Origin of the sequence: Streptomyces sp. NPDC021224, assembly GCF_044332905.1 — a bacterium.
Lineage (GTDB): Bacteria > Actinomycetota > Actinomycetes > Streptomycetales > Streptomycetaceae > Actinacidiphila.
In genome coordinates this window covers 170,461-228,131 of record NZ_JBIRPW010000009.1, presented here as the reverse complement: position 1 = coordinate 228,131, position 57,671 = coordinate 170,461, and the positions used below count along the sequence as shown (strand labels likewise).

General features: G+C 72.8%; 42 protein-coding genes (2 of these 42 only partly in view). 23 read left to right on the top strand and 19 right to left on the bottom strand.

What is annotated here, in order from left to right:
- The 12 genes from ACH4PY_RS23900 to ACH4PY_RS23845 form a co-directional block, all read left to right on the top strand.
- Window positions 1-655, top strand: partial view of a DUF2127 domain-containing protein gene (locus tag ACH4PY_RS23900; protein WP_398186361.1) — the 3' portion only. 161 nt of this gene lie to the left of the window's left edge; only the last 655 of its 816 coding nucleotides appear in the window; its start codon lies beyond the left edge, outside the window; its stop codon occupies window positions 653-655.
- Between the two features lie 3 nt (window positions 656-658).
- Window positions 659-1,297, top strand: a complete 639-nt coding sequence (locus ACH4PY_RS23895; RefSeq protein ID WP_398186359.1) for an AIM24 family protein — start codon at window positions 659-661, stop codon at window positions 1,295-1,297.
- A complete protein-coding gene (locus ACH4PY_RS23890) occupies window positions 1,297-1,947 on the top strand; it encodes an AIM24 family protein (RefSeq protein WP_398186356.1) in 651 nt (216 codons plus the stop codon). Before ACH4PY_RS23895 ends, ACH4PY_RS23890 begins: the two co-directional genes overlap by 1 nt.
- Window positions 1,944-2,669, top strand: coding sequence for an AIM24 family protein (locus tag ACH4PY_RS23885; protein WP_398186353.1), 726 nt, complete (start codon window positions 1,944-1,946; stop codon window positions 2,667-2,669). Before ACH4PY_RS23890 ends, ACH4PY_RS23885 begins: the two co-directional genes overlap by 4 nt.
- Before the next feature lie 76 nt (window positions 2,670-2,745).
- On the top strand, window positions 2,746-3,228 hold the full coding sequence (locus ACH4PY_RS23880; protein WP_398186349.1) for a MarR family winged helix-turn-helix transcriptional regulator: 483 nt from the start codon (window positions 2,746-2,748) through the stop codon (window positions 3,226-3,228).
- Between the two features lie 171 nt (window positions 3,229-3,399).
- Window positions 3,400-3,960: a SigE family RNA polymerase sigma factor gene (locus tag ACH4PY_RS23875; RefSeq protein ID WP_398186346.1), complete on the top strand. Its 561-nt coding sequence runs from the start codon at window positions 3,400-3,402 to the stop codon at window positions 3,958-3,960.
- The gene (locus ACH4PY_RS23870) at window positions 3,953-4,894 is read left to right on the top strand and encodes a hypothetical protein (RefSeq protein WP_398186343.1); all 942 of its coding nucleotides are present in this window, start codon (window positions 3,953-3,955) and stop codon (window positions 4,892-4,894) included. Before ACH4PY_RS23875 ends, ACH4PY_RS23870 begins: the two co-directional genes overlap by 8 nt.
- Before the next feature lie 37 nt (window positions 4,895-4,931).
- Window positions 4,932-6,185, top strand: a complete 1,254-nt coding sequence (locus tag ACH4PY_RS23865; protein ID WP_398186340.1) for an Ig-like domain-containing protein — start codon at window positions 4,932-4,934, stop codon at window positions 6,183-6,185.
- An 87-nt stretch (window positions 6,186-6,272) separates the two neighbouring features.
- Entirely contained in the window at window positions 6,273-6,782 is a 510-nt protein-coding gene (locus ACH4PY_RS23860) for a MarR family winged helix-turn-helix transcriptional regulator (RefSeq protein WP_398186337.1), read from the top strand.
- 50 nt (window positions 6,783-6,832) lie between these two features.
- The gene (locus ACH4PY_RS23855; protein WP_398186334.1) at window positions 6,833-7,189 is read left to right on the top strand and encodes a DUF3817 domain-containing protein; all 357 of its coding nucleotides are present in this window, start codon (window positions 6,833-6,835) and stop codon (window positions 7,187-7,189) included.
- 87 nt (window positions 7,190-7,276) lie between these two features.
- The gene (locus tag ACH4PY_RS23850; protein ID WP_398186331.1) at window positions 7,277-8,977 is read left to right on the top strand and encodes a methylmalonyl-CoA mutase; all 1,701 of its coding nucleotides are present in this window, start codon (window positions 7,277-7,279) and stop codon (window positions 8,975-8,977) included.
- Between the two features lie 105 nt (window positions 8,978-9,082).
- Window positions 9,083-9,274 (top strand): DUF397 domain-containing protein, encoded by a 192-nt coding sequence (locus tag ACH4PY_RS23845; RefSeq protein ID WP_398186328.1) that lies wholly within the window; start codon window positions 9,083-9,085, stop codon window positions 9,272-9,274.
- Between the two features lie 151 nt (window positions 9,275-9,425).
- Here the strand turns inward: ACH4PY_RS23845 and ACH4PY_RS23840 are convergent, their stop codons facing one another.
- Window positions 9,426-10,073, bottom strand: coding sequence for a TetR/AcrR family transcriptional regulator (locus ACH4PY_RS23840; protein WP_398186325.1), 648 nt, complete (start codon window positions 10,071-10,073; stop codon window positions 9,426-9,428).
- A gap of 288 nt (window positions 10,074-10,361) precedes the next feature.
- Between ACH4PY_RS23840 and ACH4PY_RS23835 the strand changes: the two genes are divergently transcribed.
- The 4 genes from ACH4PY_RS23835 (at window position 10,362) to ACH4PY_RS23820 (ending at window position 14,620) form a co-directional block, all read left to right on the top strand.
- Window positions 10,362-11,336: a co-chaperone YbbN gene (locus tag ACH4PY_RS23835; protein ID WP_398186322.1), complete on the top strand. Its 975-nt coding sequence runs from the start codon at window positions 10,362-10,364 to the stop codon at window positions 11,334-11,336.
- 670 nt (window positions 11,337-12,006) lie between these two features.
- Window positions 12,007-12,645, top strand: coding sequence for a DUF6230 family protein (locus ACH4PY_RS23830; protein WP_398186320.1), 639 nt, complete (start codon window positions 12,007-12,009; stop codon window positions 12,643-12,645).
- A 96-nt stretch (window positions 12,646-12,741) separates the two neighbouring features.
- A complete protein-coding gene (locus ACH4PY_RS23825) occupies window positions 12,742-13,323 on the top strand; it encodes a DUF6114 domain-containing protein (protein WP_398186317.1) in 582 nt (193 codons plus the stop codon).
- Window positions 13,313-14,620: a hypothetical protein gene (locus ACH4PY_RS23820; RefSeq protein WP_398186314.1), complete on the top strand. Its 1,308-nt coding sequence runs from the start codon at window positions 13,313-13,315 to the stop codon at window positions 14,618-14,620. Before ACH4PY_RS23825 ends, ACH4PY_RS23820 begins: the two co-directional genes overlap by 11 nt.
- An 88-nt stretch (window positions 14,621-14,708) precedes the next feature.
- Here the strand turns inward: ACH4PY_RS23820 and pyk are convergent, their stop codons facing one another.
- From pyk to pta, 3 genes are all read right to left on the bottom strand, one after another.
- On the bottom strand, window positions 14,709-16,127 hold the full coding sequence (gene pyk / locus ACH4PY_RS23815) for a pyruvate kinase (RefSeq protein ID WP_398186312.1): 1,419 nt from the start codon (window positions 16,125-16,127) through the stop codon (window positions 14,709-14,711).
- 66 nt (window positions 16,128-16,193) lie between these two features.
- Window positions 16,194-17,366 (bottom strand): acetate/propionate family kinase, encoded by a 1,173-nt coding sequence (locus tag ACH4PY_RS23810; protein ID WP_398186309.1) that lies wholly within the window; start codon window positions 17,364-17,366, stop codon window positions 16,194-16,196.
- Window positions 17,363-19,447, bottom strand: coding sequence for a phosphate acetyltransferase (gene pta / locus ACH4PY_RS23805; protein ID WP_398186306.1), 2,085 nt, complete (start codon window positions 19,445-19,447; stop codon window positions 17,363-17,365). Before pta ends, ACH4PY_RS23810 begins: the two co-directional genes overlap by 4 nt.
- Window positions 19,448-19,680: 233 nt before the next feature.
- Here pta and ACH4PY_RS23800 point away from each other — a divergent pair, with 233 nt between their 5' ends.
- Both ACH4PY_RS23800 and ACH4PY_RS23795 read left to right on the top strand, forming a co-directional pair.
- A complete protein-coding gene (locus ACH4PY_RS23800; protein WP_398186304.1) occupies window positions 19,681-20,679 on the top strand; it encodes a 2-hydroxyacid dehydrogenase in 999 nt (332 codons plus the stop codon).
- Between the two features lie 23 nt (window positions 20,680-20,702).
- Entirely contained in the window at window positions 20,703-21,728 is a 1,026-nt protein-coding gene (locus ACH4PY_RS23795; protein ID WP_398186302.1) for an ATP-dependent 6-phosphofructokinase, read from the top strand.
- Window positions 21,729-21,749: 21 nt separating this feature from the next.
- Here ACH4PY_RS23795 and glgB read toward each other — a convergent pair whose 3' ends face one another.
- The 4 genes from glgB to ACH4PY_RS23775 form a co-directional block, all read right to left on the bottom strand.
- On the bottom strand, window positions 21,750-24,377 hold the full coding sequence (gene glgB, locus ACH4PY_RS23790) for a 1,4-alpha-glucan branching enzyme (protein ID WP_398186298.1): 2,628 nt from the start codon (window positions 24,375-24,377) through the stop codon (window positions 21,750-21,752).
- Window positions 24,329-25,990 (bottom strand): maltokinase, encoded by a 1,662-nt coding sequence (locus tag ACH4PY_RS23785; RefSeq protein ID WP_398186296.1) that lies wholly within the window; start codon window positions 25,988-25,990, stop codon window positions 24,329-24,331. The genes glgB and ACH4PY_RS23785 overlap by 49 nt, the downstream gene beginning before the upstream one ends.
- A gap of 367 nt (window positions 25,991-26,357) precedes the next feature.
- On the bottom strand, window positions 26,358-28,058 hold the full coding sequence (treS, locus tag ACH4PY_RS23780; protein ID WP_398186293.1) for a maltose alpha-D-glucosyltransferase: 1,701 nt from the start codon (window positions 28,056-28,058) through the stop codon (window positions 26,358-26,360).
- The gene (locus ACH4PY_RS23775; RefSeq protein WP_398186288.1) at window positions 28,055-30,040 is read right to left on the bottom strand and encodes an alpha-1,4-glucan--maltose-1-phosphate maltosyltransferase; all 1,986 of its coding nucleotides are present in this window, start codon (window positions 30,038-30,040) and stop codon (window positions 28,055-28,057) included. Before ACH4PY_RS23775 ends, treS begins: the two co-directional genes overlap by 4 nt.
- A gap of 707 nt (window positions 30,041-30,747) precedes the next feature.
- Here ACH4PY_RS23775 and ACH4PY_RS23770 point away from each other — a divergent pair.
- Window positions 30,748-33,357 carry a glycosyltransferase family 1 protein gene (locus ACH4PY_RS23770; RefSeq protein ID WP_398186285.1) on the top strand — a complete coding sequence of 870 codons (2,610 nt, stop codon included), beginning with the start codon at window positions 30,748-30,750 and terminating at the stop codon, window positions 33,355-33,357.
- A 72-nt stretch (window positions 33,358-33,429) separates the two neighbouring features.
- Here the strand turns inward: ACH4PY_RS23770 and ACH4PY_RS23765 are convergent, their stop codons facing one another.
- The 3 genes from ACH4PY_RS23765 to ACH4PY_RS23755 all read right to left on the bottom strand — a co-directional run bounded on the left by ACH4PY_RS23765 (window position 33,430) and on the right by ACH4PY_RS23755 (window position 37,471).
- Window positions 33,430-33,639: a cold-shock protein gene (locus tag ACH4PY_RS23765; RefSeq protein WP_031518373.1), complete on the bottom strand. Its 210-nt coding sequence runs from the start codon at window positions 33,637-33,639 to the stop codon at window positions 33,430-33,432.
- A gap of 167 nt (window positions 33,640-33,806) precedes the next feature.
- Window positions 33,807-36,149: a M4 family metallopeptidase gene (locus ACH4PY_RS23760; protein WP_398186507.1), complete on the bottom strand. Its 2,343-nt coding sequence runs from the start codon at window positions 36,147-36,149 to the stop codon at window positions 33,807-33,809.
- A 377-nt stretch (window positions 36,150-36,526) separates the two neighbouring features.
- Complete coding sequence (locus ACH4PY_RS23755; RefSeq protein WP_398186505.1) at window positions 36,527-37,471, bottom strand: RNA polymerase sigma-70 factor; 945 nt, start codon at window positions 37,469-37,471, stop codon at window positions 36,527-36,529.
- A gap of 270 nt (window positions 37,472-37,741) precedes the next feature.
- Between ACH4PY_RS23755 and ACH4PY_RS23750 the strand changes: the two genes are divergently transcribed.
- Window positions 37,742-39,283 (top strand): MFS transporter, encoded by a 1,542-nt coding sequence (locus ACH4PY_RS23750; RefSeq protein ID WP_398186282.1) that lies wholly within the window; start codon window positions 37,742-37,744, stop codon window positions 39,281-39,283.
- 16 nt (window positions 39,284-39,299) lie between these two features.
- On the opposite strand, the gene ACH4PY_RS23745 is transcribed toward ACH4PY_RS23750, so the two are convergent.
- The 8 genes from ACH4PY_RS23745 to glgX form a co-directional block, all read right to left on the bottom strand.
- Entirely contained in the window at window positions 39,300-41,171 is a 1,872-nt protein-coding gene (locus tag ACH4PY_RS23745; protein WP_398186279.1) for an ABC transporter ATP-binding protein, read from the bottom strand.
- Entirely contained in the window at window positions 41,168-43,018 is a 1,851-nt protein-coding gene (locus ACH4PY_RS23740) for an ABC transporter ATP-binding protein (protein WP_398186276.1), read from the bottom strand. Before ACH4PY_RS23740 ends, ACH4PY_RS23745 begins: the two co-directional genes overlap by 4 nt.
- Before the next feature lie 84 nt (window positions 43,019-43,102).
- Window positions 43,103-43,849: an SDR family NAD(P)-dependent oxidoreductase gene (locus ACH4PY_RS23735; protein ID WP_398186273.1), complete on the bottom strand. Its 747-nt coding sequence runs from the start codon at window positions 43,847-43,849 to the stop codon at window positions 43,103-43,105.
- 95 nt (window positions 43,850-43,944) lie between these two features.
- The gene (locus ACH4PY_RS23730; RefSeq protein ID WP_398186502.1) at window positions 43,945-45,243 is read right to left on the bottom strand and encodes an MFS transporter; all 1,299 of its coding nucleotides are present in this window, start codon (window positions 45,241-45,243) and stop codon (window positions 43,945-43,947) included.
- A gap of 111 nt (window positions 45,244-45,354) precedes the next feature.
- The gene (locus ACH4PY_RS23725) at window positions 45,355-45,984 is read right to left on the bottom strand and encodes a hypothetical protein (protein WP_398186270.1); all 630 of its coding nucleotides are present in this window, start codon (window positions 45,982-45,984) and stop codon (window positions 45,355-45,357) included.
- A complete protein-coding gene (locus ACH4PY_RS23720; RefSeq protein ID WP_398186268.1) occupies window positions 45,984-46,316 on the bottom strand; it encodes a hypothetical protein in 333 nt (110 codons plus the stop codon). Before ACH4PY_RS23720 ends, ACH4PY_RS23725 begins: the two co-directional genes overlap by 1 nt.
- Entirely contained in the window at window positions 46,303-51,498 is a 5,196-nt protein-coding gene (locus tag ACH4PY_RS23715; RefSeq protein WP_398186265.1) for a caspase family protein, read from the bottom strand. The genes ACH4PY_RS23720 and ACH4PY_RS23715 overlap by 14 nt, the downstream gene beginning before the upstream one ends.
- Before the next feature lie 134 nt (window positions 51,499-51,632).
- Window positions 51,633-53,903, bottom strand: coding sequence for a glycogen debranching protein GlgX (gene glgX / locus ACH4PY_RS23710; protein ID WP_398186262.1), 2,271 nt, complete (start codon window positions 53,901-53,903; stop codon window positions 51,633-51,635).
- Between the two features lie 172 nt (window positions 53,904-54,075).
- Here glgX and ACH4PY_RS23705 point away from each other — a divergent pair, with 172 nt between their 5' ends.
- From ACH4PY_RS23705 to ACH4PY_RS23695, 3 genes are all read left to right on the top strand, one after another.
- Complete coding sequence (locus tag ACH4PY_RS23705; protein ID WP_398186259.1) at window positions 54,076-55,287, top strand: Ig-like domain-containing protein; 1,212 nt, start codon at window positions 54,076-54,078, stop codon at window positions 55,285-55,287.
- Between the two features lie 528 nt (window positions 55,288-55,815).
- Window positions 55,816-57,003 (top strand): Ig-like domain-containing protein, encoded by a 1,188-nt coding sequence (locus ACH4PY_RS23700; RefSeq protein WP_398186500.1) that lies wholly within the window; start codon window positions 55,816-55,818, stop codon window positions 57,001-57,003.
- 37 nt (window positions 57,004-57,040) lie between these two features.
- A protein-coding gene (locus ACH4PY_RS23695) for an enoyl-CoA hydratase/isomerase family protein (protein WP_398186257.1) crosses the window boundary here: on the top strand, window positions 57,041-57,671 show its 5' portion. It continues 137 nt past the right edge of the window; the window shows 631 of its 768 coding nt (coding positions 1-631); its start codon is at window positions 57,041-57,043; its stop codon lies off the right edge, out of view.

Below are 57,671 nucleotides of genomic sequence, written 5' to 3'. Positions count from 1 at the left end.
CTCCGGCCCCGCCGACATGGCGCCGCTCGTACCGCGCGGCCGGGCGCTGCGCGACCTGTTCATCCTGCGCTTCCTCGCCGTCGAGCGGATCCTGCGCGGGCTGCTCATCGTCATCGCGGCCTGGGCGGTGTGGAAGTTCAGCAACTCCCAGGACGCGGTCCGCAAGCTCTTCGAGGACGACCTGACGGCCTTCAAACCGGTCGCCGACCACTTCCACTACGACCTCGACCACTCGCCGGTCGTCGACTCCATCCGGAAGTTCTTCGACTACAAGAAGTCGACGCTGCAGATCGTCGCGGCCGCGCTGCTCGGCTACGCGCTCATCGAGATCGTCGAGGGCTTCGGCCTGTGGTGGGCCAAGCGCTGGGCGGAGTACCTGACCGTCGTCGCGACCGCCGCCTTCCTGCCGCTGGAGGTCTACGAGCTGACGGAGAAGGTCAGCTACTTCAAGATCGGCACCCTGGCGCTCAACGTCCTCGCCGTCCTCTACATCCTGCTCGGCAAGCGGCTGTTCGGCCTGCGCGGCGGTCACAGGGCCTTCGAGGCCGCGCGCCGCAGCGCCTCGCTGCTGGAGGTCCAGGAGGCGGCCGGCGCCCCCGGCGAGGAGCCCGAACCGCTGCCCGTACGCCCGCGTACGGCCACCGAGGCCGGCTGAGGCATGGCCGTCTTCCGGCTCCAGGGCAGCCGCGTCCTCGCCGTCGACCTGGCGGGTGACGCGGTCAAGGCCAAGAAGGGCGCCATGGTCGCCTACGAGGGCGAGGTCACCTTCAAGAAGATGACCGGCGGCGGCGAGGGCCTGCGGGGCCTGGTCACCCGGCGCGTCACGGGCGAGGCGATGGCCGTCATGGAGGTCAGGGGCCAGGGCACGGTGTACTTCGCCGACCGGGCCACCGAGATCAACCTCGTCCGGCTCACCGGCGAGAAGCTGCACGTCGAGGCGAGCAACCTGCTGGTCACCGAGTCGTCGCTGCGCACCGGCACCACCTTCACCGGGCTGCGCGGCGCCTCGCAGGGCAACGGGCTGTTCACCACCACCGTCGAGGGCACCGGACAGGCCGCGATCATGTCCGACGGGCCCGCGATCGTGCTGCGCGTCACCCCCGGCACCCCGCTGGTCGTCGACCCGCAGGCGTACGTCGCCCACACCGGGGATCTGCGCCAGCAGCTGCGCAGCTACGTGTCCCTGCGCACCCTCGTCGGCGAGGGCTCGGGGGAGAGCTTCCGCATCCACTTCGAGGGCGACGGCCTGGTCTACGTCCAGCCCAGCGAGCGCAACGCCATCGGGGGCCAGATCTGATGCCCTTCACCCGGATCAACTCCAAGCTCGTCGAGGCCCGCGTCGTGCCCGGCCGGCGGATGTTCAGCCAGCGCGGCGCCATGCTCGCCTACCGCGGCGCCGTCACCTTCACCCCCAGCATCACCGGCGGGCAGGGCGGCGTGATGGGCATGATCGGCCGCCGGGTGGCGAACGAGGCCACCCCGCTCATGGTCGTCGAGGGCGACGGCACCGTGCTGTTCGGCCACGGCGGCCACCACATCCACTCCGTGGACCTCACCGGCGAGACGCTCTACGTCGAGGCCGACCGGCTGCTCGCCTTCGACGGCTCCCTCGCCCAGGGCACCATGTTCATGGGCTCGCAGGGCGGGGTGATGGGCGTGATACGGGGCCAGGCCACCGGCCAGGGGCTGTTCACCACCACGCTCCAGGGCAAGGGCTCGGTCGCCGTCATGGCGCACGGCGGCGTCTTCGAGCTGCACGTCACGCCCGGCCGCCCCGTCCACGTCGATCCGCAGGCGTACGTCGCGCACCGCGGCGACCTGCGCAACAAGCTCGTGACCGCGATCGGCTGGCGCGAGATGGTCGGCCGCGGCTCCGGCGAGGCCTTCCAGCTCGAACTGAGCGGCCAGGGCACGGTCTACGTCCAGGCCTCGGAGGAGAAGCTGTGACCCACCCCGCCCAGGGCCCCGTCGTCTTCGACGCCTTCACGCTGCCGAGCAACGACAACGTCAACCCGTACGCCTTCAGCGTCGACCTCGACGGGCAGTGGTTCCTCCAGAAGGGGAAGATGATCGCCTACTACGGGCAGATCGACTTCCACGGCATCGGCCACGGCCCGCTCGACCGCCTCGTCGCCGCGAACTTCCACTCCCCCCTGCACGCGGCCGCCTGGGTCGTCGCCCAGGGCCGCGGCAAGATGCTGCTCGCCGACCGGGCGTACGACATCAACTCCTACGACCTCGACGACGGCAACCTCACCATCCGCTCCGGCAACCTGCTGGCCTTCCAGCCCGGACTGACCCTCAAGCAGTCGATCATCCCCGGCTTCCTGACGCTGCTCGGCACCGGCAAGTTCGTCGCCGCCTCCAACGGCGCGGTGCACTTCGTCGAACCGCCCATCCGCGTCGACCCGCAGGCCCTCGTCGGCTGGGCCGACTGCCCGAGCCCCTGCCACCACTACGACCACGCCTACATGCGCGGCGTCCTCGGCGGCATCCGCGCGCTCACCGGTATCGGCGGCGCGTCCGGTGAGGAGCACCAGTTCGAGTTCAGCGGCGCCGGGCAGGTGCTGCTGCAGTCCACCGAGGACCTCATGCCCGGCACGGACACCGGCGGCGTCCCCATGAGCGCCGGCCCCGGCGTACCCGGCGCGGCCCGCCCCGGGAGCTGACGGCAGCCGCTGCACACGGTGACGGCCCCGCTACCCGGGTGAACGTACGAATTTCAACGGACGGTAGAATTCGCCCATGACGACGGAGACCGCGGACAGCGCGACGACCTGGCTCAGCGAGGAGGAGCAGCGCGCCTGGCGCGTCCACCTCGATGTCAGCCGGCTGCTCATGTACCAGCTGGAGCGCGACCTGCAACCCTTCGGACTGACCAACAACGACTACGAGATCCTCGTCAACCTCTCCGAGGCCGAGGACCACCGCATGCGGATGAGCGACCTCGCGAAATCCACCCTGCAGAGCAAGAGCAGGCTCTCGCACCAGATCACGCGCATGGAGGCCGCCGGGTACGTGCGGCGGGAGAACTGCGAGTCGGACCGGCGCGGGCTCTACGCCGTGCTCACCGAGCACGGCTGGGACACGATGCGGGAGGTCGCGCCGCGGCATGTCGCGTCGGTGCGCGAGCACTTCATCGACCTCATCGACCGGGACGGCCTCGCGGCGTACCACGCCGCGCTCGCCCCGGTCGCCAGCCACCTGCGGGCCACGCGCCTGCACTGAGCCCCACGCCCTGCCGGGCGACGCCACCACCGGGACCTCGCCCCCGGTGGTGGGCCGGTCGATCGCGACGCCCACCGCAAGAGGCATTCCCGGTGGCGCGACCCGCAGGGAAAACTCATGTGTCACCTCTTGGCGCCCTCGCGCGTGATAGATGCGGGAGGGCCACGAAAGATGACCGCACAACCCGCGGAGCGCACCGCGGATTTCGATGACTTCTACGCCGCCACGGCCAAGAAGATGGTCGCCGTCGTGTACGCGGTGACCGGCGACCTCGGCGAGGCGGAGGACGCCGTCCAGGAGGCCTACGCGCGAGCGTGGACCCGCTGGGCGGCGCTCACCGCCGAGGGCGACCCGACCCCCTGGGTCAGGACCGTCGCGCTGCGCCTCGCCGTGAGCACCTGGCGCAAGGCGCGCAACCGCATGCGCGCCCACTTCCGGCACGGCCCGCCCGCGGACGCGCCGGCGCTCGCGCCGGACCGGGTCGCGCTGGTGGACGCGCTGCGCACGCTCGGCGACGACCAGCGCACCGCCGTCGTGATGCACCATCTGCTGGACCTGCCGGTCGACGAGATCGCGCGGGAGACGGGGGTGTCGTCCGCCGCGGTGCGGACCCGGCTGAGCCGTGGCCGCAAGGCCCTCGGCGCCAAGCTCAGGGAAGAGCCCGAGCCCGCGGACCCCGACCGTGCCCGGCACGACCGGCGAACCCTCCGAGAGGTGCCCCTCCATGGCTGACGAACTCGACGACCGCCTGCACGAGCTGGCGCAGGACGCCGAACAACTCGTCGTCCTGGCCGGTCCGCAGGCCGCGCGGGCCCGGGGCGAGCGGCGCCGCGCCCGGCGCCGCGCGGCCGCCGCCGGTACGGTGACGGCGCTGGCCCTCGGCGTCACCTGCTGGCAGCTGCTGCCGCGGCTGGAGCAGGCGGACCGCGCCCGCACCACCGCGCCCGCCGCCTCCGGCAGCGCCACGCCCGAACCCACGATCTCCACGCAGGCGCTCACCGACCGCCTGCTGCCCACGAGTTCGCTGCCTTTCGCGCCGAAATGGCGCTGGACGGTCGCGGACAACGGAACGAAGAACGACGTGCCCTCCTCGTGCGGCTACCCGGTGCCGGCCGGTGTGATCGCCCAGGACGGCCGCACGTACATGGCGGAGGCCGTCAAGGCCATCGCGTACGAGCGGCTGCTGGCCTTCCCCGACGAGCCCGCGGCGGTCGCGGGGGCCGCGGAGCTGCGGCAGCGGATCGACGCCAAGTGCGCGATGGACATCATCACGGTCGAGAACGGCGTATGGGGGCGGCTCGTGGCGGACCGCGCCATGGGCAGCTCGAAGAAGATCTCCGGTGTGACGGTGTGGATCCAGCACGAGGGGCAATACGTCGCCGTACTGGTGGTGGACAGCCCTCACAGCCCGCTGCAGTGGGAGCCGGGAGACGAACCGGACGGACCGCGCCCGGCCGGCTGCCTGGCCGACACGCTCGACGACCTGGCCATGCCCCCCTCCCCGGACGCCCCGTCCACGGTGACGAGCCCCGGCTCCGGTCGCGCCGGCGGCGGCACGACCCGGTACTTCACCGTCGGCGGCGATGCCGCCGGCGACACCCACGTCTCCGGCAAGGACGGCTCCGGCGCCGACAAGGGCCCGTACTCCTCGTCCGCCGACTGCTGACCGACCGCTGACCGACTGCTGACAAGGACCCGACACCGTGTTCCGCACCTTCGGCATATCCCGCGGCCGCGCCCTCGCGGCCCCCGCCCTGCTGCTCGCCCTGGCACTCGGCGCCGCCGCGTGCGGCGGCGACGACACCGCGTCCGGCGACGGAGCCGCCCCCGGCGACGGCCCGGCCGCCACCGCGTCCGCCGCGGCCGGGAAGGTCACCGTCTCCCCGGCCGCGGGCAGGAGCGTCGCCCCCGGCACCCCCGTGACCGTCACCGCCGCGAGCGGCACCCTCGGCACCGTCACCGTCACCCCGAAGGGGAAGTCGTCTGACGGCGTCGATCCCGTGGAGGTGACCGGCAAGCTCGCCGCCGACCGCCGCACCTGGACGTCCGACCGCACCATGACGCCCGGCACCGCCTACACCGTCACGGTCACCGCCACCGACGGGGCGGGCAAGCAGGCCACCACCACGAGCGACTTCCGCACCGCCGCGGCGGGCAAGGTCAACGGCGTCACCGCGACCCCGCTCAACAACGCCGTCGTCGGCGTCGGCCTGCCGCTCTCACTCGCCTTCGACAAGCCGGTGGCGAACAAGGCCGCCGTCGAGCGGGCCCTGAGCATCACCACCACCCCCGCCGTCAAGGGCAGCTGGGGCTGGCTCACCGACCCGCTCACCGGCATCCAGCGGGTGGACTGGCGCCCGGACGTCTACTGGCCCACCGGCACCAAGGTCACCCTGACCGCCCGGCTCAGCGGCATCGACACCGGCGACGGGCGCTTCCTGCGCCGTGACATCCACGACACCTTCAGCGTCGGCACCGCCCGGATCTCCTACGCCGACCTCGCCAAGCACACCATGCGCGTCACCGAGAACGGCCGCACCGTCAAGAACTTCAAGATCTCCGGCGGCAGCTCCGCCTTCCCCACGTGGAACGGCACCATGGTGGTGATGGCCAAGCAGTCCACCGTCCGGATGACCTCGTCGTCGGTCAACATCGCGACCAGCGAGGACTCCGCCGACTTCTACGACGAGGACGTGCACAACGCCGTCCGCGTCACCACCTCCGGCACCTTCGTGCACGCCGCGCCCTGGAACGACCGCTACATGGGCAAGCAGAACAAGAGCCACGGCTGCATCGGGCTGAGCGACGCCGACGCCAAGTGGTTCTTCGACAGCGCGGTGCGCGGCGACGTCGTGGTGTCCACCGGCTCCACCCGGGCCGTCGTCGACAAGGGCAACGGCTACGGCGAGTGGAACCTGTCCGTGGACCAGTGGCACGCGCTCAGCGCCCTCACCTGAGGAAGAACAGCAGGCCGCGGGGCTGCCGGATGCCCGACTGCCGAGACGGCCGTGACCACGATGTGACCGACGGGTAGGCTCAAGCGCGTGTCAAAGCCCCTGAGCCTGCCCTTCGACCCCATCGCCCGCGCCGACGAGCACTGGACCCAGCGCTGGGGCGGGGTCCCGTCGATGGGCGCGATCACCTCGATCATGCGCGCCCAGCAGATCCTGCTGGGCCAGGTCGACGCGGTGGTCAAGCCCTACGGCCTGACCTTCGCGCGCTACGAGGCGCTGGTGCTGCTCACCTTCTCCAAGGCGGGCGAGCTGCCGATGTCCAAGATCGGCGAGCGCCTGATGGTGCACCCCACGTCGGTGACCAACACCGTCGACCGGCTGGTGGCGTCCGGTCTGGTCGCCAAGCGCCCCAACCCCAACGACGGCCGCGGCACCCTGGCCTCGATCACCGACAAGGGCCGCGAGATCGTCGAGTCCGCCACGCGCGACCTGATGGCGATGGACTTCGGCCTCGGCGTCTACGACGCGGAGGAGTGCGCGGAGATCTTCGCGCTGCTCAGGCCGCTGCGGATCGACGCCGGGGATTTCGAGGCGGAGTGAGCACGGGGGCGAAATCGGGGGCCTGAGGCCGCCGGGTTACGCTCGTTGCCATGAAACACAGCGTGCTGACCCGCTACCGGGTGATGGCCTACGTGACCGGCGTCCTGCTGATCGCCCTCACGCTCGCCGTCATCGGCAAGTACGGGCTCGACATCAGCGGCGCGGGCACCGCCACCACCGTGATCGGCTTCGCCCACGGCTGGCTCTACGTCGTCTACCTGATCTTCGCCTTCGACCTGTGCTCCAAGGCGAAGTGGCCGCTCGGCCGGATGGCCTGGGTGCTGCTGGCCGGCACCGTGCCGACCGCCGCGTTCTTCGTCGAGCGCCGGGTCTCGCGCGAGCTGGCCCCGCTCGTCGCGCCGTCGCAGGCGGACGAGCCGGAGCCCGTCCAGCCCGCGAAGGCGTAGGGCCCGCCCCAGAAAAAACGCGGCTCACCCGGTTGGTGAGCCGCGCGTCATCGACATTTACTAGGACGTCCTAGTAAATTCGAGAGTATGGACGCTTCGGAGATCGAGACAGGCCGCACCCGCTGGCAGGCACGCTACGACTCCAGCCGGCGCCGCGACGCCGACTTCACGACGCTCTCCGGTGACCCGGTGGAGCCGGTGTACGGGCCGCCGCCCGGCGCCGACGTACCGGGCTTCGAACGGATCGGCTGGCCGGGGGAGTACCCCTTCACCCGCGGCCTGCACGCCACCGGATACCGCGGCCGGACGTGGACGATCCGCCAGTTCGCCGGCTTCGGCAACGCCGAGCAGACCAACCGGCGGTACCGCCAGATCCTGGCCAACGGCGGCGGCGGCCTCTCCGTCGCCTTCGACATGCCGACGCTCATGGGCCGCGACTCCGACGACGCCCGCTCGCTCGGCGAGGTCGGCCACTGCGGGGTCGCGATCGACTCGGCCGCGGACATGGAGGTGCTCTTCCGCGACATCCCGCTGGGCGACATCACCACCTCCATGACGATCTCCGGGCCCGCCGTCCCGGTCTTCTGCATGTACCTGGTCGCGGCCGAGCGGCAGGGCGTCGACCCGGGGGTACTCAACGGCACGCTCCAGACCGACATCTTCAAGGAGTACATCGCGCAGAAGGAGTGGCTCTTCGCCCCCGAACCGCACCTGCGGCTCATCGGCGACCTGATGGAGCACTGCGCGACCGCCATCCCGGCGTACAAGCCGCTGTCGGTGTCCGGCTACCACATCCGCGAGGCGGGCGCGACGGCCGCGCAGGAACTGGCCTACACCCTTGCCGACGGCTTCGGCTACGTCGAGCTGGGCCTCAGCCGCGGCCTGGACGTCGACACCTTCGCGCCCGGCCTGTCCTTCTTCTTCGACGCGCACCTGGACTTCTTCGAGGAGATCGCCAAGTTCCGCGCCGCCCGCCGCATCTGGGCCCGCTGGATGCGGGACGTGTACGGGGCGCGGTCGGACAAGGCGCAGTGGCTGCGCTTCCACACCCAGACCGCAGGGGTGTCGCTCACCGCCCAGCAGCCCTACAACAACGTCGTGCGCACCGCCGTCGAGGCGCTCGCCGCCGTGCTCGGCGGCACCAACTCGCTGCACACCAACGCGCTGGACGAGACGCTCGCGCTGCCCAGCGAGCAGGCCGCCGAGATCGCGCTGCGCACCCAGCAGGTGCTGATGGAGGAGACGGGCGTCGCCAACGTCGCCGACCCGCTCGGCGGCTCCTGGTACGTCGAGGCGCTCACCGACCGCATCGAGCGCGACGCCGAGGCCGTCTTCGACCGCATCCGGGAGCTGGGCGAGCGGGCCGTGCCGAGCGGTGAGCACCCGATCGGGCCGATGACGTCCGGCATCCTGCGCGGCATCGAGGACGGCTACTTCACCGGCGAGATCGCCGAGGCCGCCTTCCAGTACCAGAGCGCGCTGGAGAAGGGCGACAAGCGGGTCGTCGGCGTCAACTGCCACACCGGCTCCGTCACCGGCGACCTGGAGATCCTGCGGGTCGGCCACGAGGTCGAGCGCGACCAGGTGCGGCTGCTCGCCGACCGCCGCACCGCGCGCGACGAGGCCGCCGTGCGCCGCGGCCTGGACGAAATGCTGGCGGCCGCACGCTCCGGCGGCAACATGATCGCGCCCATGCTGGACGCGGTACGGGCCGAGGCCACGCTCGGCGAGATCTGCGACGTGCTGCGTGCCGAATGGGGCACATACGCGGAACCCGCCCGCTTCTGAGCGCCCCGTGCGTCCCTCCGTCCGCCCCCCAAGGCGCTGACCTGGACATTGGTTGTGGTCGGTAGATTCGTCAACGACCCGACCGCCCTCCAGGAAAGGACGTGTGTGGCCCTCGAAGCGACCGTCGGTGACGACGGGATGGTCTACATAAGGGAGACGGAACAGCCGGACGTGGTGGCGGTGACCACCACCGCGAAATGGGAGGCCTTCGTGAAAGGCGTCCTGGCGGGGGAGTTCGACCACTTCGCCGCCGACCTGGCCGGGGGAGAGACCGCCCCGGCGCGCAGCCTCTCCTGAGCCCCCGGCTCGGAGCGGCACGGGGCCCGGGGGAGGGCCCGGGGGGGCACGGAAAGAGCAGTACCGGCGGGGAGCCGGGATGACGGGGACGCGCGCAGCGCGATGAACGGGAAAGGCGGGGCCGCACGCCGTACGGGCGGTGCGGGACCTCTCAGTCGAGGTCCTGGGCCGTGTGCAGCCCCGCGAGTCCGACGACGAGGAGCCCGGCGAGCCGACGCGCCCACTCCTCGTCGGCCGGCTCGGACGAGACCATGACGCGGTGCACGACCGCCCCGGCGACCACGTCGAAGATCAGGTTGTCCCGCCAGGGCGCCGTGGCGCCGTCGTCCGCGGGGATCTCGCCGCGCGCCTGGGCGCGCTTGCGGCCCAGCACCACCAGGTGCTTCTGCCGGTCCACGATGGCCGCGCGGATCCGCAGCCGCAGCGCGTCGTCGTACGCCGCCTCGCCGATCACCGCCATCAGCGCGGTCCTGGTCTCCGGGCGGTCCAGCAGCTCGGCGAAGCGCAGCACCACGCCGCGGATGTCGGCCTCCAGGCTGCCGCGGTCGGGCAGTTCGAGCTGCTCCTCGAAGAGCGCGGCGACCGCGTCCACGGCCAGTTCGTTCTTGCCCGCCCAGCGCCGGTAGACGGTCGTCTTGGCCACCCCGGCGCGCGCCGCGACGTCGCCCAGTGTCAGCCTGCTCCAGCCGACCTCGGCCAGCGCGGCGCGGGTGGCCGCGAGAATCACCCGGTCGAGCCCGGCACTCCGCGGCCGCCCGGTGCGTCGGGCCGGTGGCGGACCGGCGGCGGTGGGAGGCATACGCGGACCATACCCGTCGGTAAGTACCGTGACGAGTGAGCTGATTCACAGGGTGCGCCGCAGTGTGGGGCGGGCAGGGGCAGTTACGCTACAGCTCGTAGCGAAACACGAGCGACTTCGGCGACAACCACGCCGGTGCGGATGGGGATCCGCACCACCACCGACGCGCCGCCACCGGCGGCGCGCCACCACACGACCGGGTGGTCGGAGCCCCGCGAACCGGCGGGAGGTCCGGCCTGATCCCGGGACTGTGCACCACTGGGGTCCGCGAGGGGGGAGGATTGCCTCATGCAGCCACGGAACATGTCCATGAGCGGGGTGGTCGACCTCGCCGCGGTGAAGGCGGCCAGTGAGGCCAAGGCCAAGGCCGAGCAGGCCCGGGCGCAGCGGCAGGAGGCCGGCGCCGCCGGTGCGGCCGCCCCCGCTTCCCCGCTCGTCATCGAGGTGACCGAGGCGACCTTCGAGAGCGACGTCCTCCAGCGCTCCACCGAGGTCCCGGTCGTCATCAGCTTCTGGGCCGACCAGGCCGAGCAGAGCAAGCAGCTCAACGCGGTGCTGGAGCGGCTGGCCGGCGAGTACCGCGGCCGGTTCGTGCTGGCCACCGCCGACGTCTACGCCAACCAGCTCCTCTTCCAGCAGTTCCAGGTCCAGGGCGTGCCCGCGGTCTTCGCGGTGATCGCCGGACAGGCGATGCCGCTCTTCCAGGGCCTGGCGCCGGAGGACCAGATCACCGAGGTGCTCGACCAGCTCGTCGCGGTGGCCGAGCAGCGCTTCGGCATCGTCGGCGAGGAGGTCGACCCCGGTGCCGCGCCGGAGCCCGCCGCCGTGCCGGAGCGCCCGGCCACCCCGCAGGAACTGGCGCTGGGCGCCGCGCACGACGCGCTGGACGCCGGTGACCTGAGCGGCGCGGTCCAGGCGTACCGCAATGTGCTCGCCGACGAGCCCGCCAACACCGAGGCCAAGCTCGGCCTCGCACAGGCCGAACTGCTCTCCCGCGTCCAGGGCGTGGACGCGGGCGCCGCGCGGCAGGCCGCCGCCGACGCCCCGGGCGATGTGCAGGCCCAGCTCACCGCCGCCGACCTGGACCTGGTGGGCGGCCATGTCGAGGACGCCTTCGGGCGGCTGGTCGACACCGTGCGCCGCACCACGGGCGACGACCGCGACACCGCGCGGCTGCGGCTGCTGGAGCTGTTCGAGGTCGTCGGCCCGGACGACCCGCGGGTGGTCAGCGGTCGGACCGCGCTGGCCAGGGTGCTGTTCTGAGTCCTGTTCTCCCGCGTACCGCGGCCTCGTGACGGGGCCGCGGTACTCAGCGGTTGAGTGATCCGGCGACCTCTCTTTATCAAACCGTGACAGTGGGCGGTCACCGTCACGGGGAGTGAGAACGCGACCCCGATTTGCTGGTCGATCGTCATATATGCCGGACTTTCTCCCCCATGTTTTGACTACGCCACGTCAGTATGTCTCGAACGGCTGCGCGCCTCACGACACTTATCCGTTACTCGCTAGTAATGAGCCCCTTGTGCGGCGGCCCCGAATGGACCACGATCGGCCAAGCTCGGTCCGTAGCCAGCGCCCGGCAGCCAGCCGGTGCCCGGCCCCACGGGTCCCCGCCGAGCGGAAGAGCGCGGCAACCGCCGCGCCTTCGGGACAGGGGGGTCTCCGTCCGCCGTGATGGAACCGGATGGAGCCTGTCCAGCAGGTTGCGCGAGAGCGTGGCCAGTGGTTGTCGCTCGGGGGTGATCGCCGATGTCCCGGACACCGCCGTCCGGACTTCCCCAGGCAGTTCCGCAGGGCTTTCCCGCAGGACTCGCCCCGGGAGGCAGACGGCCATGCCCGGCGCGGCGCTCTCCTTCCCGAGGACGTAGCACTTCTCCCATCCCAGGCCCGGACCAGGTCCGGGCCGGAGATGTACGTCCGAGAAGGAGGAAACATGGAATCGCACGTTCGGGGCGGTACCAGATGGCGGCGGTTCGCCGTCGTCATGGTGCCGAGTGTGGCCGCCACCGCGGCGATAGGCGTGGCGATCGCGCAGGGCGCGCTCGCGGCGTCGTTCAGCGTGTCCGGCCAGCAGTTCAAGGTCACCGCGGACACGCTGCACGGCGAGGGATTCGAGCAGTACGGCTCGCTCGACATCAAGCAGGGCGGCGACCCGAAGGACCCCAAGTCGTACGCGCCGGTGGCGGTGTCGGCGTTCACCGACGCCACCATCACGGGCCTGTGCCAGTCGGTCGTCATCCCGACGCCGATCGGGGACGTGACGCTCGTCCTGAAGGCCGGCAACGACGGCAAGAAGGTCAAGGCGCACAACCTCTACATCGACCTCGACCAGCTCGACGCGGACGCGGTCTTCACCAACATCAACATCGGTGTCGCGGCGGGTGCGAGCGGCCAGCCCGGTCCCGGCATCAAGGCCGGCGACAAGGCCGACCCGAACTCGTTCGCGCAGACGGCCGAGTCGGCCGACCTGACGGACGTCAAGCAGACGGCGTGGGCGACCAGCGCGGGCACCTTCCGCCTCACGGGCCTCAGCCTCAGGCTCCACCTGGGCTCCGGGGGCCAGTGCTACTGAGCACGGTCTGACTCGCTCTGGGCGGGCCGCGCCCCGCGCGGCTCGCCCACGGCACCCCTTTCTTCACGCAACGCCAGTTCCAGGGAGCTGTTTTCCATGAGCGCCGAGTCGCAAGGGTCCCCCGACGCCTTCACCCGCGGCCGCATCGCCTTCCGGCACTGGCGGTGGGAGCGGCCGTTCTGGGCCGGGCTGGTGACCATCATCGGCGGGGCCGCCATCGGGTACGTCCCGTACCACAACATGACCTTCGGTCAGCTGGGCGTCCGGGTCGGCACCACCGCGGGTGCCAGCGCGCTGATCATCGGCGTGCTGCTCATCACGCTGAGCCTGACGATGTGGTTCCAGCGCGAGGTGCGGATCTTCGCCGGTGTCGCGAGCATCCTGCTCGGCCTGGTGTCCATCCCGATGACCAACCTCGGCGCCCTCGTGGGCTTCCTGTTCGCGATCGTCGGCGGCGCGCTGGCCATCGCCTGGGCGCCCGGCACGCCGGTGCCCGACGACCCGGGCGAGCAGGCGGAGTTGCCCGGCGACGGCCCGAAGCCGGTGGACGACGCGGCCGACCCGGCCGCCGGCCCCCACTTCCACGCCGACCCGTTCACCACGCCCGAGCCGGTGCACGCCGGAGCGGGGGCAGACGACGAGACCACCGAGCAGAACGGGAGGCACCGTGCTGAGTGACGAAGCTCAGCCGGGCGAGAGCGCGCGCCGCGCGCGGACCGGGTCCGGCCCGCGGCACGCGGCCCCGCGCAGGTCCCTGCTGACGAAGCTGCACATGCCCGCGGGCAAGGCGGTGGCGCTCGCCGCCATGCCGACCGCCGTGCTCATGGGCATGGGACTGACCCCGCACCTGGCGCAGGCCGACGAGCCCAAGAACCCGTTCAAGCCGGGCCCGTGCGTGACGCAGTCCGAGACCCCGACGCCCTCGCCGTCCGAGACGGCGAAGAAGGGCAAGGACACCTCGGATTCGGCGAAGAAGGACGACAAGGGGACGCCGAAGCCGACGACGAGCCCGAGCGCCACGACGGCGACCGGCAAGAACGATTCCGCGCCCACGCCGGAGACCTCGCCGTCCGCCGCCGACGCCAAGCCCGGCACGGCCGCGTCCGCCCCGACGACCGCCCCCAGCGCGAGCCCGAGCCCCACCAAGTCCGTCAACCCGCTGGACCCGCTGGGCCTCGGCGACCTGCTCGGCGGCCTGCTGGGCCTCGGCGGCGCCTCGCAGCCCACCGCGAGCCCCACCCCGACCCCCACGCAGCCCTCGGCGAGCCCCACGGCGTCCCCGAAGGCCACGCAGGACGCGAAGCCCACGGTCAAGGACACCGTCCAGGACACCGTCAAGGACGTCACGAAGACGGCCGACGGCGCGCTCCAGAAGACCAAGGACACCGTCAAGGACACGGCCAAGGGCGCCACGGACGGCGCCTCGAAGACCGCCAAGTCCCTGACCGGCGACGACTCCGCGGCCACCTCCGGCGACCCGCAGTCCTTCCCGTGCCCCAGCTACGACGCCAAGGCCCTCGCGGACGCCCAGACCGAGCAGGGCATACCCCTGCTCCCGGACGACCCCTGGGTCCTCAAGAGCTCGCTGCTGACCCTCTACGGCCTGAAGTACGACGGCATCGTGCAGGTCAAGACCTACGGCGGCACGGTCAAGGACGTCCTGAAGTTCACCGCGACCGGTATCGACATCGGCGACCTGCACCAGATCGTCAACGGCCCCAGCGGCAGCAAGACCCATGTGATGGCGGCCAAGGGCTCCACGTCGACGTTCCGCAACGGCACGGTGACCATGTACACCGAGTCCCTGAGCGGCAACCTCCTCGGCGTCGTCCCCATCACCTTCACCCCGAAGGCCCCGCCCCCCCTGACCCTCCCGGTCCTCTTCTTCACCGACGTCACCGTCATCCAGGCAGGCCAGTTCGGCGGCACCCTCACGGTCCCCGGCATGAAGGTCCTCCCGGGCCAGGACGCCTGACCCGGCCTCCTCCCGGACGCCGGACGGCCCGCGGCCCGCACCCCGGACGAGGGGTGCGGGCCGCGGGCTGTCGGCCGGTGGAAAGACCTCAGGCGCCCAGGTGGTGGACGCGGACGAGGTTGGTGGTGCCGGGGACACCGGGGGGCGAGCCGGCGGTGATGATGACGGTGTCGCCCTCGGTGAAGTCGCTGAGCTTGAGCATCTCGCGGTCGACGATCTTGACCATGTCGTCGGTGGTGTCGGCGTGCTCGACGACGAACGCCTCGACGCCCCAGGTCAGCGCGAGTTGGTTGCGGGTCGCGGGGTCGGTGGTGAACGCCACGACCGGCTCGGGCACGCGGTAGCGGGCCAGACGGCGGGCGGTGTCGCCGGACTTGGTGAAGGCGACCAGGGTCTTGGCGTCGAGGAAGTCGGCCAGCTCGGCGGCCGCGCGTGCGACCGCGCCGCCCTGGGTGCGGGGCTTCTTGCCGGGGGCCAGCGGCTGGAGGCCGCGGCACAGCAGCTCCTCCTCGGCGGCCTCGACGATGCGGGACATCGTCTTGACCGTCTCGACCGGGTACTTGCCAACCGAGGACTCCGCGGAGAGCATGACCGCGTCGGCTCCGTCCAGGATGGCGTTGGCCACGTCGGAGGCCTCGGCGCGGGTGGGGCGGGAGTTGGTGATCATCGACTCCATCATCTGGGTCGCGACGATCACCGGCTTGGCGTTGCGGCGGCACAGCTCGACGAGCCGCTTCTGGACGACCGGCACCTGCTCCAGCGGGTACTCCACCGCGAGGTCGCCGCGGGCGACCATCACGGCGTCGAACGCCATGACGACGTCCTCCATGTTCTTGACCGCCTGCGGCTTCTCCACCTTGGCGATGACGGGGACCCGGCGGCCCTCCTCGTCCATCACCCGGTGCACGTCGCGGACGTCCTTGGCGTCGCGCACGAAGGACAGCGCGATCATGTCGACGCCCATCCGCAGCGCGAAGCGCAGGTCCTCGATGTCCTTCTCGGACAGCGCCGGGACGTTCACCGCCGCGCCGGGCAGGTTGATGCCCTTGTGGTCGGAGATCACGCCGCCCTCGACGACGAGCGCGCGCACCCGCGGGCCGTCGACCTCGATGACGCGCAGTGCGACGTTGCCGTCGTTGATGAGGATCGGGTCGCCCTGCGAGACGTCGGCGGGCAGGCCCTTGTACGTCGTCCCGCAGATGGTGCGGTCGCCGGGGACGTCCTCGGTGGTGATGGTGAACTCGTCGCCCGCGACCAGCTCCACGGGTCCGTCGGCGAAGGTGGCCAGCCGGATCTTGGGGCCCTGGAGGTCGGCGAGGATGCCGACCGCCCTGCCGGTCTCCTCGGCCACCTTCCGCACGCGGCTGTAGCGGCCCTCGTGCTCGGCGTGGCTGCCGTGGCTGAAGTTGAGTCGGGCCACGTTCATGCCGGCCTCCACCAGTGTCTTCAACTGGTCATAGGAGTCGACGGCGGGACCCAGGGTACAGACGATCTTGGCTCGGCGCATGGGCGCTATCCTATCGGTTTGTTCCGCTCCGGAATATTCCTGGGGCTTCGCGTGGCAGTGAGGTGGTCAGCCGCCCTGCGGGGCGGCCGCCAGTGCGTAAGTATCGCGGGCGATCTCCAGCTCCTCGTCGGTGGGGACCACCGCGACGGCCACCCGGGACGAATCGGCCGACACCAGGCGGGGCGCGTGGCCGCGAACGGCGTTGCGCACCGGATCCATGGTGACACCCAGACTGTCCAGACCGGACAAGGCCGCCCCGCGGACCGCCGCCGAGTTCTCGCCCACCCCGGCGGTGAACGTGATCGCGTCGAGCCGCCCCAGCACGGCGGTGAAGGCCCCCACATAGCGGCGCAGCCGGTGCACGTAGACGTCGAAGGCGAGCTGCGCCGCCTTGTCGCCCTCCGCCATCCGGCGGCCGATCTCCCGCATGTCGTTGTCGCCGCACAGGCCCAGCAGCCCGGAGCGCTTGTTGAGCAGCCGGTCGATCTCGTCCGTGCTCATCCCGCCGACCCGCTGGAGGTGGAAGACCACCGCCGGGTCCAGGTCGCCGGAGCGGGTGCCCATCACCAGGCCCTCCAGCGGGGTCAGCCCCATCGAGGTGTCCACGCACACCCCGCCGCGCACCGCGGAGGCCGAGGCGCCGTTGCCCAGGTGCAGCACGATGACGTTGACGTCCGCCGGGTCCCGGCCGAGCAGCCGGGCGGTCGCGCGGGAGACGTACGCGTGCGAGGTGCCGTGGAAGCCGTAGCGGCGGATGCCGTAGCGGTCGGCGGTGGCGGTGTCGATCGCGTAGCGGGCCGCGGCCTCGGGCAGCGTCGCGTGGAAGGCGGTGTCGAAGACCGCGACCTGCGGCAGGTCCGGGCGCAGCTCGCGGGCGACCTTGATGCCGGTGATGTTCGCCGGGTTGTGCAGCGGCGCCAGCGGCACCAGCTCCTCGATGCCGGCCAGCACCTCGTCGGTGATCAGGGTGGGTTCGGTGAAGCGGGTGCCGCCGTGCACCACCCGGTGGCCGACCGCGGCCAGCTCCGGCGAGTCCAGGCCGAGCCCGCGCTCGCGCAGCTCGTCCGAGACCGTGCGCAGCGCCTCGGTGTGGTCGGCGGTGCCGCCGGGCTCGCCGATCCGCTCCACCACCCCGGACGCCAGGCGCTCCTCGCCGTCCATGTCGATGAGCTGGTACTTCACCGACGACGAGCCGGAGTTCAGCACCAGCACCCTGCTCCCGCGTGCCGCCGTGCTCACTGGGCGTCCCCCTGCTGTGCCTGGATCGCGGTGATCGCGACCGTGTTGACGATGTCCTGGACCAGCGCGCCGCGCGACAGGTCGTTGACGGGCTTGCGCAGGCCCTGGAGGACCGGGCCGACCGCGACCGCGCCCGCCGAGCGCTGCACGGCCTTGTACGTGTTGTTGCCGGTGTTCAGGTCCGGGAAGACCAGCACGGTGGCCTGCCCGGCCACCGCCGAGCCGGGCATCTTGGTGGCCGCGACCGACGGGGCGACCGCCGCGTCGTACTGGATCGGGCCCTCGACCAGCAGCTCCGGGCGGTGCTCGCGCACCAGCGCGGTCGCGGTGCGGACCTTGTCGACGTCCGCGCCGCTGCCGGAGGTGCCGGTCGAGTACGACAGCATCGCGATGCGCGGCTCCACGCCGAAGCGGGCCGCGGTGGCCGACGCCTGGATCGCGATGTCGGCGAGCTGCTCGGCGTCCGGGTCGGGGTTGACCGCGCAGTCGCCGTAGACCAGGACCTTGTCGGCCAGGCACATGAAGAAGACCGACGAGACGATGGCCGCGCCCGGCCGGGTCTTGATGATCTCGAAGGCCGGCCGGATGGTCGCCGCGGTCGAGTGCACCGCGCCGGACACCATGCCGTCGGCGAGCCCCTCCTGCACCATCAGGGTGCCGAAGTAGGAGACGTCCGCGACGACGTCGTACGCCAGCTCGTACGTCACCCCGCGGTGCGCGCGCAGCTCCGCGTAGAGCGCGGCGAAACGATCCCGCAGCGGCGAGGTCTGCGGGTCCAGGATCTGGAGCCCGGGGTCGTCCAGGGTGATGCCGAGATCGCCCGCCCTCTTGCGGACCACGTCCTCCTCGCCCAGCAGCGTCAGCTCGCACACGCCCCGCCGCAGCAGCACCTCCGCGGCCCGCAGGATGCGCTCCTCGGCGCCCTCCGGCAGCACGATCCGCCGCTTGTCGGCGCGGGCCCGCTCGATGAGCGCGTGCTCGAACATCATCGGCGTCACCCGCGCCGAGCGGGCGACCGACAGCCGGTCGGTCAGCTGCGCGGTGTCCACGTGCGTCTCGAAGAGCCCGAGCGCGGTCTCCGCCTTGCGCGGGGTGCCCGCGCCCAGCTTGCCGTCGAGGGTGAACAGGCCCGCGGCGGTCGTGAAGGACCCGGTGGACACCGCCAGCACCGGGGTGCCGGGCGCCAGCCGGTCGGCGAGGTTCAGTATGTCCGGGCCCGGCTTCTCGTCCAGCGTCAGCAGCAGCCCGGCGATCGGCGGGGTACCCGCGGAGTGGGCAGCGAGCGCCCCCACGATGAGGTCGGCCCGGTCGCCCGGGGTCACCACGACACAGCCCGGCGTCAGCTTCGGCAGGAAGGTCGGCAGCATCGCGCCGCCGAAGACGAAGTCCAGCGCGTCCCGCGCCATCCCCGCGTCGTCGCCGAGCAGCACCTCGGCGCCCAGCGTCTCGGCGATCTGCGACACGGTCGGGGCCCGCAGCGCCGGCTCGTCCGGCAGCACGTAGACCGGTACGTCGGTGAAGCGCGCGAGCCGCTCCGCGGTCTCCTCCGCCTCGGCCGGCTCGACCCGGTTGGCGACCATCGCGATGACGTCGCAGCCCAGGCTGGTGTACGCGTGGTGGGCGTTGCGCACCTCGGCCGCCACCGACTCGGCGGTCTGCGCGCGCTCCCCTATGACCACGATGACCGACGCGCCGCACTCGTTGGCCAGCCGCGCGTTCACCGCCAGCTCGGCGGGCAGGCTGGTGCCGGCGAAGTCCGAGCCGAGCACCAGGACCGTGTCGTAGTCGGCCGCGACCCGCAGGTAGCCCTCCACCAGCCGGGCCGTCAGCGCCTCCTGGCCCTGCTCGGCCTGCAGTTCGGCGGCCTCCTCGTAGCCCAGCCCGAAGACCGTGGCCGGGTCCTGCACGAGCCGGTAGCGGCTGCGCAGCAGCTCGAAGATGCGGTCCGGCGTGTCGTGCACCAGCGGCCGGTAGACGCCGACCCGGTCCACCTGCCGCGTCAGCAGCTCCATCACTCCCAGCTCGACCACCTGGCGGCCGTCGCCACGGCCGACCCCCGTGACGTAGACGCTGCGCGTCACCCGATTACTCCGTTTCGTCTTCCCCGTATCCGGGCAGCCGCCCGCGTACGCAACGACGCTAACGTGCCCGCGCGGCAGACGCCCGCCGAGGCCCGCGCAGCGGATCGTTACCGTGTCTTAACAGGACCGTCCGGGCCCGCCGTGGCCCGTACGGCACCGCCCGGATGCGCCCTGCCGGGGATCACCGCACAGTGCACGTAGGGTGAAGACGAGCGAGCGAGGAGGGCGGTGCGATGGACGTCCTGGCCACCGGGGTGCAGCGCGACGAGCGGCCGCTGCTGGAGGCCGCCTTCGCCGGGCGGCACGAGATCCGCTGCCTGGACACCCCGCTCACCTTCGACACGCTGCCGCTGGCCGCCGGGTACGAGGCCGTCTCGACGAGTGTCAACGCGGTGCTGGACGCGCCTGTCCTGGAGGGCCTGGTACGCGGCGGCACCCGGTTCGTCGCCCAGCGCTCCACCGGCTACAACAACATCGACATCGCGCACGCCGAGCGCCTGGGCATGACCGTCGCCCGGGTGGCCGCCTACTCCCCGCACTCCGTCGCCGAGTTCGCCTGGGCCCTCGCGCTCGCCCTGGACCGGCGTATCGTGCGCTCCGCGAGCCGCACCCGCGACTTCGACTTCCGGCTCGACGGCCTGCTCGGCCGCGACTTCCACGGCCGCACCGCCGGCGTCATCGGCACGGGCCGGATCGGCGCCGCCTTCACCGCCGTCGCCCGCGGCTTCGGGATGCGGCTGCTGGGCTGGGACCTCACGCCCAACCCGGAGTGCGAGGCGCTCGGCATGACCTACGTCGAGCTGGACCGGCTCGTCCGGGAGGCGGACCTGCTCACCCTGCACGTCCCGCTCGCGCCCTCCACCCACCACCTGGTCGACGCCCGGCGGCTCGGCGAGATGAAGGACGACGCGCTGCTGATCAACACCAGCCGCGGCGCCCTCATCGACTCCGCGGCCCTCGTCGAGACCCTGCGCGAGGGCCGGCTGCGCGGTGTCGGCCTGGACGTCTACGAGGAGGAGGCGGGCGTCTTCTTCTACGACAAGTCACTCGAAGTGATGACCGACGACGTCCTCGCCCGGCTGCTGACCTTCTCCAACGTGCTCGTGACGTCCCACCAGGCCTACTACACCGTCGACGCCGTCGACCAGATCGTCGCCGCGACGCTGCGCAACGTCAACGACTACGTGGCCGGCCGGATCACCGAGAGCACGCTGATCCCGCGCAGCCCCTGACCCACCCCTGGAGAGCCCGCCCCATGCGTATCGGAGTCCTCACCGCCGGCGGCGACTGCCCCGGCCTCAACGCCGTCATCCGGTCGGTCGTGCACCGCGCGGTGACCGGGCACACGGACGAGGTCATCGGCTTCGAGGACGGCTTCGTCGGCCTGCTCGAAGGCCGCTTCCGGCCGCTCGACCTCAACTCCGTCAGCGGCATCCTCGCCCGCGGCGGCACCGTCCTCGGCTCGGCCCGGCTGGAGCGCGACCGGCTCCGCGAGGCCGCCGGGACCGCCGACGAGCTGTGCGCCCGCTACGGCATCGACGTGCTCATCCCGATCGGCGGCGAGGGCACGCTCACCGCCGCCCGGATGCTGTCGGACGCCGGGATGCCGGTCGTGGGGGTGCCCAAGACCATCGACAACGACATCAACGGCACCGACCGCACCTTCGGCTTCGACACCGCCGTGACCGTCGCGACCGAGGCCATCGACCGGCTCAAGACCACCGCCGAGTCCCACCAGCGGGTCATGGTCGTCGAGGTGATGGGACGGCACGCCGGGTGGATCGCGCTGGAGGCCGGCATGGCCGGCGGCGCCCACGGCATCTGCGTCCCCGAGCGGCCCTTCGACCCCGCCGACCTCGTCGCCATGGTCGCCGAGCGTTTCGAGCGCGGCAAGAAGTTCGCCGTGATCTGCGTCGCCGAGGGCGCGCACCCGGCCAAGGGCACCATGGACTACGGCGTCGGCGAGATCGACAAGTACGGCCACGAGCGCTTCCAGGGCATCGGCACGACGCTCGCCCGCGAACTGGAGCGCCGGCTCGGCAAGGAGGCGCGCCCGGTCATCCTCGGCCACGTGCAGCGCGGCGGCGTGCCGACCGCCTTCGACCGGGTGCTCGCCACCCGCTTCGGCTGGCACGCCGTCGAGGCCGCGCACAAGGGCGCCTTCGGCCACATGACGGCCCTGCACGGCACCCGCGTCGACACCGTGCCGCTCGCCGACGCCATCACCTACCTCAAGACCGTGCCGGAGGACCGCATGGAGGAGGCCGAGTCGGTCTTCTGAGCCTCCTCCCGCGGGCGGGTCTCAGGGACGGTCGGGCCGCAGCCACACCGCCGCCAGCGGCGGCAGCGTCAGCACCACCGTGTGCGGGCGGCCCTGGTACGGCGTCGGCTCGGTCTTGACGTGGTCCGGCAGCAGCACGCCGCTGCCGCCGTAGCGCGTCTCGTCGGTGTTCAGCACGGGCGCCCACACCCCGGCGGGGGAGCCCAGCCGGTAGTCGTGCCGGACGACGGGGGAGAAGTTGCACACGCACAGCAGCGGATCGCCCGCGGTGTCGAAGCGCAGGAAGGCGAAGACGTTGTCCTCGGACGCGCCGCCCTCGACCCACTCGAAGCCGCCGGGATCGGTGTCGCGCTGCCACAGCGCGGGCGTGGCCGCGTACACCGCGTTGAGGTCGCGCACCAGCTCCTGCACCCCGCGGTGGTCGGCCGAGGCCTCGTAGCCCGGGTCGAGCACCCACCAGTCCGGCCCGTTCTCGTGCGACCACTCGCCGCCCTGGGCGAACTCCTGGCCCATGAACAGCAGTTGCTTGCCCGGGTGGGACCACATGAAGGCGAGGTAGGCGCGCTCGGTGGCGCGCTGCTGCCACCAGTCGCCGGGCGCCTTGGACACCAGGGAGCGCTTGCCGTGCACGACCTCGTCGTGCGAGATCGGCAGCACGTAGTTCTCGCTGTACGCGTACACCATCGAGAACGTCATCTCGTTGTGGTGGTACTTGCGGTGCACCGGCTCGTGCCCGAGGTAGCCCAGCGAGTCGTGCATCCAGCCCATGTTCCACTTCAGGCCGAAGCCGAGGCCGCCGAAGCCGGTGTGGCCCACATGGTGCGTCGCGCGCGTCACGCCGTCCCACGCGGTCGACTCCTCGGCGATCGTCACGACGCCCGGACAGCGCCGGTAGACGGTCGCGTTCATCTCCTGGAGGAAGGCCACCGCGTCCAGGTTCTCCCGGCCGCCGTACGCGTTGGGCACCCAGTCGCCGCCCTCACGGCTGTAGTCCAGGTAGAGCATCGAGGCGACCGCGTCCACCCGCAGGCCGTCGATGTGGAAGTCCTCGCACCAGTACACGGCGTTGGCGACGAGGAAGTTGCGCACCTCGGTGCGGCCGAAGTCGAACTCCAGCGTCCCCCAGTCCGGGTGCTCCGCGCGCCGCGGGTCGGCCGGCTCGTACAGCGGCTCGCCGTCGAAACGCGCCAGCGCCCAGTCGTCCTTCGGGAAGTGCGCCGGGACCCAGTCCATGATCACGCCGATCCCGGCGCGGTGCAGCGCGTCCACCAGGAAGCGGAAGTCGTCCGGCGAGCCCAGCCGCGGCATCGGCGCGTAGTACGACGTCACCTGGTAGCCCCACGAGCCGCTGAACGGGTGACCCGCGACCGGCATCAGCTCCACGTGCGTGAAGCCCAGATCCTTGACATACGCGGGCAGCACGTCCGCGAGGTCCCGGTAGCCCAGGCCCGGCCGCCACGACGGCAGGTGCACCTCGTAGACGGAGAAGGGCGCGCGGTGCACCGGCACGTCCGCGCGGTGCGCCATCCACTCCTCGTCCCGCCACGCGTACGCCGACTCCGTCACCACCGACGCGGTCGCCGGCGGCACCTCGGTGGCCCGCGCCATCGGGTCGGCCTTCATCCGGCGGTGCCCGTCCGGGCCGGTGATCTCGTACTTGTACGCCGTGCCCGCGCCCACCCCCGGCACGAACAGCTCCCACACACCGGACGACCCGAGACTGCGCATCGGCAGCGAGCTGCCGTCCCAGTACGTGAAGTCCGCGGCGAGCCGCACCCCGCGGGCGTTCGGCGCCCACACCGCGAAGCGCGTACCCGTCACACCGCCGTGCGTCATGACCCGCGAGCCCAGCGCCTTCCACAGCTCCTCGTGCCGGCCCTCCCCGATCAGGTGCAGGTCCAGCTCGCCGAGCGAGGGCAGGAAACGGTAGGGGTCGTCGCCGGTGATCTCCGCGGAGTCGTACGCGACCTCCAGGCGGTAGGCGGGCGCCGCGGCGAGGGGGAGGTGGGTGCTGAAGAGGCCGTCGCCCTCGGGGTCCAGCTCGGCGCGGAGGCCGTCCGCGACGAGGGTGACGCTCTTCGCGTAGGGCTTCAGGGCGCGCACCCTGACCCCGCCCTTCTCGGGGTGCGCCCCGAGGACGCTGTGCGGGTCGTGGTGCTCGCCGGCCAGGATCCGCCGCCGATCCTCCCCGGAGAGGGCGCCCTCCCCTGCGGGGTGCGTTTCGGGGCTTCCCCCGGCGGCGGGGGCCGAGCCACCGGGGGCGCGTGGGGGTGCCTCCCGGGAGGGGCTCTGTGAGAGAGCGGAGTGGTCAGGCCCCACCGGGGCGCGGGCAGGGACCGAACCGAAGGGGCTGTCCGGGCCGCTCCGGACCACCGGCCGGGAGGTACCCCCACGCGCCCCCGGCGTGCCCTCCCCGGCAGGCGCACCCTCCTCCGTGAGGGGGGCCGGGTCCGGGGCGCGGCCCGAAGCCGCAGGGTGCGGGGTCGTGGCGTCGTAGCCGCGGGCCGCGGCCTCGGGGAGGCCGCCGGGGGGAGTGGGTTCGGGGGTCACGGAATTCTCCTCGGGCGGACGGACGGACGGACGGACGGGTCGGACGGGGACTACGCCGAGGCGAGTCGGGCAAGCGCGGACAGCGGAATGGGCAGCCATGCCGGACGGTGCCGCGCCTCGTACCGCGCCTCGTACACCGCCTTGTCCGTCTCGAAGGCCCGTATCAGTACGGGCTGCTCCCGCGGATCGGTGCCGGAGACGGCGGCGTATCCGGCGCAGTACGCGGCGCGGTGGCGTTCGGCCCAGGGGCCGTTCCCGCTGTGGTGGGCGGCGTAGTCGAAGGAGCGCAACATCCCGGCGACGTCCTGCACCGGCGGCGCCGGCCTGCGGCGTTCGGCCAGGGGGCGGGCGGGCTCACCCTCGAAGTCGATGAGTACCCATTCCCCGTCGGGGCCGCGCAGCGCCTGGCCGAGGTGCAGGTCGCCGTGGATGCGCTGGGCGGTGACGGGGGAGCCGGTGCGGGTCGCGGCGGCGCCGAGGCGCGCGAGGTCGTCGAAGGCGGAGCGCAGCGCGCCGGCGTACGGGCGGACGGCGGGGACCTCGGCGGCGGTCTCGTCGAGCCGCCGGGTCATCCCGGCGGCGACGCGTTCGAGCGCGGGACCGTCGAGGGTGTGGACGGGCAGCGCGTCGGCGAGGGAGGCGTGCACCTCGGCGGTGGCGCGGCCGAGCGCGGCGGCCTCGGCGCGGAAGTCGCCGTCGTCGGCGACGGAGGCGAGCGCGAGGGCCCAGCCGTCGGCGGAGCCGGGCAGGTAGCGCTGGAGCACGCCCAGGGTGGCGGGTTCGGCGTCCGCGGCGGCGGGCAGCGACTCGAACCAGGCGACGGGTTCGGCGACCCGGCGCGAACCGGTCCGGGCGAGGGCGAGGGAGAGTTCCAGGTCGGGGTTGGTGCCGGGGGAGACGCGCCGGAAGAGCTTGAGGATGAAGGTGTCGCCGTAGACGAGCGAGGTGTTGGACTGCTCGGCGGTGGAGACCCGCGGGGGGAGTCCGGGCGGGAAGACGGCGTCCGGCTCGGTGGTGAAGCGCAGCGGTCCGGTGCGGCCGGGGAGGGTGAGGCGTTCCAGCAGCAGGGCGGCGAGCCGCGGGTCGTGCGGGGCGTCGTAGAGGGTGAGCCCGTCGTAGGGGCCGCCGACGGCGGGGCCGAGCGCGCTGCGGACGAGGGCGGAGGGCAGCAGGGGATGGGCGCCGAGCAGCAGTTGGTAGCAGTCGGCGGGGCGGCCCGGCTGTTCGACGTCGACCAGCAGGTGCAGCAGCCCGACCGGCCCGAGCCGTCCTCCCGGCGGCACCAGCTCGGTGGCGGCGGCCAGCCGGAAGCCGCTGATGGGCAGCCCCTTCCCGGCGAACCACCGCTGCCGCGGCAGCCACGAGCGCAGCAGCGGCTCCAGGGAGCGGACGAGCCCGGCCCCCGCCGTCCCGCCCGGCGCGGCGGGGATGCCCGCCTCCGGTGTGGCGGTGGCCGTGTCACCCGGCGCGAGCGAGGTCGCCGTCGCCGGTGTGGCGGGACCCCGGGCACCCGGCGCCGTACCGGTGTCCGTCCCCGGGGCGGCGGCGGTCTGCCCTTCGGGCGCGGCGGAACCCGGCGCGACCGGCGCGGCCGGTGCGACCGGCCCGGCCGGTGGGACGTGCGCGGTCGGTGCCGCGCCCGCCGGTGCGGGCGAAGGGGGCTCCTCCGTGGGCGGGGTGGAGGGAATGCGGGTCCAGGAGCTGTCCGACATGACGTCCTTTCCCCGGGGAGTCGCGCACCCGGCCGCTTCGACGAGCGGCAGGGGCGCCAGCCTCCCGGATGACGGGTTCGGGCTGTCCGGCGACACGGGGAGCCTGCCCCGGGCGGGTGACAGGAAACCGCCGTACGGCCCGCCCGCGTAACAGTCCGGCGCCGCGGTGCGTGGGGCGGCCCGGCGAACGGGGGTGTGCGGACAAGCCGCTGACGCCGGGTGTGCGGCGCGATATCTGGATCCTGCCAAAGGTGCGTCAGGCCCGCTACCCGGGCGCCTCCGCAAGGGGGCCGGGGTCTCGGGGACGGGGGTCTCGGGGGCGAGGGGTCTCGGGTGCGGGGGGCCGGACCGTTCCGGCCCCCCGCCGTCATGACGCGTTGGGCCGCAGCCGGAACCAGTAGAAGCCGTGGCCTGCGAGGGTGAGCAGGTACGGCAGCTGGCCGATCGCCGGGAAGCGGACCCCGCCGATCAGTTCGACCGGGTGGGAGCCGGCGAAGCTGCGCAGGTCCAGCTCGGTGGGCTGGGCGAAGCGGGAGAAGTTGTTGACGCACAGCACCAGGTCGTCGCCGTCCTCCCGGAGGAAGGCCAGCACGGCCGGGTTGCTGGAGGTCAGCTCGGTGTAGGAGCCGAGTCCGAACGCGCGGTTCTGCTTGCGGATCTCGATCATCCGCCGGGTCCAGTGCAGCAGCGAACTGGGCGAGCTCATCTGCGCCTCGACGTTGGTGACCTGGTAACCGTAGACCGGGTCCATGATCGTCGGCAGGTAGAGCCGGCCGGGGTCGCTGGAGGAGAAGCCCGCGTTGCGGTCCGGTGTCCACTGCATGGGGGTGCGCACGGCGTCGCGGTCACCGAGCCAGATGTTGTCGCCCATGCCGATCTCGTCGCCGTAGTACAGGATCGGCGACCCGGGCAGCGACAGCAGCAGAGCGGTGAACAGCTCGATCTGGTTGCGGTCGTTGTCGAGCAGCGGGGCGAGCCGGCGGCGGATGCCGATGTTGGCCCGCATACGCGGATCCTTGGCGTACTCCGCGTACATGTAGTCGCGTTCCTCGTCGGTGACCATTTCGAGGGTCAGCTCGTCGTGGTTGCGCAGGAAGATGCCCCACTGGCAGGTGTCGGGGATGGCCGGGGTCTTGGCCAGGATTTCCGACACCGGGTAGCGGGACTCGCGGCGCACCGCCATGAAGATCCGCGGCATGACGGGGAAGTGGAAGGCCATGTGGCACTCGTCGCCGCCCTTGCGGAGGTCGCCGAAGTAGTCGACGACGTCCTCGGGCCACTGGTTGGCCTCGGCGAGCAGCACCGTGTCGGGGTACTGCGCGTCGATCTCGGCGCGCACCTTCTTGAGGAAGTCGTGGGTGCGCGGCAGGTTCTCGCAGTTGGTGCCCTCCTCCTGGTAGAGGTAGGGGACCGCGTCGAGCCGGAAACCGTCGATGCCGAGGTCGAGCCAGAAGCGCAGGGCGCCGAGGATCTCCTCCTGCACCGCCGGGTTCTCGTAGTTGAGGTCCGGCTGGTGGGAGAAGAAGCGGTGCCAGTAGTACTGCTTGCGGACCGGGTCGAAGGTCCAGTTGGACGCCTCGGTGTCGACGAAGATCACCCGGGCGTCGGGGAACTGCTTGTCGTCGTCGGCCCAGGTGTAGAAGTCGCCGTACGGGCCGTCGGGGTCGTTGCGGGACGCCTGGAACCACGGGTGCTGGTCGCTGGTGTGGTTCATGACGAAGTCGATGATCACGCGCATGCCGCGCTGGTGCGCGGCGTCCACGAATTCCACGAAGTCGGCCAGGTCGCCGAACTCCGGCAGGACCGCGGTGTAGTCGGCGACGTCGTAGCCGCCGTCGCGCAGCGGGGAGGCGAAGAACGGCGGCAGCCACAGGCAGTCGACGCCCAGCCATTGCAGGTAGTCGAGTTTGGCGGTGAGCCCTTTCAGATCACCGACGCCGTCGCCGTTGCTGTCCTGGAAGGAGCGGACGAGGACTTCGTAGAACACCGCCCGTTTGAACCAGTCGGGATCACGGTCCTTGGCCGGTGTGTCCTCGAACTTGTCAGGGACGGGTTCGTTGACGATCAACTGAGTGACCCTCCGATCGATGGAGTAGGTCGCAGCGACAGGACGTGCGCGGGCGCGCGGCCCGGCTCAAGGCGCACATAGTTGTCTCTGCCCCAGTGGTAGGTCTCGCCGGTGAGCGCGTCGCGCACCGGCACGGAGTCGTGCCAGGACAGGCCGAGCTCCGGCATGTTCAACGACACGGTCGCCTCCTGGGTGTGGAACGGGTCCAGGTTGACGACCACCAGTACGACGTCGTCGCCGCGGCGCTTGGAGTAGGCGAGCATCGCGTCGTTGTCCACCGGGTGGAAGGTGACGTCCCGCAGCTGCTGGAGCGCCGGATGACGGCGGCGCAACCGGTTGAGCGTGGTGATCAGCGGGGCCAGCGAGCGCCCCTCGGCCTCGGCCGCCGCCCAGTCGCGCGGCCGCAGTTCGTACTTCTCCGAATGCAGGTACTCCTCACTTCCGGGCGCGGCGGAGGCCGCCTCGCACAGCTCGAAGCCCGCGTAGACGCCCCAGCTGGGGGAGAGGGTCGCCGCGAGCACCGCCCTGACCTCGAAGGCCGGACGGCCGCCGGTCTGGAGGTAGGCGTGCAGGATGTCGGGGGTGTTGACGAAGAAGTTCGGCCGCATCCAGGCGGCCTTCTCACCGCTCAGCTCGCGGACGTAGGCCTCCAGCTCGTCCTTGGCGGTGCGCCAGGTGAAGTACGTGTAGGACTGCTGGAAGCCGATCTGGCCGAGCGCGCTCATCATCGCCGGGCGGGTGAAGGCCTCGGCCAGGAAGATCACGTCCGGGTCGGTGCGGTTGACGTCGGCGATGACCTTCTCCCAGAAGACCACCGGCTTGGTGTGCGGGTTGTCCACCCGGAAGATCCGCACCCCGTGCGCCATCCAGTGCCGCAGCACCCGCAGCGTCTCGCGCACGATGCCGGGGAAGTCGGCGTCGAAGGCGACGGGGTAGATGTCCTGGTACTTCTTCGGCGGGTTCTCCGCGTACGCGATCGAGCCGTCGGCGCGGTGCGCGAACCACTCGGGGTGCTTCTCCACCCACGGGTGGTCCGGCGAGCACTGGAGAGCGAAGTCGAGGGCGACCTCCATCCGCAGCTCGCGGGCCCGGGCCACGAAGTGGTCGAAGTCCTCCAGGGTGCCCAGCTCCGGGTGGATCGCGTCGTGCCCGCCCTCGGGCGAGCCGATCGCCCACGGCGAGCCGACGTCGTGCGGGGCGGCCGTCAGGGCGTTGTCGCGGCCCTTGCGGAAGGCGGTACCGATCGGGTGGATCGGCGGCAGGTAGACGACGTCGAAGCCCATCGCGGCGATCGCCGGCAGCCGGTCGGCGGCGGTGCGGAAGGTGCCGTGCCGCACCGGCACCCCGTCCTCGACGACCGCGCCCTCCGAGCGCGGGAAGAACTCGTACCAGGAGCCGAACAGCGCTCGCTGCCGTTCCACGTGCAGCGGCTGCGGCCGGGTCGCGGTCACCAGCTCGCGCAGCGGGTACCGGTCCAGGACGGTGACGGCGTCGGGGGCCAGCGCGGCGGCGTGCCGGGCCGCGACCGGGCGCTTGGTGTCGCGCAGCCCGTCGGCGGCTGCGAGGACGGCCTGCCGCCCGTCGTTCTTCGGCACCCCGGCCGCCGCCCGCTCGTACAGCAGCGCGCCCTCGGTGAGCACGAGTTCGGTGTCGATGCCCGCCGGGATCTTGATCCCGGCGGTGTGCCGCCACGTCGCCACCGGGTCCGACCAGGCCTCCACGCTGTACGACCAGCGGCCCTCGGCGGAGGGCGTGACACGCGCCCCCCAGCGGTCGCTGCCCGGCTCCAGCTCGCGCATCGGGGTGTACGGCCCCGAGCGGCCCGCCGGGTCGCGCAGCACGACATTGGCGGCGACGGCGTCGTGCCCCTCGCGGAACACCGTCGCCGTCACCTCGAAGGTCTCGCCGACGACGGCCTTGGCCGGCCGACGGCCGCAGTCCACCAGCGGCCGGACATCGAGTACGGGAATGCGACCGATCATTTCCTCACCTGACAGCGCTGGGACGGCATGGACAACGGCACGAGCACACGGCGGTCCGCCGGAATCCGCCGGGACCGGGACGACGTCTACGACTTCCGCTCTTTTTAACTGTTCTTGGCGTTGTAGGCCTGCCTGCGGGGCCGCGGCCACCGGTGATCACCCGGGTGGCGGTCGCAGGGCCGTTCGGGTGGCCTCGCCGGGCGACGGATGCTCCGTTCGGGTGCTGCGCACCGGGGAGCCTGCCCATGTCCACGCGCGTGACGCGTGCCGTGACGGCGTTTCGGGAGCACGGCCGGAGTGCTGCGGTCCACGCCCCCCGGGCCCCCGGCGTGCGCGGGCTTCGGCCACGCCCGGGGAGTCCCGCCCGGTCCGGTTTCGTACCCTGACGCGCGCCCCTGAATGCGCCCCCGCGTACGCCCCCATGGAGCCCAGAGCCGCAATCGAGCCACCTGTGAGCCGTGTGATCCAAGCCCCCAGCATGGCACCGCCCGGCGCCCCATGGGCCGGTTCCGACCAGCGCCGGCCCCGGCTGACGTGCTGTCGGCACCGGGACGACATTTCCCGGACGCCTCTGGTACAGAAGGCTGAACACGCCCGCGCCCGCGCCCCCGTGGCGCTCACTCCGATGCGCCGCCGTTCGAGCGTTTGAACCACCGGAATGGGGACAGGACCCGCGGCCCCCGTGCCCACCGGGCTACGGTCGAAGGGTGAAGGCTATCCGTCGATTCACCGTGCGCACCGTCCTGCCGGAACCTCTGCGCCCGCTGGGGGATCTGGCCCAGAATCTCCGCTGGTCATGGCACCAGGAGACCCGGGAGCTGTTCCAGTCCGTCGATCCCGACGGCTGGCGCGCCGCCCAGGGCGACCCGGTCCGGCTGCTCGGCACCGTCGGCAAGGACCGGCTCGCGGCCCTCGCCGACGACCGGCGCTTCCTGCGCCGGCTGAACGCCGCCGCCGAAGACCTCGCCGACTACCTCAGCAGCCCCCGGTGGTACCAGGAGCAGACCGACCTGCCAGCGGCCATCGCCTACTTCTCGCCCGAGTTCGGCATCACCTCCGCCCTGCCGCAGTACTCCGGCGGCCTGGGCATCCTGGCCGGCGACCACCTCAAGGCCGCGAGCGACCTGGGCGTCCCGCTCATCGGCGTCGGCCTGCTCTACCGGCACGGCTACTTCCGCCAGACGCTCTCCCGCGAGGGCTGGCAGCAGGAGCACTACCCGGTCCTCGATCCCAACTCGCTGCCGGTCGCGCCGCTGCGCGAGGCCGACGGCACCCCCGCCCGGATAAGCCTGGTGCTGCCCGGCGGCCGCGCGCTGCACGCCCGGATCTGGAAGGCCCAGGTCGGCCGTGTGCCGCTGCTGCTGCTCGACTCCGACGTCGAGGGCAACGGCCCCACCGAGCGCGACGTCACCGACCGGCTCTACGGCGGCGGCAGCGAGCACCGGCTGCTCCAGGAGATGCTGCTCGGCATCGGCGGGGTGCGGGCGCTGCGCGCGTACTGCCGGATCACCGGCCACGCCGCCCCCGAGGTCTTCCACACCAACGAGGGCCACGCCGGATTCCTCGGCCTGGAACGCGTCCGCGAGCTGTCGCTGGACGGCCTGGACTTCGACGCCGCCCTGGAGGCGGTACGGGCCGGCACCGTCTTCACCACCCACACCCCCGTCCCCGCGGGCATCGACCGCTTCGACCGCGAGCTGGTCGCCCGCCACCTCGGCGACGGCGCCGAGCTGCCCGGCGTGGACACCGGCCGCATCCTCGAACTGGGCATGGAGACCCACCGCGGCGGCGACCCCAACCTCTTCAACATGGCCGTCATGGGCCTGCGGCTGGCCCAGCGCGCCAACGGCGTGTCCACCCTGCACGGCGCCGTCAGCCGGGAGATGTTCGCGGGGCTGTGGCCCGGCTTCGACCCCGAGGACGTGCCGATCACGTCCATCACCAACGGCGTGCACGCCCCCACCTGGGTCGCCCCCGAGGTGCTGCGGCTGGGCGCCCGGCAGCTCGGCGCGCAGCGCGCCGAGGACGCCCTCATGACCGGCGGCACCGACTGCTGGGAGGCCCTCGGCGCCATCCCCGACGCCGCCCTGTGGGAGCTGCGCCGCGAGCTGCGCGAGCAGCTCGTCGCCGACGTGCGGCGGCGGCTGCGCGCCTCGTGGCGGCAGCGCGGCGCGGGCGAGGCCGAGCTGGGCTGGACCGACCAGGTCCTCGACCCGGACGTGCTCACCATCGGCTTCGCGCGGCGCGTCCCGTCGTACAAGCGGCTCACGCTCATGCTGCGCGACCAGGACCGGCTCGCGGAGCTGCTGCTGCACCCCGAGCGGCCGATCCAGATCGTCGTCGCCGGCAAGGCGCACCCCGCCGACGACGGCGGCAAGCGGCTGGTGCAGGAGCTGGTCCGCTTCACCGACGACCCGCGGGTGCGGCACCGCATCGTCTTCCTGCCCGACTACGACATGCGCATGGCCCGGCTGCTCTACCCCGGCTGCGACGTGTGGCTCAACAACCCGCTGCGTCCGCTGGAGGCGTGCGGCACCTCCGGCATGAAGGCCGCCCTCAACGGCTGCCTCAACCTGTCGGTGCTCGACGGCTGGTGGGACGAGTGGTACGACGGCCAGAACGGCTGGGCGATCCCCACCGCCGACGGCGTCACCGACGAGGACCGGCGCGACCAGCTGGAGGCCGCCGCCCTCTACGACCTGCTGGAGCGGCAGGTCGCCCCGCGGTTCTACGACCAGGGCGGCCGCGGGCTGCCGCAGCGCTGGATCGAGATGGTCCGGCACACCCTCACCACGCTCGGCCCCAAGGTGCTCGCCGGGCGCATGGTCCGCGACTACGTCACCCGGCTCTACGCGCCCGCCGCGCGCTCGCACCGGGCCATACAGGGTCCCGCCGCGGCGGAGCTGGCCGAGTGGAAGCAGCGGCTGCGCCGCCAGTGGCCGCAGGTGTCGGTGGACCACGTGGAGACCGACTCCGTCGAGGGCACCCCCGAGCTGGGGTCCACCCTCACGCTGCGCACCCAGGTCACGCTGGGCGGGCTGGACCCGTCCGACGTGGACGTCCAGCTGCTGTCCGGCCGGGTGGACGCCGCCGACCGGATGGCCGAGCCCGCGGTCCAGTCCCTCAAGCCCGCCGGGCGGTCCGACATGGCGGGCCGGTACTCCTACGAGGGCCCGCTGACCCTCGACCGCACCGGTTCGTTCGGCTACACGGTGCGGGTCCTGCCCTCCCACCCGCTGCTGGCCACCCCGGCCGAACTCGGCCTGGTGGCCTTCCCCCCGGACTCGGCGGGCATGACCGCCGGGATCCTGCGCTGACCGCACCGGCCGGGGCCCCAGGGGCGCGGAAGTCCGCGCCCCTGGGGATGCCCCGCAGGGGCGGAGCCGGGCTTATGCCTGGAGGGTCTTGATGTTCTCGGCCTGCGGGCCCTTCTGGCCCTGCGTGACGTCGAAGGACACCTTCTGGCCCTCGATCAGCTCACGGAAGCCGGTCGACTGGATGTTCGAGTAGTGGGCGAAGACGTCGGAGCCGCCGCCGTCCTGCTCGATGAAGCCGAAGCCCTTTTCCGAGTTGAACCACTTCACGGTTCCGGTTGCCATATTGCATCTCCTACATGTGGGGCACTTTCAGCTCCGCACTGTACGGACCGGGGCGCCCGGAGCCGATCACCCCACACCGGAGAAAAGCGGCAAAAACTCGAACGCACCCGGGCCGGCCAGTGCTGACCGGCCCGGGTGCGTACCGCCGAACGGATGGTGCGACCGCGTCAGCTCACGTTGACGGCGGTGTCGTCGAGCAGGAAGGAGGTCGCCAGGCTGGAGTCCTCGGTGCCGGTGAACTTCAGGGCGACGGTGGAACCGATGTACGGCGTGAGGCTGACCGTCCGCTGGACGTAGCCGGTGCCCTGGTTGACGTTGCTGTAGCTGGCCACGGTGGTGCTGCCGGCGGCGACGGTGAACTTGTCGTACGCCGTGCCCGTGCCCTCGTCGGAGGAGACGTACAGGTAGAACGTCAGGCTGGCGCTGGTGCAGCTCGCCGGGATGGTCACCGACTGGGAGAGCGTGTCGGTGTGCGTGGTCCCGTAGCCGTCGAACCAGGCCTTGTACGAGCCGGAGTGCGCCGGGGCGCCGGTGCTGCTGTCCACGACGCCGGAGGACGAGGTCCAGCCGGTGCTGCCGCTCTCGAAGCCGGGGTTGGCCAGCAGCTGGCCCGCGGTGCAGCCGCCGCTGGTGCTGGTGACCGCCCAGCTGAAGGAGGCGGTGCCGGTGGCGTTCGCGGAGTCCTTGACCGTCACCGTCACGCTGGAGGTGCTCGCGCTGCTGCCGGTGGTGCCGGAGATCAGGCCGGTGGAGGCGTTGATGCTCAGGCCCGCGGGCAGGCCGGTGGCGCTGTAGGTCAGGGCGCCCGAGGTCGTCGAGCTGGCCTGGATCTGCAGGCTCACCGCGGTGCTCACCTTGGTGGACTGGTTACCGGGGTTGGTGACCGTCACACCGGTCGGGTTGGACACCCGGCTGCCGACGCCGATCGCCGCCCAGGTGTTGGCCACCGTGTTGTACGTGGCGCTGCCCTGGCCCCACAGGTCGGCCGCGGCCTGGAGCGACTGGGTGCGCGCCGCGGCGTAGTTGGTGGTGGAGGTGAAGCGCTCGGTCAGCGACTTGTACCAGAGCTTGAGCGCGTTGTCCCGGCCGATGCCCGGCACCGACAGGCCGTCGTAGGTCGGGCTGTTGTAGCTGACCCCGCCGATCACCTTGGCGCCGCTGCCCTCGGACAGCAGGTAGAAGAAGTGGTTGGCCGGGCCCGAGGAGTAGTGGACGTCCAGGCCGCCGAGGCTGGAGGACCAGTAGTCCTTCGAGCCGCCGTCCTTGCTGGGCTTGTCCATGTAGCGCAGCGGGCTGCCGTCACCGTTGATGTCGATCTTCTCGCCGATGAGGTAGTCGCCCGGGTCGCTGGAGTTGTTCGCGTAGAACTCCACGCCGGTGCCGAAGATGTCGGACGTCGCCTCGTTCAGGCCGCCGGACTCACCGGAGTAGTTCAGGCCCGCGCTGTTGGAGGTGACGCCGTGGCTCATCTCGTGGCCCGCGACGTCCAGCGCGGTCAGCGGGTGCGCGTTGCCGCTGCCGTCGCCGTACGTCATGCAGAAGCAGGAGTCGTCCCAGAAGGCGTTGACGTACGAGTTGCCGTAGTGCGTACGGGAGTAGGCGGCCTTGCCGTCGTCGGCGATGCCGTTGCGCCCGAAGGTGTTCTTGTAGAAGTCCCAGGTCTCCTGGGCGCCGTAGGCCGCGTCGACGCCCGCGGTCTGGGCGGTGCTGCCGTTGCCGTCGCCCCACGTGTCGTCGGCGTCGGTGAACAGCGTGCCGGTGCCGGACGTGGCGTGGCTGAGGTTGTACGTCTTGTGGCCGCCGCGGGTGTTGTCGGTCAGCTGGTAGGTGCTGCCGGACAGCGTCGTGGTGATGTTCACCTGGCCGCTGTACTCGCTGTTGCCGACGCCGGTCTCGATGCCCTGGTACTGGAAGAGCTGCTTGCCGGAGGTGGCGTCCGTGATCACGTGCAGCTCGCTGGGCGTCCCGTCGTCCTGGAAGCCGCCGAGCACGGTCTCCCACGCGAGCACCGGGGTGCCGGACGCGGCCCACACGACCTTGCGGGCCGAGTCGACCACGGCGGAGTCGTTGCGGAGGGCCTTCATGCGCGACAGGTTGTCGGCCTTCACCTCGGCGGCGCTGATCCCCGCGGTGGTGGAGGGCACCGCGACGCTCGCGCCGGTGGCCTTGTCGACGCCGGTGGTCGCGCCCAGCGCGCTGGTGTGCACCACCAGGTCGCCGCCGAGCACGGGCAGGCCCTGGTAGGTGCGCTCGTAGCGGGTGTGGGTGCTGCCGTCGGCGTCCTGGACCACGGACTTGACGACCAGTTTCTCCTGCGCGCCCAGGTGCAGGGACGACGCGGTCGCGGTCGCGCCGGCCTGGGCGTGGGAGACCAGGGCGGCCTGCTGGGCGGGGCTCAGCGCGGCGGGCAGCGCGCCCGCCCTGGGCTGGGCGTGGGTGCCGGCGGCCGGCGCGGACTGCGCGGCGGGGTCTGCCGCCGCCGTCCCGGCCGGGAGGGTCACGGCGAGCATGGCCGCACCGGCGACCAGCGCGCCGACGGCTGCTGCCGTCCGGCGCGTACGGGGGGATCGAGCCACTCGTCACTCCTTCTGCGGCGGCCGCGGGTGACGGCCGGTGACAGGCCGGGCGGGAGGGGTTGGTGATCCGCCCGGATAGAGCTGTGGAAGTGCTGCGGAACGGGGCACAGAGTGGCACTCTTTACCTGTTCATGTCAGTCCCATGGGGCCAACTTGGCTGAAAAACGTCCGGTGAACGGGGTCTCGCATCCGCATAACGGACGGGTGTTGCCACGGTGTTGCACGCCGGAGAACTCCACTGCCGCTCCGGCGTGCCGCGACACCGACCTATCGGGGCCTCCCGGGGCGAACCGGGCACACCCGCGGGGGGCCTACGAGGAGCGGCTCACGGCCGTCTGCCGCCCGACCCGGGAGAGCTTCTCCGGATTGCGCACGCTGTAGAGGCCGGAAATCAGGCCGCTGTCGATGCGCACCGCCATCACCGCGTCGAGCGCCCCGCCGAACCGCACCAGCAGCGCGGGGCCGCCGTTGACCTCGACCGGTTCAAAGCTGCGCGCGCCCCGCCGCCGGTACCAGCCGTTGGCCAGCAGCCGGGCCACCTTGGGGGCGCCCACCACCGGGCGGACCAGCGCGTGCACCACCCCGCCGCCGTCGCTCAGCGCCACCACCCCGGGCGCCAGCAGATCCAGCAGCCGTTGCAGGTCGCCGTTCTCCACCGCCTCCTGGAAGGCGTCCAGCACCGCCCGCGTCTCGGCTGCCGAGACACTGCCGCGCGGGCGGCGCGCGGCCACGTGCCCGCGGGCCCGGTGCGCGATCTGCCGTACGGTCGCCGGGGTCTTCTCGACGGCCTCGGCGATCTCGTCGTAGTCCAGGTCGAAGACCTCGCGCAGCACGAAGACCGCCCGCTCGGTCGGGTTCAGCGTCTCCAGCACCAGCAGCATCGCCATCGACACGTTCTCGGCCAGCTCGACGTCCTGCGCCGCGTCCGGCGCGGTGAGCAGCGGCTCGGGCAGCCACGGGCCGACGTAGGACTCCTTGCGGCGGCCCAGCGCGCGCAGCCGGTCCAGCGCCTGCCGGGTGGTGATCCGCACCAGGTACGCGCGCACCTCCCGCACGGTCGACGGATCGACGCCGACCCAGCGCAGCCACGTCTCCTGCAGCACGTCCTCGGCGTCGGCGGCCGAACCGAGCATCTCGTAGGCGACCGTGAAGAGCAGATTGCGGTGGGCCACGAACGCCTCGGTCGCCGCGTCGACGTCCCGGTGGACGACCTCCCCGGCGCCGTCCGCACGGCTCTTCCCGGCCGCCTCCGCCACCCCGTCGCTCGCCTCGCCCACCGCCGGCTCCTCCCCGTGTGCCGCGCGGCTGTCACCGCGCCCGATCTCGCGCCCGTCCTCGCGCACAAGACGACCGCCGCGGCCGGTTTGTGACAGCCGCGGGCGGTGTCGCTCGTCACAGGCGCAGCCTGTCACAGCGCTGCGACCAGCGGCGTCCTGTGAGCGTCGAGGCGCCGGACGGACAGGTCCGGGCGGCGCCCCGGCCCGTCGGAGTGTCCGACGAGTGCCCGATGTGCAAAGGAGACGGTCGTGGCAGTGCACGACGCAACCCCCGGGGCCGGGCCGGTCCCGAAAACGGCCGGGAACGCGGACGCCGACCCGCGCCGCTGGCTGGTTCTCGGCGTCATCGCCGTCGCGCAGTTCATGGTCGTCCTCGACCTGACGGTGATGAACCTCGCGCTGCCCTCCGCGCAGCGCGCCCTCGGCTTCGGCACCGCCGACCGGCAGTGGGTCGTGACGGCCTACGCGCTGTCGTTCGGCAGCCTGCTGCTGTTCTGCGGACGGCTCGCCGACCTCCTCGGCCGCAAGACCACCTTCCTGACCGGCCTGATCGGCTTCGCCGCCGCCTCCGCGGTCGGCGGCGCCGCGGTCGGCTTCCCGATGCTGGTGGCCGCGCGCGCCTGCCAGGGGGTCTTCGGCGCGCTGCTCGCGCCCTCCGCGCTGTCGCTGCTGACCACCACCTTCAAGGACCCGCGCGAACGGGCCAGGGCCTTCGGTGTCTTCGGCGCGGTCGCGGCGGCCGGCAGCGGCCTGGGCCTGCTGCTGGGCGGCGCGCTCACCACGTACCTGTCCTGGCGCTGGTGCATGTACGTCAACGTGATCTTCGCCGTCGCCGCCGCCTTCGGCGCCGTCACGCTCGTGGGCAGGCAGCCGCGCACGCCCGGCGGACGGCTCGACGTGCCCGGTGTGGCCACCGTCTCCGCCGGGATGTTCTGCCTGGTCTACGGCTTCGCGCACGCCGGGTCGCACAGCTGGGGCAGCGTCACGACGGTGTCCTTCCTGGCGTCCGGGGCCGCGCTGCTGGCCGTCTTCGGCTTCCTCCAGGCGCGCACCGCCCACCCCCTGCTGCCGCCGCGCGTCGTCCTCGACCGCAACCGCGGCGGCGCCTACCTCACCGTCCTGGTCCTGGGCGCCGCGACCTTCGGCGTGTTCCTCTTCCTCATTTACTACATGCAGGTGATGCTGGGCTGGAAGGCGATCCGCTCCGGCGTCGCCATGCTGCCGATGGTGCTGGTCAGCGGCGTCTTCGCGGTCCTCGGCAACACCCGGCTGCTGCCGCGCTTCGGCCCGCGCCCGATGGTCTTCACCGGCATGCTGCTCGACGCGGCCGCGATGGCCTGGCTGACCCGGATCGGCGAGCACTCCGGCTACTGGTCCGCGCTGTTCGGCCCGCTGCTGGTCATCGGTGCGGGCAGCGGCCTGATCTTCGGCATGGTCGCCGCCACCGGCACCTTCGGCGTCGGCCCGCAGGACTCCGGGGTGGCGTCGGCGAGCATCAACACCGGCCAGCAGCTCGGTGGTTCGATCGGCACCGCGCTGCTCAACACCGTCGCGGCCGGGGCGGGCACGCGCTACGTCGCCGCCCACGCGCACGGGAAACCCAGCGCGCACGTGCTCCAGCTCGCGGCGATCCACGGCTACACCACCGTCTTCTGGTGGTGCGCCGCGATGTTCGCCGTCGGCGCCCTGGTCGGCGCGGTGGTGCTGCGCGGCGGCCCGCTGTCCCGCCCCGCGGACGGGGCCGGCCCGCACACCCCGGCGCCGGGCGCGGCGGCCCCGGCCACCGGGTGACGCACGGGCCCCGGGCTCAGGCCAGGCCGTCGCGCCAGGCGGCGTCCAGGTGGGCGTAGTGCCCGTCGGCGGCGATCAGTTGCGCCGGCGGGCCGTCCTCGACGATCCGCCCGTCGCTCATCACGAGCACCCGGTCGGCGATCTCGACCGTCGACAGCCGGTGCGCGACGACCACCGCCGTACGGCCGGCCAGCACCGTGCGCATCGCGTGCTGGACGGCCCGCTCGCCGGGGATGTCCAGCGACGAGGTCGCCTCGTCCAGGATCAGCACCCCGGGGTCGGCCAGCAGGGCCCGCGCGAAGGCCACGAGCTGGCGCTGGCCCGCGGAGATCCGGCCGCCGCGCTTGCGGACGTCGGTGTCGTAGCCGTCCGGGAGGGCCGCGATGAAGTCGTGCGCCCCGATCGCGCGGGCCGCCGCCTCGACCTCCTCGCGGGTCGCGTCGGGCCGCCCGATGGAGATGTTCTCGGCGACGGTGCCGGAGAACAGGAACGCCTCCTGCGTCACCATCACCACCGCGCGCCGCAGGTCGCCGAGCGAGAGATCGGTGAGGCCCGTGCCGTCGACGAGCACCCGCCCGCCCGTCGGGTCGTAGAACCGGGCCAGCAGCTTGGCCAGCGTCGACTTGCCCGCGCCCGTCGCGCCGACGACCGCGACCAGCTGGCCGGCCGGCAGCCGCAGGCTGAACTCCGGCAGCACCTCGCCGCCCGTGCGGTAACCGAACCGCACCCGGTCGAAGACCACCTCGCGCCCCGGGCGGCCGTCCGCGGCCGGCGGCAGCGCCGCGGGCCGCTCCGGCTCGGGCACGGTCGGCGCCTGTGCCAGCAGCCCGGCGATCTTCTCCAGCGACGCGGCCGCCGACTGGTAGGAGTTGAGGAACATCCCCAGCCGGTCGATCGGGTCGTACAGCCGCCGCAGGTAGAGCGCGAAGGCCGCGAGCACGCCGAGCGCCATCCCGCCGCCCGCGACCCGGTAGGCGCCCCACACCACGATGCCCGCGATGGTGACGTTGGCGATCAGCCGGGAGCCGACGACGTAGCGGGCCATTTCCAGGATCGCGTCGCCGTTGGCGCGGTAGTGCCGGTGGTTCAGCTCGTCGAACGCCGTGTCGTTGGGCACCTCGCGGCGGAAGGACTTCACCGGGCGGATGCCGTTCATCGTCTCGGTGAACTTCACGATGACCGCCGCGACGGCCGTCGAGCGCCTGCGGTACGCGACCATCGACCGGCGCTGGAAGATCCGCACCGCGACGTACAGCGGCAGGTACGACACGAGGGTGACCAGGCCGAGCCGCCAGTCCAGCACGAGCAGCAGCACCGAGATGTACACGCAGCTCAGCACCACCCCGATGAGCTCCTCCAGACCGTCGGTCAGCAGCTCGCGGATCGACTCGACGTCGGAGGTGGCGCGCGAGATGAGACGGCCCGAGGTGTAGCGCTCGTGGAAGTCCAGGCTCAGCGTCTGGGCGTGCCGGAACATCCGGGCCCGCAGCTCGATCAGCACGTCCTGGCTGATCAGCGCGGCGATCCGGATGAACGCCCGCTGCAGCAGCCCGGCCGCGAGGCCGCAGCCCAGATAGGCCGCGGTGACCGCGATCAGCGCCCCGTGCCGCCCCTCGCGCACCTGCGGGATCGCGTGGTCGATCGCGTACGCGACCAGCAGCGGCCCGGCCTGCACCGCCGCCTGCTGCACCAGCAGCAGCACGGTGGTCACCCACAGCCGCCGGTGGTGCGGGCGCAGCAGCGAACGCAGCAGCACCGACTGGGCGTCGGGCGGGGCGGGCAGCACGTCCCGGTCGAAGGCGTCCGGCTCCGGCGGGGCGGTGCCGGTGCCGGTGGCGGCTCCGGTCCGCTCCGGGTCGCCGAGCTGCTGCTCGGTGGCGGACGTCATCGGGCGTCGCTCCTCTCCAGGGCGGCGGCCCCGGGCACGGTGTCCTGCGGCGGTGTCCCGGAGCCGAGGCCGGACATCAGATGGCGGTACTCCGCGCTGGTGCGCAGCAGTTCGGTGTGGGTGCCGACCGCGGTGATCCGGCCGCCGGACAGCAGCGCGACCTGGTCGGCGAGCTGGACGGTCGACGGGCGGTGCGCGACGACCAGCGCGGTCGTCTCCCGCAGCACCTCGCGCAGCGCGGCCTCGACCAGTGCCTCGGTGTGCACGTCGAGCGCCGAGAGCGGGTCGTCCAGGATCAGGAACCGCGGCCGCCCCACGACCGCGCGGGCCAGCGCCAGCCGCTGCCGCTGCCCGCCCGACAGGCTCAGCCCCTGCTCGCCGACCTGCGTGTCCAGCCCCTGCGGCAGGGCGTGCACGAAGCCGCACTGCGCGACCTCCAGCGCGCGCAGCACCGCCTCCTCGTCGGCGCCCGCGGGGCCCGCGCCCATGGCCACGTTCTCCCGCACGGTCGCGGAGAAGAGGGTGGGCTCCTCGAAGGCGACCGCGACCAGTTCGCGCAGCCGGGCGGCGGACAGCAGCGTGGTGTCCGTGCCGTCCAGCGTGATCCGCCCGGCGGTCGGCTCGTGCAGCCGCGGTACGAGCGCGGTCAGCGTCGTCTTGCCGCTGCCGGTCGCGCCGACCAGGGCCGTCGTCCGTCCGGCCGGGACGTGCAGCTCGACGCCCGTGAGCAGCGGTTCGCTGCCGGCGGGCGCGTCCGGGTAGCGGAAGACGACGCCCTCCAGCCGCAGTCCGTCGCCCTGGTGGGCGGTGGCCGCGGCGGGGCCGTCGTCGTCGGTGGCCTCCGCGCCGGGGGTGTCCATGGGCTCGAAGTAGCGGTCGGCGGCGGTCGCGGCCTCGTTGCTCATCGCCAGCAGGAAGCCGATCGAGTCCACCGGCCAGCGCAGCGCGAGCGCCGTGGACAGGAAGGCGACGAGGGTGCCCGCCGACAGCTTGCCGTCGGAGACCTGGAGCACCCCGATCAGCAGGGCCACCCCGATGGACAGCTCCGGCAGCGTCATGATGAGCGCCCACAGGTCCGACAGCAGGTCGGCCTTGCGCAGTTCGGTGCGGCGCAACTCGCGGGCCCGGGAGTGGAAGGCCTGCGCCTGGGTGCGGTGCCGGCCGAAGGCCTTGATGATGCGGATGCCGAGCACCGACTCCTCGACGAGCGTCGCCAGGTCGCCCGCCTGGTCCTGGGCGCGCCGGGCGGCGAGCGCGTACCGCCGCTCGAAGCGGGTGGACAGCACCATGAGCGGCACCGCCGGGCCCAGCACCACCAGCGTCAGCAGCGGGGACTGGGTGAGCAGCACCACCACGCCGACCAGCAGCGTGGTGGCGTTGACGAACAGGAAGACCAGCGGGAAGGCCAGGAACATCCGCAGGATCTGCAGATCGGTCGTCGCACGGGAGAGCAGCTGCCCGGACGCCCAGTGGTCGTGGAAGGCGACCGGCAGCCGTTGCAGCCGCCGGTAGAGATCCGCCCGCATCGCGGCCTCGACGCCCGCGAGCGGCCGCGCCACCAGCCACCGCCGCACCCCGAACAGCCCCGCCTCCGCGACGCCGAGGGCCAGCAGCAGCCCGCCGCCCAGCCACACCCCGGACGGGTCGCGGTCCTTGACCGGCCCGTCCACCAGCCACTTGAGCACCAGCGGGATCAGCAGCGACATGCACGAGGCGACGACGCCGACCACCGCCGACACCGACAGCCGCACCCGTACCGGCCGCACGTACGGCCACAGCCGCAGCAGCGAGCGGATGGAGGACCGCGGGCGGACGGCGGGCGCGGAGTCAGGGGCGGTGGCAGACATCACGCCTGACACTACGGTCCCCCCTGCCCCGCATCACATGGTTTTCGTCCGGAGCAGGGGGTGTCCGTGAGGGAGCGCCCGGGCTCAGACGGTGAAGCCGCCGTCCGCGTGCACGATCGCGCCGGTGACGTACGAGGCCGCGTCCGACGCCAGATGGGCCACGACCGCCGCGATCTCCGCCGGTTCGGCGTAGCGGCCGAGCGCGGTCAGGCCGCGCACGGTGTCGGCGAACGGGCCGTCCGCCGGGTTGGCGTCGGTGTCGGTGGGACCGGGGTGCAGCAGGTTGACGGTGATGCCGAGCGGGCCCAGGTCACGGGCCAGGCCCTTGGTCATACCGGCCAGCGCGCTCTTGGTCAGGGCGTAGAGCGTCAGGCCGGGGAAGGGGGTGCGCTCGGCGACGTTGCTGCCGAGTGCGACGATACGGCTGCCGGGGCGCATGTGCCGGACCGCCGCGCGGGCGGCCAGGTAGGGCCCGCGCACGTTGATCGCGACCGTGCGGTCGAAGTCCGCGGCGCCCAGGTCGGTCACCGCGCCGGTGACGTACACCCCGGCGCTGCACACCAGGACGTCCAGCCGTCCCCACTGCTCCGCGACCCGGTCCACCGCGGCCTCCGCCTCGGCGCCGTCCCCGCTGTCCGCGCGCAGCGCCAGGGCCCGCCGCCCGAGGGCGCGTACCTCGGCCGCGACGGCCTCCGCGCTGTCCTTGTCCTTCTCGTAGGTGATCGCGACGTCCGCGCCGCCCTGCGCCAGCCGCCGTGCGACCGCCGCGCCGATACCGCGTGAGCCACCGGTGACCAGGGCGGTCCGGCCGCTGAATTCGTTCGTGTTCATGCTGATCATGCTGGTCGGCACGGGCGTCGGAAGCTGGCGGGAATCGGCCCTGGCGCTGCCGCCCGTTCCCGCGGCCGGTCAGTGGGCGAGGCCGGTCAGTGGGCGCGGCGCAGGCCCCGTACCGCCGGGATGGACAGCAGGGTGACGGCGACGCAGACGGCCACCACACCGCCCGCCTGGAGGACGTGCCGGGCGCCGAGGACGGACGCGGCCGGGCCCGCGAGCGCCTGGCCGACCGGGAGCATCGCCACCGAACCGGCGACCTCGTAGGCGTGGATGCGGTTGAGGATCTCGTTCGGCACCTGCGTCTGCACGCTCGTCGCCCAGTTGACCGCCCAGAAGGCGCCGCCGATCCCGGCGACGAAGACGCCCCCGCACAGCATCGGCATCGGCAGGTCCAGGCCCACCGAGGTGGGCATCAGGGCGAAGGCGAAGATCCCGAAGGTGCCCGCACGCAGCGGCCGGTCGGCCCGCAGCCGCATCGCCACGAGCGCCCCGCACGCGGTGCCCGCGCCCAGCGCGGAGTTCATCAGGCCGTACGCGCCCGCGCCGTGCTCCGGGATGATCTGGCCCGCGGCCAGCGGGATGAACGGGCCCATCACGCACATCGTGTAGACCGTCCAGACCAGGATCACCGCCCACATCCACGTCCGCGCCCGGAACTCCCGCCAGCCCTCGGCGAGATCGGCCCGGAAGGCGCCCGGCGCCGCCTTCCCGGCGCCGTCGCGGGCCCGCGCCCCCACCGGCGGCAGCCGCAGCGCCAGCAGGCACAGCGCGCTGGTCAGGTACGTCGTCGCGTGCACCGCGAAGACCGCGCCCGCCGAGGTGAAGCCGACCAGCACACCGGCGAGCGCGGGCCCGGCCAGGCTCGCCCCCGACTCCGCGGCCCGGGTCACCGCGTTCGCGCCCTGCACATCCCGCGCGACCCGCACCACCGTGCTGGCCACCCCGGGCTGGAACACCGCCGCGCACGTGCCGTTGACCACGCCGATCAGCAGCACCTCCCACAGCCGCACACTGTGCGTCAGGAAGAGCACGGCCGCGGTGGACTGGGTGCACACCCGCGCCAGGTCCGCGCCGATCATCATGCGGCGCGCGTCGAAGCGGTCGGCGATGACGCCGCCGAAGATCACGAAGCCCGCGAAGCAGGCGGTGGTCGCGGCCATCACCAGGCCGATGTCGCCCGCCGAGTAGCCGTACGACAGCAGCCCCGCGGACAGCGCGACCGGAAGCATCGTGTCGCCGAGCATGGCGACGGAACGAGCGGTGAAGTAGAGCCGGAAGTTGACCGACCAGAGCGAGCTGCCGAGGCTCTCAGGACCCGGCGGCGCCAGGCGCCCGCCTGGTCCGGCGGCAGCGGGGGAGCGCGGTGCGGAGGACGTCACTGGGCTCATAGTGGACTGGACCATTGCGGGAGTCCAGCCGATTTCCGCCCTCCGGACGGGGCGCGGTCCGGGACGACGGGTGAGCGGCACGACCGGCGCGCGGCGGCTTGCCGCCGGGGCTCAGCAGGTGTCCGCCGGGGACGCGCTCAGGGCCTGCGTGCCCCATGCCAGCCTGCGCAGCGTGTCCTTGCCGCCCGGCTCGCGCGCCGCGACCCGTACCGTCACACCGGTCCGGTCCGCAGCGACCAGTTCGCCGCACACCGCGCCGTCCCGCGTGTGGACGCTGACCAGGCCGGACGCCGCGTCCGCCGCCGGCGCGGTCCACGTCAGCATCACCGCGGCCGCCGTCGCCAGGACCCCCACGACCGCGAGCCCCCGGGCCAGGGCGACCAGCCGCCCGATCCGCCGCACCTCCGCCGACTCCCAGCGCAGCAGCGCCGAACCGTCCGCGTGGACCAGTGCCTGCCCGGGCCTGCCGTGCGCGGCCGACGCCACCGCGAACGCGGACGCCAGCAGCGCGAGCAGACCGCACGCCGTACAGGCCACGACCGCGTACCGGAAGTCCGGCGGCAGCTCGGCGACGTTCTCCCGGCCCTTGAGCACCAGCACCGCCGCGAGCAGCGCGGTGGCGGTGGCGAGGAAGTTGCGCCACCCCTCGGCCTGCGCGCGGGCGACCTCCAGCTGCGACTGCAGCATGTCCTGCACCCGGGCCTGCGCCCGCAGCCGCGCGGCCCGGTTCGTCGTCGGCATCAGGGCGTCCCCGGGGACGGGGACGGGGACGGCACGCGGACCGTCCACCAGGCCCCGCAGCCGGGGAACTCGTCGGTGTTCCGCGGATGCGTACGCGGGCAGCCGCAGTCCATCGTCCGCTCCGCGGGCGCCTGCTGCTGCGCCCGCGGCCAGGGCAGCCCCTTCGCCACCGTGCCGGGCACGACGGTGGGCAGCGGGAAAGCCGTCGCACTGTGGCAGACCGGGCAGGTGCCGGTGGCCACCAGGATCCCGGCGGCGTCGGTGTGCCAGGCGAGATCGCCGGGCGGCGCCACCTCCTGCTCGCGGAAGTCGGTGTCCTCATGGTCCGGCATGCGCGCTCACCTCCGGGGCGGGTGCGGATTCGGCGTCCCCGGCGGACTCCGCCGGGAGGGTCAGCCCGAAGAGCGGTGCGAAGTACGCGAGCCGCTCCCGTACCTCGACGGTCGTCAACTCCGTCTCCTCGGCGGCGAGTTCGATGTGCCCCACGGTGACCTCGCCGCCGAGCGCGGGCTCCGTGCCGGTGAGCTTGCGGGAGAGCAGGACGACGTCCCGCCAGTCCGGCGCGTGCGCGTCGTCGGCCGGTTCGGGGCAGGCGCTCATGTCCAGCCCGTAGGGGCCGTAGGGCGTCAGGGCGCGGTAGGTGGAGGCCAGACCGCGGTCGAGGCGGACGGCGGTGACGACGAGGGCGAGCGGGGTCAGGAGGCTTTCGTCCAGCGGGGCGTAGTCGAACAGTTCCTCGACGGCCGGGTCCGGGGTCCAGGCCGAGGGGTCATGACGCGGGACCGCAGGGGCACCGAACGGCTCGTACGCGCGCAGCTCCTCGGCGGCCGCGGGGAGTTCGAGATTGCGGGCGTCCGCGTGACGGAGTACGTCCCGCAGGCTGATCCCGTGCTTCCAGTCGGCTGTGTTCTCGTCGCACAGCGCCTGGTGCACGGCGAGGTCCGGGCGCAGCGCACGGCACTCCGCGGGCACCTCGAGGATCCCGATCCCGAAGGACGCGGCCTCGTCCCGTACTTCGTCGGCGGCTGCCCCCAGGTCGGTGTGGCTGTGCGCGGCCAGGGTGATGAGATAGGCCCCGCCCAGCGTGTTCGAGCAGGGGTCGAAGTCGAGGGAGAAGTTCGACGAGTTCCCCCGCCGGTCGGACAGGTGCCAGTAGTTCAGCAGCAGTTTCGCGGGGCGCTGGTCCGGCGGCAGCGCGAGCCAGCGGCGGACAGCCGCAGTGGCGTTCGGGTCGACGATGCCGGCTGCTGCGAGGGCCGCGGTCCGGCGCACTTCGTCCGCCGGTGATTCGTACGGTGCGTCGTACGGGCTCGCCGACGACAGCGCCCGCAGCACCGCCAGCACGCTGTAGGCACGGGGGAGGGGATCCCCTTGGAGGAGGAGCGCCTGCCACCACTGCCCCGGTGTGACCGCGAGCACGGACTCCACTCGCCTGTCGTCGACATCGACGTGCAGGCCGGTCCGCGACGCGGCCTCGCGGACCCTGGCGAGCGTCTCGGCGACCGGTACGTCGCTGTTCACCGTTGCGATCAGCAGTAGCCGGTGGAGCGTGACGGGGACGACGGGGAGAGTCCTGGGTATCGGCGTCGGCATGCGCGCCGAGTAGAGAGTGCGCGCGTCCTCGGACTGCAGCAGTGCCTGCTCATGGCCCTCGCCGGTCACCTGGTAGCCGAAGGGCCGGTAGCGGCGCGCTGTCTCGATGACCTGCGCGACCGGGTAGCCCAGCCTGTTCGCGAAGAACGCGGCGACCGCCGGGGTCACCACGAGGGGAAGCGCGGGGGCGTCGCGCACTCCGCCCAGGATCCGCGTCTCGGCCGGTGTCGGGACATGGTGGGTGAGATCGCCGATGTCCGGGGGCTCCGGGATGCGGGGGTCCAGGATCCTGAGCAGACGGGTCAGGTCCGCCACGTGGCCGAGAGTGCGCCGGGTGCGGCCTGCGAACAGTACGGGAGCAGCCGGCTCCGGGGCTGAGTCGAGCGAGGCGACGGCCTCGTGGAGACTCTTCGTCTCACTCGTGCACGGCACGTCACGCAGTGCGCTCAGGTCCTCGGGCGCCGGAACGACGACGCCTGTGACCGCGTAACGGCGCAGCGCGCGCAGCAGGGTCCGCAGATCGGCTCCGGTGTCGAGGGCGGCCTGCAGCGCAGCCGCGCCCGCGTCCCAGTCGTGGTGGCCGCCCGGCTCGCGGAACAGCACCGCGTCGAGGGCGCGAGGACGGGGGAACCCGCTGGGGACCCAGTCCCCGGAGGTGCCGTTCGGGTCCCAGGGGGCATCGTCCGTCACGATTCCCGACCGCCAGCGGTGGAAGAAGCCGGCAGTCGTGGACGACCTGGAGATCCAACGCCCGGACGAGTCGGTGTCGAGCGGGATGCAGCCGACGTCCCCGAGGCGCCACAGCCGGACGGCGGTTCCCTCAGGATTCCGGTTCGGGTCTGAGATGCTCACCGTCGTGTCCGCCGCGAGCAGGCGGTCGACCACACGGACACCGAGTGCGGGGTTGTCGTCGACCAACTCCCACAGCCAGCCCAGGGGCAGCGCGTCGGTCCGGGTCAGGTCGTCGGCGGCCGAGACGAGTTCCCGCATGACCATGTCCTCGTCGAAGGCGTTGAGCTGGTTGCGGCTGGCGCTGAGGACGGGGCGGTGCCGGTGGCGCAGGTTGACGATGTAGCCGAACGGTGTCCGGGCGCCGGACACGGCGATGCCGTCGACGAGAAGCAGACCGCGGTCCTGCGTCCACCAGATGTCCCGGTCCGGATCCTGCCGCGTCACCAAGGGCGGCATCGCGCCCAGGAGTTCCCCTGCGGGCAGGGGCACCGACACCGGCGAGCCGGGCGTCGTCTCCTCCGTGACGAGGAGGGCCACGGGGCTGTACCAGACGTGCTCGCGCAGGAATCCGCCGACCGAGGGCGGGTCGTCCGCGAACTCCGGCCGCAGGTAGAGCCGTACGGTGGTGCCCGCGTCGATGTCGTCGCACGGCGTGATGTGCATCAGGCCCGAGTCGGCCACCACGTCCACGCGGTGGCCGGAGGGGCCCGCGCCGAAGCCGCTTCTGGCCGCCGGGCGGGTCGTCACCCGGATCTCCTCCGCGAGCATGAAGTAGCTGAACACCCCGATGCCGAAGCGGCTGTTCAGCTCGGGCACGATGCCGACCCGGCGCCAGCGCCGCAACTCCCGTACCCGTGCGGGGGACTGCTCGTTGCGGCGGCCGGCGCGGGCGAACAGGTCGCGCAGTTCCTCGGCCGTCATGCCGATGCCCTCGTCCTGGCACTCGACGTAGAGGCGGCCGTCGGCCGGGTCCCGGGCGAGGGCGAACGTGACGGTGTACGAGGCGAGTTCGGCGGGGCGGCGGGTGCCGTCGCCGGTGCGGGCGGCGTACTGCTGGCGGGCCTGGCGGCGGCGGCAGGCGTCCAGCGCGTTCTGGTACAGCTCGCGGATGGCCAGCAGGCGGTCGCCGTAGAGCTGGGTGCCCATGATGAGGGGCTTGACGCCGTCCTCGGCGAGCTGGAAGCGGGGCGGCGGGGCCTCGTAGGAGCCGGGGTTCACCGGTTCGAGCGCGTCGGTGTTGATGTGGCGGGGGAGCGCGGAGAGCAGGATCTCGCTCGGCTGGGCCTTGGCGATGTTGCGGGCGGCCGAACTCGCGCTGTCCGCCTGGCGTTCCAGCGCGACGTGCAGGGCGGCGCTGTGGCACGCGGCGGACAGTGTCCAGTCGGCGGAGTGCCCGGCGTCGACGGGGTGGACGTCGCACGCGACGACCTGGGCGACGACGTCGGCCGCCGTCACGCGGTGGTGCGGTACGCCGAGGTGGTCGACCACGATGCCGTCGAGCAACCGCGGGTCCACGGCCAGGAGTTCGGCCACGTAGAGCAGTTCGGCGAGCCGCGCGGGGCGCCAGAAGGCGGGCTGCGCGTAGATGCCGAGCTGGGCGGCGAGCCCGGTCTGCCACAGCTCGTCGTTCGGCGCGTCGGGGCCGGGGCGGGTGCGCATCTGGGCGACGACCTGGAAGAGCGCGGCCCGCAGCCGGTCGCGGCTGTGGGCCGGGGGGTTCGCGCCGAGTCCCGCGGCCTTCGCGGCGGTGTCGGTGAGCAGCTCCATGACGGCCGTCAGGCTGTCCAGCTCCCCGAGGACGGGCCCGCCGGTGCCGGGCGCCCGCAGGTGTTCGGCGAGCTGGTCCCAGAGCTGGTCCCATCCGGCGAGCAGCCGGTGCCGCAGCCAGCTCTCGGCGGCGACGGCGGCGTCCCGGGCCTCGGCAGCGGCGGCCACGTTCCCCGCGGTGTCCGCCGCGTCCCCCGCCGCCAGCAGACGCAGCCGCTTCGCCTCGATCTGGCCGAAGGCCCGCCGTACGTCGGCCATGTCGTCGGCGAGGTGCCGCCGTGCCACGTCGGGGGAGCCGGAGTCGGAGCCGGAGCGGGTGCCGGAATCCGGGCCGGAGTCCTCGTCCTGCCCGCCCCGCGGGCCCTGCGGCGGGTGCAGCCGGGCCAGGGCGCGGCGGCCGCACGCCACCGCGGCCTCGCGGACGAAGGGGGTGGCCAGCAGTGTCACCGCCTCCAGCGCGCTGAGGCGGCCGCCCTCCGCGGCGGGCGGGACGAGGCGGTCGAGCTGGCACAGGACGCGGGCGGGGTGGTGCGGGTCGTCCCAGGGGTCGGGGCCCGCCTTGGCGGGGTGGGCGGCGTCGCGGCGGATCGCGGCGACCTTCTCGACGATGCGGCCGAGGCCGTCGGCGAGCGGGCCGGTGCCGACGGTGCCGGGGGCTACGCGGTCCCACAGCGCGGAGCCGCGCACGGCCTCGGCCCACAGGCCGCGTCCCGGGCCCGAGGCGCAGATGACGCGGTCGGCGTGCACGGCGGCCGGGGCGCCGGTCCTGCCGTGCAGCCACCACGCGTCGAGACGGGCCGACTGGCCGTTGTCCGCGGCGATCTCGCGGGTCCGCCGCCGGACGGCGGCGATGACCTCGCCGACCGTGCGGGGCGGGGTGCCCGGACCGAGCGCTTCGGCGAGGGCGCGGCCCATGAAGCTGCCCGAGGCGTTGCCCATGGCCTGGCGTCCGGGCGGGCAGCCGTAGAGCAGGACGACGTTCTCCCGCAGGCCCGTGAAGTCCGGTCTGGTGACCTGGCCGGGGTCGGGCGTGAGCGCGTCGCGGCACGCGTCGAGGCACACCAGCACGGTCGCCTGCGAGGTGAGGCCGCCGAGCAGTTCGTCGGGCCGCACCGCGACGAGTTCTGCGGGGCCCGCGGCGGGGTCGTAGCCGTGGGGGACGAGGTGGTCGACGTCGTCGACGCGTACGCCGTGGCCGGAGAAGTAGACGAGGGCGGCGTCCTCGTCCCGCAGGCCGGCCAGGAAGGTGCGCAGGGCCGCGTACAGGCGGGTGCGGCTGGTCCGTTCGGGGGTGTCCAGCACGGTCAGGTCGTCGTCGGCGCAACCGGAGGCGAGGAGCGCGTCCTTGACGCGTGCGGCGTCCCCGGCGGTGAAGCCCAGGTCGCTCGGTACGGCGATCAGCAGTGCACGTAACGCGCCCACGGCGTAGCGGCCCTCCCGTCTCGGAAACCGGCCGCGTACCCCCTGCGCCCCCAACTCGCCGCCGGCAGAGCGGCATTATGGCAGAGCGGCCCGGCGAGCACGGACAAACACCCCACCTCCGGCGGCCCGCGCGCTCATCCCCGCGTCCGCACCGCGCGGTACAGCCGTACCGAGCGCGGGCCGATGCCCACGGCGGTGCCCGCCGGGGTCGGCGGGGCGGCGGGCGGGGCGGACTGCGCTTCCAGGGCGGTGTCGAGGAGGAGGTCGTAGGTGGTGGCCCAGGGCGGGCCGGGGAGGGTGAAGGAGCAGGCGAGGTGCCCGGCGTGGACGACGAGCAGGAAGCTGTCGTCCCGGACGGGGGCACCGCGCGGGTCGCGGTGCGGGATGTCCGCGCCGGACAGGTACATCCCGAGGGTGGCGGAGTGCGCGAACCACTCCTCGTCGGTGAGTTCGCCGCCGTGCGCGCCGAACCACGCGACGTCCCGCAGCCCTTCGGGGGCCTGTGCCAGGCCGGAGAAGAAGCCGCCGCTGCGCAGCACCGGGTGGGCGCGGCGCAGCGCGATCAGCCGGGCGGCGAAGTCGCGCAGCGCGGCCCAGCCGGGGTCGTCGAGCAGCGACCAGTCGACCCAGCTGGTCTCGTTGTCCTGGCAGTAGGCGTTGTTGTTGCCGCCCTGCGTGCGGCCCATCTCGTCGCCCGCGACCAGCATCGGCACGCCGGTGGACAGCAGCAGCGTGGCGAGCAGGTTGCGTATCTGCCGCCGCCGCAGCGCGAGCACGTCCGGGTCGCCGGTCGGGCCCTCGGCGCCGCAGTTCCAGGAGCGGTTGTCGGGGGAGCCGTCCCGGCCGTCCTCGCCGTTGGCCTCGTTGTGCTTGTCCTGGTAGCTGACGAGGTCGCGCAGCGTGAAACCGTCGTGCGCGGTCACGAAGTTGACGGAGGCGTACGGGCGGCGGCCGCCCCAGTCGTAGAGGTCGCTGGAGCCGGACAGCCGGTAGCCGAGGTCGCGTACGTCGGCGGTCGCGCCGCGCCAGAAGTCCCGGACGGTGTCGCGGTAGCGGTCGTTCCACTCCGTCCACAGCGGCGGGAAGGCGCCGACCTGGTAGCCGCCCGAGCCGACGTCCCAGGGCTCGGCGATGAGTTTGACCCGGCGCAGCACCGGGTCCTGGGCGATGACGGCGAGGAACGGGGAGAGCATGTCGACGTCGTGCATGGAGCGGGCCAGCGCCGCCGCCAGGTCGAAGCGGAAGCCGTCGACGCCCATCTCCGTCACCCAGTAGCGCAGCGAGTCGGTGATCAGGCGCAGCACGTGCGGCTGCATCACGGCGAGGGTGTTGCCGCAGCCGGTGTAGTCGGCGTAGCCGCGCGGGTCGGGGCCGAGCCGGTAGTAGCCGCGGTTGTCGATGCCGCGCAGGGACAGCGTCGGGCCGCCCTGGCCGCCCTCGGCGGTGTGGTTGTAGACGACGTCGAGGATGACCTCGATCCCGGCGGCGTGCAGCGCCCGCACCATCGCCTTGAACTCCCCGACCTGCGCGCCGCCCGAGCCGCCGGCGCTGTAGGCGGCGTGCGGGGCGAAGTAGCCGATCGAGTTGTAGCCCCAGTAGTTGGAGAGGCCGCGGCCCTCCAGGTGCTCCTCGTGCGCGAACTGGTGGACGGGCAGCAGCTCGACGGCCGTCACGCCCAGCGAGGTGAGGTGCGCGAGGGCCGCGGGGTGCGCCAGCCCGGCGTAGGTGCCGCGCAGTTCGGGCGGCACCCCGGGGTGGCGGCGGGTGAAGCCGCGGACGTGCAGCTCGTAGATGACGGTGTCCGACCACGGGGTCTTGGGGCGGTGGTCGTCCTCCGAGGAGTCGGCCTGCGCCCAGTCGTCCACCACCACGCCCTTGGGCACGAAGGGCGCCGAGTCGCGGTCGTCGCGCACGGTGTCGGCGGCGCCCGGCTCGGGCCAGTCGCGTACGTGCCCGTACACCTCGGGGACGAGGCGGAAGCCGCCGTCCACCGCGCGGGCGTACGGGTCGAGCAGCAGCTTCGCCGGATTCCAGCGGGCCCCCGTCCACGGGTCCCAGCGGCCGCCGACGCGGAAGCCGTAGCGCTGCCCGGGGAGCACGCCGGGCACGAAGCCGTGCCACACCTCGTGCGTCAGCTCGGCCAGCGGGACGCGGGTCTCGGTGCCGTCGGCGGCGAACAGGCACACCTCGACGGATTCCGCGCCGCCCGCCCACAGGGCGAAGTTGGTGCCCTGCCGCCCGTCGGGCCCGGTGTGGAAGCGGGCGCCCAGCGGCTCGGGCGATCCGGGCCACACCTCGGCCGCCGGAGTCGCGGCGGCGGGGGCGGCCGGCCCACTGCCACGGGGTGCGGGCAGCGGGAGGCCGGGCGCCCAACCGGGCACCCCGGATTCGCGTGTCTCCGACACGTACGTCCTCCCGCGGCTCGGGCACGGCGGTGGCCGCGCCGGGCGTCCCGTGCCCGGTGGCCTGCCGTGTCCCTGCCCTGTTCCTTCCCCTCGCGGGGCCCGGTCTCACCACCTGGTCGGCCACCGCCCCGGGCGGTGCGTTTCCCGGACGGCGGTGCGTCGTTGACGGTGCGTGAGAGAAGCGGTGCGGCGCGCGGTGCGCGCGGGTGCGGGGGTGCTACTGGGTGCGGTGCTCGCCGCGGGGTGCGCGGTGGGTGGGGGCGGCGGTCCGGACGGGAAGGGCGGCGGGGCGGACGGTGCCGGGGCGCCCGTGTCGCGGGCGGTCATCAGCGTCGAGCCCGGGGACGGTGCCAGGGACGTCGCCGCGCGGGGCGCGCTGGCGGTGCGCGTCGCGCACGGCAGGCTCACCGAGGTCACGGTGCGGGCGGCGGACGGCACGCCGGTGCCGGGGCGGCTCGCGGCGGACCGGCGCGGCTGGCGCCCGGACGGCACGCTCGCGCTGGCCACGCAGTACACCGTCGACGCGCTCGCGCAGGACGGGCAGGGCCGGGAGGCCGCCAAGCACACCGACTTCACCACGCTGGTGCCGCAGCACACCGTGATCGGCTTCTTCAGCCCGGAGGAGGGCAGCACGGTCGGCGACGCCATGATCGTCTCGCTGACGTTCAGCCGCCCGGTCGCCGACCGGGCCGCGGTCGAGCGCGCGGTGACCGTCACCGCGCAGCCCGCCGTGCGGGTCGTCGGCCACTGGTTCGGCGACCAGCGCCTCGACCTGCGCCCCGCCGGGTACTGGGCGCCGGGCTCGCACGTCACGCTGCATCTGCGGCTGCGGGACGTGGCGGCGGCACCCGGCGTCTACGGCACGCAGTCCAAGGACGTGCACTTCACGATCGGCCGCGACCAGCGCACCACGGTGGACGCGGCCACCCACACCATGACCGTGCGGCGGGACGGCCGGGTCGTGCGCAGCCTGGACGTCTCCACCGGGGCGCCGGGGCACACCACGTACAACGGGGTCATGGTGATCGCGCAGAAGTTCGCGGTCACCCGGATGGACAGCCGCACGGTCGGCTTCGGCGGCGAGTACGACATCCCCGACGTCCCGCACGCGATGCGGCTCACCCGGTCGGGCACCTTCGTGCACGGCAACTACTGGTCCGCGCCCGATGTCTTCGGCCGCACCAACGTCAGTCACGGGTGCATCGGGCTGTTCGACACCAAGGGCGGCGGCTCCGACACCCCGGCGGGCTGGTTCTACGACCATTCGCTCGTGGGCGACCCGATCCGGGTGGTGAATTCCCATGACGGAACGGTCGCGCCGGACAACGGAATGAGCGGCTGGAATCTCGACTGGCGGCAATGGGTGGCCGGTTCGGCACTCTGAGTACGCGAGGCAATGCTGCAGGTCATGTCCCTGTGGCAGATGCCCGCGCGCGCAATTCCGGTGAAGAGCCTGTGAATTGTTGCGGCAATGCTGTGAACTCACCCCTACGGGAACCGAATCGCTCTCCCGTGCGTCCGTCTTCACGACCGCCTCCGGTAACCGCACGCGCGTGCGGGTCCGGTTCGCGCGGCGGATACGCCTGCACGACAGCAAGGAGTGAGTTCGATGTCCTGCGCCAACCCGGACTGCCGGAAGATGGGATGCAGCACCGATCCGAGGCCGCGGCCGTCCCGCCCCGGCACCTCAGGCAAGTAACCCCTGCAGGGCCCGCCGCCCGCACCTGGCAGGACCCGCGGCGATCTGGGACGCAATGGTGACATTCCCGGGCCGCCCAGAAGCCTCGCGGTGTGGTTTTCTTGCGCCAGCCGGGGAGGTCCGGGGCCGAGGTGTGGGAAGCGGGCAAGGGGAGCGACGGACGTGAAGCCGATAGGCGTGGCGCCTGGGGTCAGAAGGACGATATCCGCGCTGATGGTGGGGGCGGCGCTGCTCGCCGCGGCCGCCTGCGGGGGCGGCGGGGGCGGTGACGACTCCGCGTCCGGCCCGTCCGGGCCCGCGTCCTCGGCGGCGGCCGGTGCCTCGCCGGACACCGCGCCCTCGACCGCCGTCGTCACGATCGCCCCGCAGGACGGCGCCGACAACGTCGCCACCACCGGTGAGCTGAAGGTCTCCGCGAGCGGCGGCAAGCTGTCCACCGTCGTCGTCAAGGACGACAAGGGCGCCGAGGTGCCCGGCGAGATCAGCGCGGACGGCCTGGGCTGGACGCCCACCGGGCATCTGGACACCTCGACGCAGTACACCGTGGACGCGACCGCCAAGGACGCCGCGGGCCGCGAGTCCGACAAGCACGCGACCTTCACCACGGTCACCCCCAAGGACACCTTCGTCGGCTACTTCACGCCCGAGGACGGCTCGACCGTCGGCGTCGGCATGGAGGTCTACCTCCACTTCAGCCGCCCGATCACGCACAAGAAGGCCGTCGAGCAGGGCGTGTCGGTCTCCGCCTCGCCCTCCGTCGAGACCGCCTCGCGCTGGTACGGCAACCAGGACCTCTACATCCGCCCGGCCGACTACTGGAAGCCCGGTACCAAGGTCACGCTGAACCTGGACCTCAAGGGTGTCGAGGGCGCCGCCGGGGTCTACGGCAAGCAGCAGAAGTCCGTGCACTTCACGATCGGCCGCCGCCAGGTGAGCGTCGTGGACGCGTCCAAGCACACGATGACCGTCTACCGCGACAACAAGGTGGTCCGGACGATCCCGATCTCCTCCGGCGCTCCCGAGCACACCACGTACAACGGCAAGATGGTGATCTCCGAGAAGTACGTCACCACCCGGATGAACGGCGACACCGTCGGATTCGGCGGGGAGTACGACATCAAGGACGTGCCGCACGCGATGCGGCTCACCACCTCGGGCACCTTCATCCACGGCAACTACTGGGCCGCGAACTCGGTCTTCGGGCACAGCAACACCAGCCACGGCTGCGTCGGCCTGCACGACGTGCGCGGCGCGCACGACCCGGACACCCCGGCGGCGTGGTTCTACAACAGCTCGATCATCGGCGACGTCGTCGAGGTCGTGCACTCCAAGGACAAGACCGTGCAGTGGTACAACGGCCTGAACGGCTGGAACATGCCGTGGGAGCAGTGGAAGGCCTGATGCCGCCCGGCCGGGTGGGCGCCGTAGTCTCGCCGTCATGACTGTGACCTTCGAAGTCGACGACGGCGTCGGCACCGTGACGCTCGCCCGGCCGCCCATGAACGCGCTCGACAGTGCCGTGCAGGACCGCCTCGCGGAGATCGCCCGCGAGGCGTCCGCCCGGCCGGACGTACGGGCGCTGGTGCTGTGGGGCGGCGAGAAGGTCTTCGCGGCGGGCGCCGACATCAAGGAGATGCAGGACATGTCCTACGAGGACATGGCGCTGCGCTCCGGCCCGCTCCAGGAGGCCTTCACCGCGATCGCCCGCATCCCCAAGCCGGTGGTGGCCGCGGTGACCGGCTACGCGCTGGGCGGCGGCTGCGAGCTGGCGCTGTGCGCGGACGTGCGGATCGCCGCGCAGGACGCGACGTTCGGGCAGCCGGAGATCCTGCTGGGCCTCATCCCGGGCGCCGGCGGCACCCAGCGGCTCGCCCGGCTCGTCGGCCCCTCCCGTGCCAAGGACCTGATCTTCACCGGGCGCATGGTGGGCGCGGCCGAGGCGCTCGCGATCGGCCTGGTCGACAAGGTGGTGCCGGCCGCCGAGGTGTACGAGGCCGCGCACGCGTGGGCGGCGCGGCTGGCGCGCGGTCCGGCGCTGGCGCTGCGGGCGGCCAAGCAGGCGGTGGACG

Bases quoted from the DNA above. Each gene is read 5' to 3' on its own strand.
- ACH4PY_RS23895 (WP_398186359.1), top strand. From the start codon at position 659: ATGGCCGTCTTCCGGCTCCAGGGCAGCCGCGTCCTCGCCGTCGACCTG.
- ACH4PY_RS23890 (WP_398186356.1), top strand. From the start codon at position 1,297: ATGCCCTTCACCCGGATCAACTCCAAGCTCGTCGAGGCCCGCGTCGTG.
- ACH4PY_RS23880 (WP_398186349.1), top strand. From the start codon at position 2,746: ATGACGACGGAGACCGCGGACAGCGCGACGACCTGGCTCAGCGAGGAG.
- ACH4PY_RS23875 (WP_398186346.1), top strand. From the start codon at position 3,400: ATGACCGCACAACCCGCGGAGCGCACCGCGGATTTCGATGACTTCTAC.
- ACH4PY_RS23870 (WP_398186343.1), top strand. From the start codon at position 3,953: ATGGCTGACGAACTCGACGACCGCCTGCACGAGCTGGCGCAGGACGCC.
- ACH4PY_RS23855 (WP_398186334.1), top strand. From the start codon at position 6,833: ATGAAACACAGCGTGCTGACCCGCTACCGGGTGATGGCCTACGTGACC.
- ACH4PY_RS23850 (WP_398186331.1), top strand. From the start codon at position 7,277: ATGGACGCTTCGGAGATCGAGACAGGCCGCACCCGCTGGCAGGCACGC.
- ACH4PY_RS23840 (WP_398186325.1), bottom strand. From the start codon at position 10,073: ATGCCTCCCACCGCCGCCGGTCCGCCACCGGCCCGACGCACCGGGCGG.
- ACH4PY_RS23835 (WP_398186322.1), top strand. From the start codon at position 10,362: ATGCAGCCACGGAACATGTCCATGAGCGGGGTGGTCGACCTCGCCGCG.
- ACH4PY_RS23830 (WP_398186320.1), top strand. From the start codon at position 12,007: ATGGAATCGCACGTTCGGGGCGGTACCAGATGGCGGCGGTTCGCCGTC.
- ACH4PY_RS23825 (WP_398186317.1), top strand. From the start codon at position 12,742: ATGAGCGCCGAGTCGCAAGGGTCCCCCGACGCCTTCACCCGCGGCCGC.
- pyk (WP_398186312.1), bottom strand. From the start codon at position 16,127: ATGCGCCGAGCCAAGATCGTCTGTACCCTGGGTCCCGCCGTCGACTCC.
- ACH4PY_RS23800 (WP_398186304.1), top strand. From the start codon at position 19,681: ATGGACGTCCTGGCCACCGGGGTGCAGCGCGACGAGCGGCCGCTGCTG.
- ACH4PY_RS23795 (WP_398186302.1), top strand. From the start codon at position 20,703: ATGCGTATCGGAGTCCTCACCGCCGGCGGCGACTGCCCCGGCCTCAAC.
- glgB (WP_398186298.1), bottom strand. From the start codon at position 24,377: ATGGCTGCCCATTCCGCTGTCCGCGCTTGCCCGACTCGCCTCGGCGTA.
- ACH4PY_RS23785 (WP_398186296.1), bottom strand. From the start codon at position 25,990: ATGTCGGACAGCTCCTGGACCCGCATTCCCTCCACCCCGCCCACGGAG.
- ACH4PY_RS23775 (WP_398186288.1), bottom strand. From the start codon at position 30,040: ATGATCGGTCGCATTCCCGTACTCGATGTCCGGCCGCTGGTGGACTGC.
- ACH4PY_RS23765 (WP_031518373.1), bottom strand. From the start codon at position 33,639: ATGGCAACCGGAACCGTGAAGTGGTTCAACTCGGAAAAGGGCTTCGGC.
- ACH4PY_RS23760 (WP_398186507.1), bottom strand. From the start codon at position 36,149: ATGCTCGCCGTGACCCTCCCGGCCGGGACGGCGGCGGCAGACCCCGCC.
- ACH4PY_RS23745 (WP_398186279.1), bottom strand. From the start codon at position 41,171: ATGACGTCCGCCACCGAGCAGCAGCTCGGCGACCCGGAGCGGACCGGA.
- ACH4PY_RS23740 (WP_398186276.1), bottom strand. From the start codon at position 43,018: ATGTCTGCCACCGCCCCTGACTCCGCGCCCGCCGTCCGCCCGCGGTCC.
- ACH4PY_RS23735 (WP_398186273.1), bottom strand. From the start codon at position 43,849: ATGAACACGAACGAATTCAGCGGCCGGACCGCCCTGGTCACCGGTGGC.
- ACH4PY_RS23730 (WP_398186502.1), bottom strand. From the start codon at position 45,243: ATGAGCCCAGTGACGTCCTCCGCACCGCGCTCCCCCGCTGCCGCCGGA.
- ACH4PY_RS23725 (WP_398186270.1), bottom strand. From the start codon at position 45,984: ATGCCGACGACGAACCGGGCCGCGCGGCTGCGGGCGCAGGCCCGGGTG.
- ACH4PY_RS23720 (WP_398186268.1), bottom strand. From the start codon at position 46,316: ATGCCGGACCATGAGGACACCGACTTCCGCGAGCAGGAGGTGGCGCCG.
- ACH4PY_RS23700 (WP_398186500.1), top strand. From the start codon at position 55,816: ATGGTGGGGGCGGCGCTGCTCGCCGCGGCCGCCTGCGGGGGCGGCGGG.